General features: G+C 55.5%; 42 protein-coding genes, 2 pseudogenes and 1 riboswitch (2 of these 45 cut by a window edge). Of the genes and pseudogenes, 28 read left to right on the top strand and 16 right to left on the bottom strand.

The genetic code is table 11. The features are described 5' to 3' along the window. The 3 genes in view from leuB to leuD are tightly spaced (at most 10 nt apart) and all read left to right on the top strand, a layout consistent with a single transcriptional unit that may run on beyond the window. Positions 1–234 carry the 3' end of a 3-isopropylmalate dehydrogenase gene (gene leuB / locus ACOTXF_RS03620; RefSeq protein WP_021240531.1) on the top strand. The gene continues 858 nt to the left of window position 1, outside the view, so only the last 234 of its 1092 coding nucleotides appear in the window; its start codon lies beyond the left edge, outside the window; the stop codon is at positions 232–234. 2 nt (positions 235–236) lie between these two features. Then, positions 237–1637, top strand: coding sequence for a 3-isopropylmalate dehydratase large subunit (gene leuC / locus ACOTXF_RS03615; protein WP_008501999.1), 1401 nt, complete (start codon positions 237–239; stop codon positions 1635–1637). A 10-nt stretch (positions 1638–1647) separates the two neighbouring features. After that, positions 1648–2253, top strand: a complete 606-nt coding sequence (gene leuD / locus ACOTXF_RS03610; RefSeq protein ID WP_023324149.1) for a 3-isopropylmalate dehydratase small subunit — start codon at positions 1648–1650, stop codon at positions 2251–2253. 58 nt (positions 2254–2311) lie between these two features. Here the strand turns inward: leuD and ACOTXF_RS03605 are convergent, their stop codons facing one another. Next, entirely contained in the window at positions 2312–3490 is a 1179-nt protein-coding gene (locus tag ACOTXF_RS03605) for a sugar efflux transporter (protein WP_047747454.1), read from the bottom strand. Positions 3491–3610: 120 nt separating this feature from the next. Then, positions 3611–3763: a glucose uptake inhibitor SgrT gene (gene sgrT / locus ACOTXF_RS03600; protein ID WP_008502002.1), complete on the bottom strand. Its 153-nt coding sequence runs from the start codon at positions 3761–3763 to the stop codon at positions 3611–3613. 88 nt (positions 3764–3851) lie between these two features. On the opposite strand from sgrT, the gene sgrR reads away from it, so the two are divergent. The 11 genes and pseudogenes from sgrR (at position 3852) to ACOTXF_RS03545 (ending at position 17724) form a co-directional block, all read left to right on the top strand. Next, positions 3852–5507 carry an HTH-type transcriptional regulator SgrR gene (gene sgrR / locus ACOTXF_RS03595; RefSeq protein WP_232926640.1) on the top strand — a complete coding sequence of 552 codons (1656 nt, stop codon included), beginning with the start codon at positions 3852–3854 and terminating at the stop codon, positions 5505–5507. 36 nt (positions 5508–5543) lie between these two features. Next, positions 5544–5644: riboswitch (TPP riboswitch) on the top strand. 31 nt (positions 5645–5675) lie between these two features. Further along, positions 5676–6659, top strand: coding sequence for a thiamine ABC transporter substrate binding subunit (thiB, locus tag ACOTXF_RS03590; RefSeq protein ID WP_023345430.1), 984 nt, complete (start codon positions 5676–5678; stop codon positions 6657–6659). Beyond that, entirely contained in the window at positions 6635–8245 is a 1611-nt protein-coding gene (gene thiP / locus ACOTXF_RS03585; RefSeq protein WP_047747455.1) for a thiamine/thiamine pyrophosphate ABC transporter permease ThiP, read from the top strand. Before thiB ends, thiP begins: the two co-directional genes overlap by 25 nt. After that, entirely contained in the window at positions 8229–8930 is a 702-nt protein-coding gene (gene thiQ, locus ACOTXF_RS03580) for a thiamine ABC transporter ATP-binding protein ThiQ (RefSeq protein WP_047747456.1), read from the top strand. Before thiP ends, thiQ begins: the two co-directional genes overlap by 17 nt. Positions 8931–9311: 381 nt before the next feature. Beyond that, positions 9312–11780 (top strand): type VI secretion system Vgr family protein, encoded by a 2469-nt coding sequence (locus tag ACOTXF_RS03575; protein ID WP_316381501.1) that lies wholly within the window; start codon positions 9312–9314, stop codon positions 11778–11780. Then, complete coding sequence (locus ACOTXF_RS03570) at positions 11780–13960, top strand: T6SS effector phospholipase Tle3 domain-containing protein (protein ID WP_196343232.1); 2181 nt, start codon at positions 11780–11782, stop codon at positions 13958–13960. The genes ACOTXF_RS03575 and ACOTXF_RS03570 overlap by 1 nt, the downstream gene beginning before the upstream one ends. 23 nt (positions 13961–13983) lie before the next feature. After that, complete coding sequence (locus ACOTXF_RS03565; protein ID WP_421635255.1) at positions 13984–14676, top strand: T6SS immunity protein Tli3 family protein; 693 nt, start codon at positions 13984–13986, stop codon at positions 14674–14676. Positions 14677–14679: 3 nt separating this feature from the next. Beyond that, positions 14680–15374: pseudogene (locus ACOTXF_RS03560) on the top strand (T6SS immunity protein Tli3 family protein). Positions 15375–15377: 3 nt separating this feature from the next. Continuing rightward, a complete protein-coding gene (locus ACOTXF_RS03555; RefSeq protein ID WP_232926644.1) occupies positions 15378–16070 on the top strand; it encodes a T6SS immunity protein Tli3 family protein in 693 nt (230 codons plus the stop codon). A gap of 17 nt (positions 16071–16087) precedes the next feature. After that, on the top strand, positions 16088–16345 hold the full coding sequence (locus tag ACOTXF_RS03550) for a PAAR domain-containing protein (protein ID WP_039024331.1): 258 nt from the start codon (positions 16088–16090) through the stop codon (positions 16343–16345). Further along, the gene (locus ACOTXF_RS03545; RefSeq protein ID WP_047746156.1) at positions 16345–17724 is read left to right on the top strand and encodes a hypothetical protein; all 1380 of its coding nucleotides are present in this window, start codon (positions 16345–16347) and stop codon (positions 17722–17724) included. The genes ACOTXF_RS03550 and ACOTXF_RS03545 overlap by 1 nt, the downstream gene beginning before the upstream one ends. Positions 17725–17737: 13 nt before the next feature. On the opposite strand, the gene ACOTXF_RS03540 is transcribed toward ACOTXF_RS03545, so the two are convergent. Continuing rightward, entirely contained in the window at positions 17738–18505 is a 768-nt protein-coding gene (locus ACOTXF_RS03540) for a DedA family protein (RefSeq protein WP_008502007.1), read from the bottom strand. Positions 18506–18633: 128 nt separating this feature from the next. Then, the gene (gene araC, locus ACOTXF_RS03535) at positions 18634–19479 is read right to left on the bottom strand and encodes an arabinose operon transcriptional regulator AraC (RefSeq protein WP_023293301.1); all 846 of its coding nucleotides are present in this window, start codon (positions 19477–19479) and stop codon (positions 18634–18636) included. A 337-nt stretch (positions 19480–19816) separates the two neighbouring features. Here araC and araB point away from each other — a divergent pair, with 337 nt between their 5' ends. The 7 genes from araB to ACOTXF_RS03500 all read left to right on the top strand — a co-directional run bounded on the left by araB (position 19817) and on the right by ACOTXF_RS03500 (position 33825). Continuing rightward, on the top strand, positions 19817–21526 hold the full coding sequence (gene araB, locus ACOTXF_RS03530; protein WP_047746158.1) for a ribulokinase: 1710 nt from the start codon (positions 19817–19819) through the stop codon (positions 21524–21526). A gap of 10 nt (positions 21527–21536) precedes the next feature. Further along, positions 21537–23039 (top strand): L-arabinose isomerase, encoded by a 1503-nt coding sequence (gene araA / locus ACOTXF_RS03525; protein ID WP_048961801.1) that lies wholly within the window; start codon positions 21537–21539, stop codon positions 23037–23039. Between the two features lie 88 nt (positions 23040–23127). After that, positions 23128–23823, top strand: a complete 696-nt coding sequence (gene araD, locus ACOTXF_RS03520; protein WP_047746162.1) for an L-ribulose-5-phosphate 4-epimerase — start codon at positions 23128–23130, stop codon at positions 23821–23823. 116 nt (positions 23824–23939) lie between these two features. Further along, positions 23940–26297 (top strand): DNA polymerase II, encoded by a 2358-nt coding sequence (gene polB, locus ACOTXF_RS03515; protein ID WP_234115167.1) that lies wholly within the window; start codon positions 23940–23942, stop codon positions 26295–26297. Between the two features lie 128 nt (positions 26298–26425). Further along, positions 26426–29332 (top strand): RNA polymerase-associated protein RapA, encoded by a 2907-nt coding sequence (rapA, locus tag ACOTXF_RS03510; protein ID WP_232926648.1) that lies wholly within the window; start codon positions 26426–26428, stop codon positions 29330–29332. A gap of 12 nt (positions 29333–29344) precedes the next feature. After that, entirely contained in the window at positions 29345–30004 is a 660-nt protein-coding gene (gene rluA / locus ACOTXF_RS03505) for a bifunctional tRNA pseudouridine(32) synthase/23S rRNA pseudouridine(746) synthase RluA (RefSeq protein ID WP_008502014.1), read from the top strand. A gap of 308 nt (positions 30005–30312) precedes the next feature. Then, on the top strand, positions 30313–33825 hold the full coding sequence (locus ACOTXF_RS03500; RefSeq protein ID WP_232926650.1) for an autotransporter outer membrane beta-barrel domain-containing protein: 3513 nt from the start codon (positions 30313–30315) through the stop codon (positions 33823–33825). 60 nt (positions 33826–33885) lie between these two features. On the opposite strand, the gene djlA is transcribed toward ACOTXF_RS03500, so the two are convergent. Then, entirely contained in the window at positions 33886–34701 is an 816-nt protein-coding gene (djlA, locus tag ACOTXF_RS03495; RefSeq protein ID WP_008502016.1) for a co-chaperone DjlA, read from the bottom strand. Between the two features lie 239 nt (positions 34702–34940). On the opposite strand from djlA, the gene lptD reads away from it, so the two are divergent. The 6 genes from lptD to apaH are packed head-to-tail and all read left to right on the top strand — an operon-like array spanning position 34941 to position 41694. Then, on the top strand, positions 34941–37316 hold the full coding sequence (gene lptD, locus ACOTXF_RS03490) for an LPS assembly protein LptD (protein WP_047746172.1): 2376 nt from the start codon (positions 34941–34943) through the stop codon (positions 37314–37316). A gap of 53 nt (positions 37317–37369) precedes the next feature. Beyond that, the gene (surA, locus tag ACOTXF_RS03485; RefSeq protein ID WP_045415585.1) at positions 37370–38656 is read left to right on the top strand and encodes a peptidylprolyl isomerase SurA; all 1287 of its coding nucleotides are present in this window, start codon (positions 37370–37372) and stop codon (positions 38654–38656) included. Then, positions 38656–39642 carry a 4-hydroxythreonine-4-phosphate dehydrogenase PdxA gene (gene pdxA / locus ACOTXF_RS03480; RefSeq protein WP_008502019.1) on the top strand — a complete coding sequence of 329 codons (987 nt, stop codon included), beginning with the start codon at positions 38656–38658 and terminating at the stop codon, positions 39640–39642. Before surA ends, pdxA begins: the two co-directional genes overlap by 1 nt. Continuing rightward, positions 39639–40460, top strand: coding sequence for a 16S rRNA (adenine(1518)-N(6)/adenine(1519)-N(6))-dimethyltransferase RsmA (gene rsmA / locus ACOTXF_RS03475; protein ID WP_008502020.1), 822 nt, complete (start codon positions 39639–39641; stop codon positions 40458–40460). The genes pdxA and rsmA overlap by 4 nt, the downstream gene beginning before the upstream one ends. Positions 40461–40463: 3 nt before the next feature. Then, a complete protein-coding gene (apaG, locus tag ACOTXF_RS03470; protein WP_008502021.1) occupies positions 40464–40841 on the top strand; it encodes a Co2+/Mg2+ efflux protein ApaG in 378 nt (125 codons plus the stop codon). 4 nt (positions 40842–40845) lie between these two features. Next, positions 40846–41694 carry a bis(5'-nucleosyl)-tetraphosphatase (symmetrical) ApaH gene (apaH, locus tag ACOTXF_RS03465; RefSeq protein WP_032654900.1) on the top strand — a complete coding sequence of 283 codons (849 nt, stop codon included), beginning with the start codon at positions 40846–40848 and terminating at the stop codon, positions 41692–41694. Between the two features lie 40 nt (positions 41695–41734). On the opposite strand, the gene folA is transcribed toward apaH, so the two are convergent. The 3 genes from folA to kefF form a co-directional block, all read right to left on the bottom strand. Beyond that, positions 41735–42214: a type 3 dihydrofolate reductase gene (folA, locus tag ACOTXF_RS03460; protein WP_008502023.1), complete on the bottom strand. Its 480-nt coding sequence runs from the start codon at positions 42212–42214 to the stop codon at positions 41735–41737. Between the two features lie 114 nt (positions 42215–42328). Then, complete coding sequence (kefC, locus tag ACOTXF_RS03455) at positions 42329–44194, bottom strand: glutathione-regulated potassium-efflux system protein KefC (RefSeq protein ID WP_023345417.1); 1866 nt, start codon at positions 44192–44194, stop codon at positions 42329–42331. Next, positions 44187–44717, bottom strand: coding sequence for a glutathione-regulated potassium-efflux system oxidoreductase KefF (gene kefF, locus ACOTXF_RS03450; protein WP_008502025.1), 531 nt, complete (start codon positions 44715–44717; stop codon positions 44187–44189). The genes kefC and kefF overlap by 8 nt, the downstream gene beginning before the upstream one ends. Positions 44718–45069: 352 nt before the next feature. On the opposite strand from kefF, the pseudogene ACOTXF_RS03445 reads away from it, so the two are divergent. Beyond that, positions 45070–47955 (top strand): annotated as a pseudogene (locus ACOTXF_RS03445) (autotransporter outer membrane beta-barrel domain-containing protein). 49 nt (positions 47956–48004) lie between these two features. Here ACOTXF_RS03445 and ACOTXF_RS03440 read toward each other — a convergent pair. The 8 genes from ACOTXF_RS03440 to ileS all read right to left on the bottom strand — a co-directional run. Next, positions 48005–48238, bottom strand: coding sequence for a YgdI/YgdR family lipoprotein (locus ACOTXF_RS03440; protein WP_047746177.1), 234 nt, complete (start codon positions 48236–48238; stop codon positions 48005–48007). Between the two features lie 139 nt (positions 48239–48377). Beyond that, positions 48378–51602 (bottom strand): carbamoyl-phosphate synthase large subunit, encoded by a 3225-nt coding sequence (gene carB / locus ACOTXF_RS03435; protein WP_023293310.1) that lies wholly within the window; start codon positions 51600–51602, stop codon positions 48378–48380. An 18-nt stretch (positions 51603–51620) separates the two neighbouring features. After that, on the bottom strand, positions 51621–52769 hold the full coding sequence (gene carA / locus ACOTXF_RS03430) for a glutamine-hydrolyzing carbamoyl-phosphate synthase small subunit (protein ID WP_010427050.1): 1149 nt from the start codon (positions 52767–52769) through the stop codon (positions 51621–51623). A gap of 454 nt (positions 52770–53223) precedes the next feature. Next, a complete protein-coding gene (gene dapB / locus ACOTXF_RS03425) occupies positions 53224–54045 on the bottom strand; it encodes a 4-hydroxy-tetrahydrodipicolinate reductase (RefSeq protein ID WP_045415582.1) in 822 nt (273 codons plus the stop codon). 205 nt (positions 54046–54250) lie between these two features. After that, positions 54251–55201, bottom strand: a complete 951-nt coding sequence (gene ispH, locus ACOTXF_RS03420; RefSeq protein WP_045415580.1) for a 4-hydroxy-3-methylbut-2-enyl diphosphate reductase — start codon at positions 55199–55201, stop codon at positions 54251–54253. A 1-nt stretch (position 55202) separates the two neighbouring features. Further along, positions 55203–55652 (bottom strand): FKBP-type peptidyl-prolyl cis-trans isomerase, encoded by a 450-nt coding sequence (gene fkpB / locus ACOTXF_RS03415; RefSeq protein ID WP_003856450.1) that lies wholly within the window; start codon positions 55650–55652, stop codon positions 55203–55205. Positions 55653–55770: 118 nt separating this feature from the next. Beyond that, the gene (gene lspA, locus ACOTXF_RS03410; protein ID WP_047746180.1) at positions 55771–56271 is read right to left on the bottom strand and encodes a signal peptidase II; all 501 of its coding nucleotides are present in this window, start codon (positions 56269–56271) and stop codon (positions 55771–55773) included. Further along, on the bottom strand, positions 56271–57671 hold the 3' end of the coding sequence (gene ileS, locus ACOTXF_RS03405) for an isoleucine--tRNA ligase (protein WP_047746182.1). The gene runs 1416 nt beyond the window's last position; only the last 1401 of its 2817 coding nucleotides appear in the window; the start codon falls outside the window, past its right edge — the gene reads right to left on this strand; its stop codon occupies positions 56271–56273. Before ileS ends, lspA begins: the two co-directional genes overlap by 1 nt.

Below are 57671 nucleotides of genomic sequence, written 5' to 3'. Positions count from 1 at the left end.
GCGCCGGATATTGCGGGCAAAAACATCGCTAACCCGATTGCGCAGATCCTCTCTCTGGCCCTGCTGCTGCGCTACAGCCTGGATGCAGGCGATGCAGCAACCGCGATTGAAAATGCCATTAACCGGGCGTTAGAAGAAGGCGTTCGTACCGGTGATTTATCACGCGGCGCGGCGGCAGTCAGTACCGATGAAATGGGCGACATTATTGCCCGCTATGTCGCTGAAGGGGTGTAATCATGGCCAAAACGTTATACGAAAAATTGTTTGATGCGCACGTTGTCTACGAGGCACCAAACGAAACCCCACTGCTTTACATTGACCGTCATCTGGTACACGAAGTGACCTCTCCTCAGGCATTTGACGGCCTGCGCGCGCACAAGCGCCCGGTACGTCAGCCGGGTAAAACCTTCGCGACGATGGATCACAACGTTTCCACCCAGACCAAAGACATTAATGCCTCGGGTGAGATGGCGCGTATCCAGATGCAGGAGCTGATCAAGAACTGCAACGAATTTGGCGTTGAGCTGTACGATCTGAACCACCCCTATCAGGGCATCGTTCACGTGATGGGGCCAGAGCAGGGAATTACCCTGCCGGGCATGACCATCGTCTGCGGCGACTCCCATACCGCAACCCACGGCGCGTTTGGCGCCCTGGCGTTCGGGATTGGCACGTCTGAAGTTGAACACGTGCTGGCGACGCAGACCCTGAAGCAGGGCCGCGCCAAAACGATGAAGATTGAAGTGAAGGGCAAAGCGGCACCTGGCATTACCGCGAAAGACATCGTGCTGGCGATCATCGGTAAAACCGGCAGCGCAGGCGGTACCGGCCACGTCGTTGAATTCTGCGGCGACGCGATTCAGGCGCTGAGCATGGAGGGTCGCATGACCCTGTGCAATATGGCCATTGAGATGGGTGCCAAAGCCGGTCTGGTCGCGCCAGATGAAACGACCTTCAACTATGTGAAGGGCCGTCTGCACGCGCCGAAAGGCCAGGATTTTGACGACGCGGTAGCGTACTGGAAAACCCTGAAAACCGACGACGGGGCAACGTTTGATACCGTTGTCACGCTGCAGGCAGAAGAGATTGCCCCTCAGGTGACCTGGGGAACCAACCCGGGCCAGGTAATTTCCGTCAACGACGCCATTCCCGATCCGGCCTCCTTCGCCGATCCTGTCGAGCGCGCCAGTGCGGAAAAAGCGCTGGCCTATATGGGGCTGAAACCCGGCGTACCGTTGACCGACGTGACCATTGATAAGGTCTTTATCGGCTCCTGCACCAACTCCCGTATCGAAGATTTGCGTGCGGCGGCAGAGATTGCCAAAGGCCGTAAAGTCGCACCGGGCGTGCAGGCGCTGGTGGTTCCAGGCTCCGGTCCGGTGAAAGCCCAGGCGGAAGCCGAGGGTCTGGATAAGATCTTTATCGAAGCAGGCTTTGAGTGGCGCCTGCCTGGCTGCTCCATGTGCCTGGCCATGAACAACGATCGCCTGAATCCGGGTGAGCGCTGTGCCTCCACCAGCAACCGTAACTTTGAAGGCCGTCAGGGCCGCGGTGGGCGCACCCATCTGGTCAGCCCGGCAATGGCCGCCGCTGCGGCAGTCACCGGTCATTTCGCCGACATTCGCAGCCTGAAATAAGGAGACAATCATGGCAGAGAAATTTACCCAACATACGGGCCGTGTTGTCCCGCTGGACGCCGCTAACGTTGATACGGACGCGATCATTCCTAAGCAGTTTTTGCAGAAGGTGACCCGCACCGGCTTTGGCGCGCACCTGTTCAACGACTGGCGTTTCCTGGACGATAAAGGCGAGGTGCCTAATCCGGAATTCGTTCTGAACTTCCCGGAGTACAAAGGCGCATCCATCCTGCTGGCGCGGGAAAACTTTGGCTGTGGTTCATCCCGTGAACATGCGCCGTGGGCGCTCACGGACTACGGCTTTAAAGTGGTCATTGCCCCCAGCTTCGCGGATATCTTTTATGGCAACAGCTTCAACAACCAGCTGCTGCCGGTGACGCTGAGCGACGAACAGGTCGATGAATTGTTCGCGTTGGTTAAGGCAAATCCGGGCATGTCGTTTGAAGTGGATCTGGAAGGGGAAGTGGTGAAAGCCGGGGATAAAACCTACAGCTTCAGCATTGATGCCTTCCGTCGCCACTGCATGCTGAACGGTCTGGACAGCATTGGTTTAACTCTCCAGCACGAAGACGCCATCTCCGCGTACGAGAAAAAACAGCCTGCGTTTATGGGCTAAAGACAATGGCCCGCAAAAAGCGGGCCATTGATTTGTTTCGTAAAGCCGCCTTCCAGAATCAGACATCCTTAACCCGGCAAGTCAGCCCAAGCGTAACCACCGAAATCGCGGCAATTACCCAGTAAACTGAGCCATGCCCGTAACTTTGCGCCAGCGCCCCCTGAATCACCCCCGCCAGGATCACTCCGGTCGAAATGCTGTTGGTAAAAAGCGTGGTCGCCGACCCGGCGCGGCCCGGCATTAAATCCTGGAACCAGAGCATGCCGATCCCGGCAACGATGCCAATAAACACAGCATTAAACAGCTGCAGCGCAAGCAGCGCTTCACGCGAATGGAAAAGGATCAGTCCCGCGTAAAACAGCACCCCGGCCGCCACGGCGACGATCATCATCCGACGCTTCCCAAAGCGCTTAACGTAATAGCCCGCCAGAATCATCGCCGGAATTTCCAGCCCGGCAGCGGTGCCCATTAAGATCCCCGCGAGCTTGTCCGGTAAGCCCAGATCGCTGCTGATCCACAGCGGCATGTCGATGATGTACATGGTGTTGCAGGTCCACATCAGCGTGGAGGCAATAAACAGCATGCGGACGTTTTTGTCCTGCCAGCCGCTCACCTGGGTGAGCGGTTTATCCGCTGTCTGTTCGACGCGCGCCACGGACGGCAGTGCGAAGGCAATCAGTGCCAGGCTGATGACAAAAATCCCGGCGGCGATGGAGAACATCGCGGTAAAGCCGTAGTTCAACGCCAGCATGAAGGCCAGCGGCGGGCCAATGACCCACGCCAGCGAGAGCTGGGCACGCATCACCGAGCTGAACATCACCACTTCCCGCGCCGAGCTATCCGCATATTCCCGGGCCAGCGCAAACAGCTGCGGCATGGCGGTGTTCGCCAGCGACGCCAGCAGCACGCCGCAGGTAATGAGCGTCAGGTAATGACGATTGAAAGCAAAGAGCAGCGCGTTGCCCACGGCCATGGCGCAGCAAAAGAGGATCAGCCTGCGGCGATCGCCCTGGCTGTCCGATCGCTTCGCCAGCGCGAGGCTGACCAGGATCCCGGCTATCGCGTTGACGGTATAAAACAGCCCCACCCAGAACGGCTGTGCCCCCACCTCGCGGCTGAGAAACAGGCTCAGCGTCGGCGCCTGCAGCGCTCCCGCCACGCCCATCATAAAGGCCACCAGCATAAAAGCGGCATACACGCCGTTCAGGCGTCGCCCCATCGTCATCAACCACAGCATGCGCAAGCCCTTGTGAAAGCGAATCGAAATTGGGTGAAAGAATAAACGAAAAAAGCCAGCAAAAACATTTTGCTGGCGGGTGATTAGCACCAATACTCAGTCACACATGATCGAGGCGAGTCAGCGAGAAGAGGCCGGTTTCGTAACGTCCCACTGCATCAGTTCTTCTAACATTTTCAGCCGTTGCTCTGCACACGGGCGGGCCAGCCAGGACGATCCTTTTGTCGCTGAAAAGTACTGCTGATAAAACTGACGTGCGGTAGACCTCTTCATCATTTACCTCCTCGCTTCATCGGGAAGCATTATTGGCCTAATATAGGGATTAATAAATTGCTGGTTTTTTGTCAGGAGTTCCTCTTTTATGCCTTCCGGTCGTCTGCAGCAACAATTTATCCGCCTCTGGCAGTGCTGCGAGGGGCAATCGCAGGAAACCACGCTCAACGAGTTGGCTGACCTGCTTAGCTGTTCCCGCCGCCATATGCGCACGCTGCTCAATACCATGCAGCAGCAGGGGTGGTTAAGCTGGGAAGCGGAGGCGGGACGCGGGAAACGCTCGCGGCTGACCTTTCTCTACACCGGGCTGGCATTGCAGCAGCAGCGTGCAGAAGACCTGCTCGAGCAGGACCGTATCGATCAGCTGGTCCAGCTGGTGGGCGACAAGGCCGCCGTGCGCCAGATGCTGGTCTCCCATCTAGGACGCAGTTTTCGTCAGGGCCGACACATTCTCCGGGTGCTCTACTACCGTCCGATGAAAAATCTGTTGCCCGGCACGGCGTTACGGCGTTCTGAAACCCACATGGCCCGACAAATCTTCAGCGGCCTGACGCGGATAAATGAGGAAAACGGGGAACTGGAGGCGGATATCGCGCACCACTGGCAACAGCTTTCCCCGCGCCACTGGCGCTTCTTCTTACGCCCGGGCATCCACTTTCACCACGGTCGCGAACTGGAGATGCACGACGTCATCGCCTCTCTGGAACGCGCCCGCAGGCTGCCGCTCTACTCGCATATTTCGCGCATCCACTCCCCCACGGCCTGGACGCTGGATATTGAGCTGGCGCAGCAGGACAAGTGGCTTCCCTGGCTGCTGGGCTATGTGCCCTCAATGATTTTGCCCGCCGAGTGGGAATCACTGAACAATTTTGCCAGCCTGCCGATTGGCACCGGGCCCTACTCCGTCTCCCGCAATAACAGCAACCAGCTGAAAATCCGCGCGTTCGATGACTACTTTGGCTATCGGGCGCTGATCGACGAAGTGAACGTGTGGGTATTGCCGGATCTCAATGAAGACCTGAGCTGCGGGCTGACGCTTGAAGGCCCCACCACCGGAGAAAAGGCCGTGGAGAGCCGCCTGGAGGAGGGCTGCTACTATCTCCTCTTTGACCGCCGCACCCACCGTGGGGCAAACCCGGCTGTCCGCAAGTGGATCAGCCACGTGCTGTCTCCTTCCAATCTTATCTACCATGCGGAAGAGCAGTACCAGACATACTGGTTCCCGGCGTACGGCCTGCTTCCGCGCTGGCACCATGCCCGACCAACGCGCTGCGACAAACCCGCAGGGCTGGAGTCCATCACCCTGACCTACTACCGCGATCATGTTGAGCATCGTTTTATCGCCAGAATCATGACCCGCATGCTGGCAGCGGAGGGAGTCAGGCTGGACATCAGGGAAGTGGACTATGACGAATGGCATCAGGGGGAAATCGCCAGCGATATCTGGCTCAACAGCGCTAACTTTACCCTGCCGCTCGATTTTTCCCTCTTCTCGCATTTGTATGAAGTCCCGCTGATCCAGCACTGCATCGACCGGGACTGGCAGCAGGATGCCGCTCTGTGGCGTGCGGGCGAGATGAATCTTGCCGTGTGGTGCCAGCAGCTGCTGGCCGAGCAGGCGATCGTCCCGCTGATCCACCACTGGCTGATGATCCAGGGCCAGCGCAGCATGCGCGGCCTGCGGATGAACACCCTGGGCTGGTTTGATTTTAAATCCGCCTGGTTTGCGCCCCCGGAGCCATAACGCTTTCGTAATATTCACCAAATCATTACAATAGCGCCGTTCTCAACGGGGTGCTGCATCACAGATGTGCGCTGAGATAATACCCGTCGAACCTGATCCGGATAACGCCGGCGAAGGGATTTGAGGCTGTCGCTCAAAATCCTTTGCCACTCAACCCTGAGGTGCAAAGTGTTAAAAAAAGTTCTCCCCCTGCTGGCGCTGTTCGCGCTGCCCGCTTTAGCCAAGCCCGTTCTGACGGTCTACACCTACGACTCGTTCTCCGCCGACTGGGGCCCTGGCCCGGTCGTCAAAAAAGCCTTTGAAGCCGACTGCAACTGCGAGCTGAAGTTCGTGGCGCTGGAAGATGGCGTTTCGCTGCTCAACCGCCTGCGCATGGAAGGGAAAAATAGCAAAGCCGACGTGGTGCTCGGGCTGGATAACAACCTGCTGGAAGCCGCCTCGCAAACCAAACTCTTTGCCAAAAGCGGCGTCGCGGCAGAGGCCGTTAACGTGCCGGGCGGCTGGAAGAACGACACCTTTGTGCCGTTCGACTACGGCTACTTTGCTTTCGTCTACGATAAAAACAAGCTGAAAAACCCGCCGAAGAGCCTGAAAGAGCTGGTGGAAAGCGACCAGAAGTGGCGCGTGATTTATGAAGATCCACGGACCAGCACGCCGGGCCTGGGCCTGCTGCTGTGGATGCAGAAAGTCTACGGCGATAAGGCGCCGGAAGCGTGGCAGAAGCTGGCCGCCAAAACCGTCACCGTGACCAAAGGCTGGAGCGAAGCCTATGGCCTGTTCCTGAAAGGCGAAAGCGATCTGGTGCTGAGCTACACCACCTCCCCGGCCTACCACATTATCGCCGAGAAGAAAGACAACTATGCTGCGGCTGATTTTGCGGAAGGGCACTATCTGCAGGTGGAAGTGGCCGCGCGTACCGCCGCCAGCAAACAGCCGGAACTGGCCGAGAAGTTCCTGAAGTTTATGGTTTCACCGGCATTCCAGAACGCCATTCCAGCGGGCAACTGGATGTATCCGGTCACCAGCGTTGCGCTGCCTGCAGGTTTTGAACAGTTGACCAAGCCGAAAACCTCGCTGGAGTTTACGCCGCAGCAGGTCGCCGCGCAGCGTGCCGCATGGGTAAGTGAATGGCAACGCGCCGTCAGCCGTTAATTCCCGGCTGGTTACTCCCCGGATTGCTCGCCGCCGTCGTGATGGTGGCGGTCAGTCTGGGAGCCTTTCTTGCGCTGTGGTTTAACGCACCGGAGAGCGACCTGCTCGCCCTCTGGCACGACAGCTACCTCTGGCACGTTATCCGGTTCTCCTTCTGGCAGGCGTCTCTTTCTGCCCTGCTGTCGGCGATCCCGGCTATTTTTCTTGCTCGCGCGCTCTATCGGCGGCGTTTCCCCGGCAGGCAGGCCCTGCTGCGCCTGTGCGCCATGACGCTGATCCTGCCGGTTCTGGTGGCCGTTTTTGGCATTCTGAGTGTCTACGGTCGTCAGGGCTGGCTGGCCTCGCTGTTCGGCCAGCTTGGTATTGAGTGGTCATTCTCGCCTTACGGACTGCAGGGCATTCTGCTGGCGCACGTGTTTTTCAATATGCCGATGGCAACGCGCCTCTTTTTGCAGGCGCTGGAGAACATTCCCGGCGAGCAGCGGCAGATTGCCGCCCAGCTCGGCATGCGCGGCTGGTCGTTCTTCCGTTTTGTCGAATGGCCGTGGCTGCGCCGCCAGCTCCCGCCCGTGGCGGCATTAATCTTTATGCTCTGCTTTGCCAGCTTTGCCACCATGCTGTCACTTGGCGGCGGGCCGCAGGCCACCACCATTGAGCTGGCGATTTACCAGGCGCTGAGTTACGACTACGATCCCGGTCGCGCCGCGCTGCTGGCGATAGTCCAGATGGCGTGCTGTCTGGTGCTGGTGCTGTTGAGCCAGCGGCTGAGTAAAGCCATTCCCGCAGGTAGTCATCAAATAACCGGCTGGCGCGATCCGCAGGACAGCCTGCACAGCCGCATCACCGATGTTATCCTGATCGCGCTGGCGCTGTTGCTGCTGCTGCCGCCGCTGCTGGCCGTTATCGTTGACGGCCTGAACCTCAATCTTATGTCCGTCCTACAACAGCCCGTTCTCTGGCAGGCGACCTGGACCTCGGTACGCATAGCGCTGGCTGCCGGACTGCTGTGCGTTATGCTGACCATGATGCTGCTGTGGAGCAGCCGTGAGCTCTACGCCCGCCAGGCGCAAAAAGCCGGACAAATGCTGGAACTGACGGGCATGCTGATACTGGCGATGCCGGGTATCGTGCTGGCAACGGGCTTCTTTTTACTGTTCAACAGCACCCTCGGCCTGCCGGAAAGGGCCGATGGCATTGTGATTTTCACTAACGCCTTAATGGCCATCCCCTACGCGCTTAAGGTGCTGGAAAACCCGATGCGCGACGTCAACAGCCGCTACGGTTTGCTGTGTCAGTCGCTGGGCATGCAGGGCTGGCAGCGGCTGAAGGTTGTGGAACTGCGCGCGCTAAAACGTCCGCTTGCTCAGGCGCTGGCGTTTGCCTGCGTGCTCTCCATTGGAGACTTTGGGGTCGTGGCGCTGTTCGGCAATGACGATTTCCGCACGCTGCCGTACTGGCTTTATCAGCAAATCGGCTCTTACCGCAGTCAGGACGGCGCGGTCACCGCGCTGTTACTGCTGCTGCTGTGCTTTGCCTTATTTACCGTTATCGAAAAACTCCCGGGGCGTGATGTTAAAACTGACTGATGTAACCTGGCTCTATCAGCATCTGCCGATGCGCTTTACGCTCTCCGTTCAGCAGGGCGAGCGGATTGCGGTGCTTGGCCCAAGCGGTGCCGGGAAAAGCACCTTGCTCAATTTGATCGCCGGTTTTCTGCAACCTGCCAGCGGGTCGATAGCCATCGATAATCGTGATTTCACCAACGCCCCTCCGGCTAAACGCCCTGTGTCGATGCTGTTTCAGGAAAACAACCTGTTTACCCACCTGACGGTGCGGCAAAACATCGCGCTGGGAATGCATCCGGGGCTCAGGCTGAACGATGCCCAACGCGAAAAACTTGAAGTGATTGCCGCACAGATGGGGATCGCTGAATTTATCGACAGGCTGCCGGGCGAGCTCTCCGGCGGCCAGCGTCAGCGCGTGGCGCTGGCACGTTGTCTGGTGCGCGAGCAGCCGATACTGCTGCTGGATGAGCCGTTCTCGGCGCTAGATCCCGCGCTGCGCCAGGAGATGCTGGCCCTGGTGCAGGATGTCTGTCAGCGCCAGCAGCTTACGATGCTGATGGTTTCGCACAGTATCGAAGATGCCGCACGGATTGCGCCGCGATCGGTGGTGGTTGCCGAAGGACGTATCTTGTGGGATGGAAGTACAGAAGAACTGCTGAGTGGTAAAGCTACCGCGTCTTCACTGTTGGGCATCAGGGCAATCTGATGCCCTCCCCTTCACTAAAAGTGACTAAAAAGTCCTCCGTCATTTTTTTCAAAAGCAATGAAAGCCCCTTCTTTAATGTCATAGCCGAATGTCGCTCTGAATGAAAAGTCAGAGCGCATATAAACTGGTTTGGCGACCGACGATCCTGACCAATAATAAATCGAGCTTTTTCATTATTATTTCAAATCACATTCCGTTTATGAATTAATACCTTTTAATTATACGAAAAATAAATACATCAAGAAAAAATAAACACATCAAAATGGTTTCAACCCTTACGTTTGTTTGCTAAGAGAGTATTATTTTATGATTCTACCGCTCTTGTAAGGGATATTATCATGGCAGTGCGCCCAGGAAACTTTCAGCAAAACGACACGCTAAATCGATATTTACTTTTTTTCCCCACGTAACGCTAACGCGTTAAATGACGTACATTCCTTTACAGGCGAAGAAGCACTCAGCCAGCCCTATCGCTATACCATCCGATTTACCAGCCCCAATGCAAATATACCACCTGACGCCATTTTGAATCAGAAGGCGGAATTTCTTCTTCGCGCCCCTAACCCTGAGGCGTCATGGCATGGTCAGTCATCCTGGCTCCCAGTGCGCCAGATTAATGGAACAATTACTGCGTTTTCCCGCGTTAAGTCATCTTCAGATGAAGCGCTCTATGAATGCGTGCTTGAACATGAGCTTGCGTTACTGAACAGAAACTTCCGTTCGGCAGTGTACACCGATGTCACCGTGCCGGAGGTCGTCACGCAGTTGATGAAAGAGAGCCGTTATTTTGAAGGCTTCAATATTGATTTCGACAGCCTCAGATGTACCTATCCACGCAGGGAAATGATTATTCAGTGGAAAGAGACCGACCTGGAGTTTATTCGCCGCCTGTTGGCCGAAGTTGGAATATGGTTCCGTCTTGAAAATCACAGCACCACGCCGACGGAAACGGTCGTTATTTTTGGTGACTCTGCCAGCCGCTATATCATTAGCGAGAAGAAATTCCCCTTTGTTCGTCGCTCCGGGATGACCAGTCATGATGAGTACGTGACAGAACTGGAAGAACGACACGCGTTAATACCCGAAAATATAATGGTGAGGTCCTATAACTACCGCGATCCTCTTTCACCGCAGGCGGATAAAACTATTGTCAGTAACAACATTCCCGGTGGCATTACGACAGGTAGCGAATACCACCATTCAGATCATTTTCTGCAGGGCGGGGATTTTTATGGAGAAGAAAGTGAAACCGCTACGTTCTATGCACGTTTGCGCTATGAGCGCCTGCTAAACACCCAGTGTGTACTCGGTGCCACAACCAGCGCAGCGGAACTGCAGCCGGGCATAAAGTTCGATATAACCGGTCAAATTCCTGATGGCTTTAAGAAAGGTTTTTTCGTTACGTCAATGACGATAACGGGCAGTCGCGCAGAGCATTATCAAGCCCTGCTGTCAGGCATCCCTTGCCGGCATGAGTATAGTTTCAGGCCAGAATTTCTTCCCCGACCACAAATTGCAGGTACCGTTCCCGCACGGGTAATGGCGATAGGTAGCAATAAAATCTATGCGGGGATTGATGCCGCCGGACGCTACCGGGTGAAGTTCGATTTTGATCTCGATGAGAAACGTGCAGGCTTTGAAAGTGCGCTGGTGCGCCTTGCCAGACCGTACGCCGGAGATGTTTACGGTTTTCATTTTCCACTGCTCGAAGGCACGGAGGTCGCCATTGCGTTTGAGGGCGGCGATCCGGATCGCCCGTTCATCGCCCATGCCATGCATAACGGCGCGCACACTGATTTAGTCACAAACCGCAATGATACCCGCAACATCATCCGTACCGCAGGCCTGAATAAAATCCGTCTGGAAGATAAGCGGGGCCAGGAACATATCAAGATTTCAACAGAGCGCGGAAAGGGACAGCTCAGCGTGGGCCATCTTGTCGATGCGGAAGGAAAGCCGCGCGGGGAAGGTCTTGAAGCGCGAACAGATGACTGGATGGCGCTGCGAGCGGCAAAAGGCGTAATGATCAGCACTGAAGCGCAACCGCGCGCCCAGGGACAACAGCTGGATATGACGGCGGCCATCGCGCAGCTCGAAAAAGCACTCTCGCTGGCCATAACGCTGCAGCAGTGCGCAATGACGGCCGGTGCCGATGAGGTGGATACCGAACGACAAAATGCCCTGCTTAAGACGCTGAATAAGCTTACAGGCGCGGGCCTGCTGACCTATGCCGGAGAAGGACAGGCCCACATCACGCCGCAAAGCCTGCAGCTTTCGGCAGGTCAGGATCTGATTGCAACCGCTGGCCGCAGCGGCAGCGTAAACGTGGTGAAAAAGTTCTCGCTGGCCGTAGGGGAAAGGCTCTCTCTGTTCGCCCGCAAACTTGGCATACAGCTGATTGCCAGTGCCGGTGATATCAAAACGGAGGCGCAGCGCGGAGCCCTGCACATGCTTTCTCAGGATGATTTCACCGTCACGAGCACGGCCGGCAAAATTAACGGCAGTGCGAAGCAGGGAATACAGCTGGTATGCGGTGGTGGTGGCATCCGTATTAGTCCCAGCGGGCTGGTTGAAATTTTCTCGCCAACCGGCGTGGACATTAAAGCGCCGAATTTTGCCTATAAAGGGGCGGAAAGCGTGCAAACGCAACCGCCTGCGTTTAACCAGGGCGCGTTTGCACAGCGCTATCAGCTGCATGCGTCTGACGACCCGGAGCAGATCCTCGCTAATCGCGCGTTCCGCCTTAAAAGCTCGGCGGGCCAAATGATTGAAGGCGTGACCGACAGCAATGGCTGTTCCCCGCTGCTGGATGCGGCCGACCTTGATTCGTACAAACTGGAGGTACTCTGATGGCTGATGAGAAGAAAAGCCCGTATTGTCCGCGCGTGGTCTCTGAGAACGATATCCCCGTCCCCAAATCATTAAGCCTGACGGCGCAGACATGCAGGGTGGGCATTCCTCGTCCGATGCCGGGGATCGTGATTCTGGTTCATGGGGTAAACGATGTGGGTGAAGCTTATCAGAATCAGGAGAAAGGCATTATCGCCGGGTTAAATAAACGGCTTAACCGGACAGATATGTACGCGCATGAATGGAATCACTTCATCATGACGCACAATGAAGAAGCGCAAAAGAAAATCGCGGCGCCGGGCCGCTCGCCTGTTATCCCGTTTTACTGGGGCTATAAGCCTGTAACGCATGAAGAATACCGCGCAGATCAGCAGCGCTATCGCAATGAAGTCAGCAAGCTCAAGGCGGAGGCACATCTGCCGTTCGACGCTTACCAGGAGGATGATGCGAAGAAAAAAGCGGATTTGGGTAATGACGGCCAGGGGGCGTTTAAATACCAGAACGACAATTTTGGTAACGCGCTTGATGTGAACTATGCCAAGGGCGGCGGCACCTTTGCGAATGCGACAACCAATATTCCGGATATGCTGGGGCCAGGCGCGGGGGGATTCGCAACGTCCGCAGCAGGGATTATAACGTTGCATGCGAATGATGGTGATTTTACCCATCCTATTTTTTCTAATCCTCACCGGATTTACCAGTTCTTTGCCGCACAGCGCCTGGCGGATTTGATTCTTCAGATACGTGCAGAAGACGTAACAAGAAATGACGTTATCAATATCGTGGCCCACAGTCAGGGGACGATTATCACCATGCTGGCAAACATGCTGGTGAAGCAGGCGGGATATGAGCCGGTTAACTGCGTCATTCTCAATCACTCCCCTTACTCGCTCGAAAGTCGGCTGGCTGAAGATATTCAACCGGGTCATCATCAGACATCCGATGCGCGGGTGCAGACGTTTAAGAACTTTTGCGCACTGATGGCGACGCATTACAAAGGCGGTGAGATAACAGAAGCCGATATTCTGGCAATGGAAGCGGCCTGCACGCTGCGTAAACCGTCCGACAACCCGTTAAGGACGGATACAAGATACAGGCGCGATAATAACGGCCGGGTCTATAACTATTTTAGTCCGAATGACGGCACCGTCTCCCTCAAGAACATACAGGGGTTCGGCTGGCGCGGTATTCCTGAAGATATTGCCAGCCATATTCCAAACCTGTATCAGCGGGTATTTTATCAACATGGAGAGGTGGGAACGACGCCGGACGGGAAACCGTTTAGCCTGCCGCCCGTGAGAACGGGTGATGCGGATTACAGTTCAGTCGGAAACGCCTCTTACACCGCGCATGACGTGATGGTGAACGGTGAAGAGCTACCGGTGAAGTTTATATTCACATTGCAGGGGGCAAATAATTATAAAGGCGACGATCCAAAAACGAGAGATAAGCCGTATACCGCCTCCATCGATCCGGACAGCCCTGACGCCTATATCTCTTATTCAGCAAAAGCCTACGCCATCAAACGGACGCAAAGCGCCACATACGGTGTTAGCAGATACCAAAGCCTAAGCTGGCATCCCGGCCATGTCTTGACGCCCGATGAGCTGAAAATGGAAAGCTATGAGCGCGGTGTCCAGGTGATTAACGGCGTGGTGGCAGGTTCAAAGGATTTTCCGACCGTGACATTAACCTGGCTTCGCCCGCGCGAAGAGCTGGAAAAGGAATGGGCGAAATCCGACCCGGTAAGTTACAGCCAGCACTCGTCAATCGTGATGAGTGAATATGCCCCGTCCCATGCGATGGCTTTTGACTTGGCCATCGGCCAGTGCCGGTCCTTTGATTATAAGGCAGGCAAATTCTGGGAAGACCTGCTGCACCGTGCGGACTGGAGAGATCCGCTGAATACAAATTTGCAGGCAGTGGAGTATTACCGTTCAGGAAAGCTGCCTATAGCAACGACTAAAAATTACATGAATAAGCCAAATGAAATTTTACCCGCAGGTAATTTTGGAGTTGTAAATGAATTTAACAATGCAACTACAGTGAAACTATCACGAGATTTGGCAGCTGGTAACCAGGAAGTCGCAAATCTGCAATGGGATATGCCTAAAGCAAAAAGTGACCGTGAACTGGGATTACAAAATCAGATATCGGCGCTCGATCTTCGCCCTTATTGAACAAAACAGGGAAGTAAAGGGAAATGAAAAATAGAATAGGTACAGCCTTGACTGTATTGCTGATGTCTTCAGGTTGTCAGGCAAAGGAGCCGCCGACACAGGTGGTTTATCGTTTTGATGACCATCGTTATCTCGAACTGAAGGGCTGGGACTGTGAAGGCGAGCTCTGGTATACGGATACTCAAAGAAAAATTCACTCTCAGCCTTACTTCCAATTTTATCGGGTATTTACACAAAAATTTATCCATTCTTCAGAGCGTTACATCGTGATCCCCAATTGGGAAGTTGATGGTTTCATCGTTTCTAAAGATTACGGCCAGACCTGGCGGTCTGTCAGCTATTCGCCAGGTGGGAATGAACCGGACGGGATGAACTCACCTCCACGTGATGATGTTCTTTCTTTCACAGTGGTGAATGACCAGGGCTTTCTGCAGACAAAGCGCAGCCTTTATATGTCATCCAGACCGTTTGACGATCCACGCGTATTGCCCGGTGGTTCTGGAATTAAGTACCAGCTTGAAAATGGAGAGGTGGACGAAATAACTTCAGATGCACCTGGCTGGAAATGGGGGATGGTGTATTTCACAAAAGGATGGCTGGAGGGAAAAGTCGTCAGGCGTGAATCCAATTATCAGAATTTGCCAGATAAAGTCCCTGAAGTGAAAGGTTACACCGGCTGGGACCATATGCAATGTGACATGGATGCGGGGCGCTAACCAATGAAAGCATTATGTTCAGGCATAGCTGTTGCTGCTGTACTGATGGCTTCAGGCTGTCAGGCCAACGAGCCGCCGACGCAGGTGGTTTATCGCTTTGATGACCATCGTTATCTGGAACTGAAAGGCTGGGACTGTGAAGGTGAGCTCTGGTACACCGATACGCAGCGGGGGATTCATTCTGAACCTGTCAGCCAGTTTTACAGAATATTTACTAAAAAGTTTGTCCATCCCTCAGAACGATACATCGCTATTACAGGCTGGGGAGTCGGTGGGTTTCGTGTCTCTAAGGACTACGGGAAAACGTGGCAGGTTGCACAATTCTCTCCCGGAGGAAACGAACCGAATGGAATGAACTCACCTCCGCGAGATGATGTTATTTCTTTTACAGTGGTGAATGACCAGGGCTTTCTGCAGACAAAGCGCAGCCTTTATATGTCATCCAGACCGTTTGATGACCCCCGACTATTGCCCGGTGGTAAGGGTATTCATTACGAACTTCAGGATGGGGTCCAGGGCGATATTAAAGCAGGAACGGGGGCTGGGCATGGGGAATGGTTTATATGACGAAGCAAGGCCTCAAGGACACCGTACAGTCATTGCAGACTAATTGGGAAGACCAACCCGATAAGGTCCCTGAAGTAAAAGACTACACCGGCTGGGACCATATGCAATGTGACATGGATGCGGGGCGCTAACCAATGAAAGCATTATTCTCAGGCATAGCTGCCGCTGCTGTAATGATGGCTTCAGGCTGTCAGGCCAACGAGCCGCCGACGCAGGTGGTCTATCGTTTCGATGACCATCGTTATCTCGAACTGAAGGGCTGGGACTGTGAAGGCGAGCTCTGGTATACCGATACCCAGAAAGCAATTCATTCTCAGCCGTACTTCCAGTTTTACCGTATATATACCAAACAATTCATTCATAACTCTGAGCGTTATATTGCCATTCCAGCCTGGGAATCTGCGGGATTTATTGTATCAAAGGATTATGGCAAAACCTGGCACCCGTCCTCATTCTCGCCCGGAGAAAATGAACCTAATGGAGACAATGCACCTCCCTATGACGACATTCTTTCTTTCACAGTAGTGAATGACCAGGGCTTTCTGCAGACAAAGCACCGCCTTTATATGTCCTCCAGACCGTTTGACGACCCCCGTCTATTGCCCGGTGGTAAGGGTATTCATTACGAACTTCAGGATGGGGTGCAGGGCGATATTACAACAGGAACGGGCGGCTGGGCGTGGGGAATGGTTTATATGACGAAGCAAGGCCTCAAGGACACCGTACAGTCATTGCAGACTAATTGGGAAGACCAACCCGATAAGGTCCCTGAAGTGAAAGGCTACACCGGCTGGGACCATATGCGCTGTGACATGGATGCGCGATAAACGACTAAGGATAAACAATGAACGGCGTAATTCGCTTAGACGATCCGCTGGCGAACGGTGGAAAAGTGACTTCAGCTTCAGGGGCCAATTTCATGGGTAAACCCGTGGCGCTAAAAGATGACATCGTTGAATGCCTGCTGCACAAAGGGAAGTACCCGATTACAGAGTGCCATCCACGCTGGACGATGCTCGGACGAGGCGTGGTTGTCGACCGGTGTAAAGCGGCGTGCGGGTGTGAAATAAGGACAACGCTGCCAACGGCGGGGGCTATATAATGGAGTGGTGGTTATATTCGAAGCAGAAAGATGCTGACGTAAAAATGCCGACGTTAGCGATCGTTGCTGTGTATATCGTCGCTGTTGTCATGGGGATCATTCTTGAGATTGTTAACTGGCCTCAGAATAAACATGTGACGCTCTTTTTTTTCTTGCCGTCCGTACTGCTTCCGCTCAGCCTGGTAACGTGTCTGGTATTTGCGCTGAAAATGATAATAAGTACGTCAGTAAACTATGCAGAAACTCGCAAATATATAGCAAAAGAGAGGGCTATCAGGCTCAAACGTTTTGCGCGTCAGAACCTCACCATTGCAGCCTGGTCGGTTCTCTCTCCGGTCGATCAGCTGGCGCTGAATATGCTAAAGCTTGAAGGTGAGTTTCCGCTGGCGCCCAAAACGCCGCTAAAGATTGAGGCAACCGAAGCGTTTGACCAGACTCCGGACGAAGCCGTCTTTTCGCGCCTGCTCGCGCCGATGGCCGATAAGCTCAAAATGAGTGCGTATCAGCTAAGGCAAACATACGTCTGGGTTCGCGGGGGCGATGCGAACTGTGTTGAGGATCTGAGACGAGTGCTGGGAAATCTGAAGTTACACAGTGCGCAAAGCGGCAAAATTCAGTTTATCAGCGAGTGCCCTGACTACTCGCTCATCGGGGAATGGATAGCGGCAAGCGACAAGTTCATCGTTAACAGGCTGCTGATCGTCGTCGATATGCATGGTGAAGACGGTGACAGTAAGCGCATGGAAAACGCCTGCGCTTTTCTGTTCACTAACCAATACGTGCATACAGAGGGAGAGAAACCGGTTTATCTGTACCAACCGATGAGTAAGATCACGGACGTAGAAGAAACGATGCCGGTTTATCTGGATGTTGGCCCTGTGACGGCCCCAAAAGCGCTCTGGTACAGCGGATTATCCCGCACGGAAAAATATCCTTTGATGCAGGCGCTGGATGCTAAAAACGCTGTTATGGAACGGCTGGAAATGGAATCCTCACTCGGGGAAAAGAGCGAGGGATACAGATGGCTGGCGCTGGCGCTTGCTGCCGATGCGGTAAAATATGCGCAGGGAACTCAGCTGGTGGCGAATTCAGCAATGAATAAATTTTCCATCACCGCGCTTTCCTCGCAGGATACTCATGTATCCGAAACCTGCCGATGGGACGTTTGGCTGCATCCCTTTATTAATGGGGTAATGACGGGGCTCTTTTTATTATTTTCCTTATTTTTCATTATGATGATAACCAATAAGCCCGGTGAGATGCCTTCCATACTGGTATTAGCGGCAAGCATAATACTCTCTGTTCTGGTTCCAGCGGTAACAGGCGCTTTACTGTCGATCACCAGCTCAAACCGGGCTTACCGAGATATGGGATACTAGAGCGGGAAACCGATTAACGGCTTACCACCTTCAACAGGATCTCGCCGTACACCGGCATCAGCGGGTGGCGAATCAGCGCGACCAGGGCTACCACAGCTACACCCAGCGTCAGCGGGGCCAGCCACAAAAGACGAGAGCGCGGAAGATAGCGCGTCAGGCGATCGACGCTCGCTTTCGCGCTGCGCCACAGCCGCCAGCAGAGCCAGACCGCCAGCCACAGCAGCACCGCCGTGCCCAGCAGCAGCCACTTAAACTCACCGCTTTGCATACCGTCAGGAATATCGATGGCCGCGCCCGCCAGAATACCCGGCAGGAAGTAGAACGGCGGCCAGAAGACGCAGCCGATAATGTTCGGCACCACAAATTTCGCGACGGGGAGATCCAGCATCCCGGCCACCATCGGCACCAGCGGACGCGTTGGCCCAACAAAGCGGCCCACGAGGATGGTAAACATGCTGTGCTGGTGCAGCGCATGCTCGGTTTTATCGAGCAGCGCTTTGTTCTTTTTCATGAACGACCAGCGGTGCAGCGGCTTCTTAAAGCGCCAGCCCAGCCAGAAGGAGATCCAGTCGCCCAGCAGACAGCCGATAATCCCGGCCAGCCATGCCTGCCAGAAATTGACCTCACCGCTGCCGATAAGCGCCCCAAGCCCCGCCATCATCACGGTGCCGGGCAGGATTAACCCGACAAGCGCCAGCGATTCCAGAAACGCCACCAGCGCCACGGCGATGAGCGAGTACATAACGGACTGGGTAATAAAGTGTTCCAGCAATGCCTGCATAACTATTCCGGTCAGAAAACGAATCAGCGATTCTGCTTAGCGCCCCGCACCGCGTCAAGGCAACAATTGTCTGAATAGTTTACAGGTTGCTTTCTGCATTCACCTGTTTGTTTATCTTTTTTTACCGTTTATTCACATCCCGCGCGAAATTCACTGGGGCTGGCACCGGTACATTTTTTAAATACGCGGGAGAAATAGAGCTGATCCTCAAAGCCCACGTTGCGCCCCACGGTGGCGATGGGCATCCGGGTGGTGCTGAGCAGCAGCTTCGCCTGGCTGATGCGCTGATCCTCGCGCCAGCTCAGTACGCTGACGCCAAGCTGCTGGCGGAACAGGTGCGACAGCCGCGACGGCGACAGGCAGACGTGCTGGGCGACGCTGGCAATATCAAACTGGCTATCGGCCAGGTGGTCGCTGATGTACTGGCAGGCGTCGCGCACGCGGTTATCCAGCGGCGGGTTAAGCGACGCGTTAATCGCCTCCATCCGCCGCAGCAGCAGCTGTTCAAGGAGGTTTATCGCCAGCAGTTCGGCATAGCGTCCACCAGCCTGCCCCGCCTCGATTATCTGGGCAAAAAGCTCGCGAAACTGCGCCAGATGCACCTCATCCGGGCGATAAAACCCGGTGTGAGCAAAAATAGCCGGCCAGGAAAGCCACTCCTGCCAGTAGGCGCGCGGACGGAAGTAGACCCACTGGTGATACCACTCTTTGGCATCCGGATGACGGCCATAGTGGTGGATCTCACCCGGCGGGAACAGCAGGATATCCCCCGGGCGGCAGACGAACTGCTGGTCACCGTTCTTGATGATCCCTTCCCCCCGCACGGTCAGGTTGAGGATATACCCTTTCATCCCGAGCGGTCGGTCGACGTAAAAGTCGAGATATCCCTCAGCCTCGATAGGGGTCAGCCCCGCCACAAGGTGCGCGTTAAACGAGTATCCCGGCAGCAGGGGATCGTTCTGCGTTTCGGCCATAGATTCAGTTCTCCCAAGGGTCCTGAAGGAAACCAATTGTCCATATCACTAAATGCAGGTTAAAAATGGCCCGCGAAAAGATCCAAAAAGCATCACGCCGCTTTTACGTCCGCCATGTTTCAGCCTTTCCCCCTGATTTCTCCGCCAGAGCAGGCAGATAACCAGTAACAAAAGTGTCTATAAGTGCGGCAGAAATGTCCACATTGAATATTTGCACAGCGTCACACTTTCCGTTGTAACAGCAATTTAGTCCATAAGATTAGCGGATCCTGCCTGACGACTTTTGTCCCCAGTCTCTAATGTTCTTCCATACCTGTTTTTTCGATGGAGCAACACCATGGCAATTGCGATTGGCCTCGATTTTGGCAGCGATTCAGTTCGCGCGCTGGCAGTGGACTGTACGTCCGGCCAGGAGATAGCAACCAGCGTTGAGTGGTATCCGCGCTGGCAAGAGGGGCGCTACTGCGATGCGCCAAACAACCAGTTCCGTCACCACCCGCGGGACTACATCGAGTCGATGGAAGCGGCGATCAAAACCGTTCTGGCGGACCTGACCGACGCCCAGCGGGCCGATGTTGTGGGGATTGGCGTCGACAGCACCGGCTCTACGCCTGCCCCTGTCGATGCCGAAGGCCGCGTGCTGGCACTGCGCCCGGAGTTTGCCGACAACCCGAACGCCATGTTCGTGCTGTGGAAAGACCATACCGCCGTGGAAGAGGCCGAAGCCATCACCCGCTTATGCCATCAGCAGGGCAAAACTGACTACTCACGGTATATCGGCGGGATTTACTCCAGCGAGTGGTTCTGGGCCAAGATCCTGCACGTCACCCGCGCGGACGCGTCTGTCGCACAGGCAGCGGCGTCCTGGATTGAGCTATGCGACTGGGTTCCCGCCCTGCTCTCCGGCACCACGCGCCCGCAGGATATCCGCCGCGGCCGCTGCAGCGCCGGGCATAAATCCCTGTGGCATGAAAGCTGGGGCGGCTTACCTCCGGCCGCGTTCTTTGATGAGCTCGACCCAATCATCAACAAGAGCCTGTCATACCCGCTGTTTACCGACACCTTCACCGCCGATATTCCCGTCGGCACCCTCTGCGAAGAGTGGGCGACGCGTCTCGGCCTGCCGCAGAACGTAGCTATCTCCGGCGGTGCGTTTGACTGCCATATGGGCGCCGTGGGCGCGGGCGCACAGCCAAACACGCTGGTAAAAGTGATCGGCACCTCCACCTGCGACATCCTGACGGCAGATAAAGCCACCGTCGGCGACCGCGCGGTAAAAGGCATCTGCGGCCAGGTTGACGGCAGCGTGGTGCCAGACTTTATCGGCCTCGAAGCCGGTCAGTCCGCGTTTGGCGATATCTACGCCTGGTTTGGCCGCGTGCTCGGCTGGCCGCTGGATCGGCTGGCGGCGTCACATCCTGAACTGAAAACCCAGATCGCCGAGAGCAAAAAGCAGCTCCTGCCGCAGCTTACCGACGCCTGGGCTAAAAATCCGTCTATCGACCACCTCCCGGTGGTGCTGGACTGGTTTAACGGCCGCCGCACGCCGTTTGCCAACCAGCGCCTGAAAGGGGTGATTACCGACCTCAACCTGGCGACCGACGCGCCTGCGCTGTTCGGCGGTCTGATTGCCGCCACCGCCTTCGGCGCCCGCGCGATTATGGAGTGCTTCACCGAGCAGGGCATCGACGTGAACAACGTGATGGCGCTGGGCGGCATCGCCCGTAAAAACCCGGTGATCATGCAGGCCTGCTGCGACGTGCTGAACCGTCCGCTCCAGATTGTGGCCTCCGATCAGTGCTGCGCGCTGGGGGCGGCAATTTTCGCCGCCGTAGCCGCTGGCGTCCATGCGGATATCCCCACCGCGCAGCAGCATATGGCGAGTGCCGTCGAAAACACCCTTCAGCCGCGTGCCCAGCAGGCACAACGCTTTGAACAGCTTTATCAGCGCTACCAGCAATGGGCAAAAAGCGCCGAACTTCACTATCTCCCTGTCGCCGCCCCGGCCAAAAGCACCGCGGACACTACGGCAACCCTGACCCATTAAGGACACGATGATGACCATTTTTAATAATTATGAAGTGTGGTTTGTGATTGGCAGCCAGCATCTTTACGGACCGGAAGCGCTGCAGCAGGTAACGAAACACGCGGAGCACGTCGTTAACGCGCTGAACGCGGAAGCCAAACTGCCGTGCAAACTGGTACTGAAACCGCTGGGCACGACGCCGGACGAAATCACCCACATCTGCCGCGACGCCAACTACGACGATAAATGCGCCGGTCTGGTGGTGTGGCTGCACACCTTCTCACCGGCAAAAATGTGGATCAACGGCCTGTCTATCCTCAACAAACCGCTGCTGCAGTTCCATACCCAGTTCAACACCTCCCTGCCGTGGGACAGCATCGACATGGACTTTATGAACCTGAACCAGACCGCACACGGCGGCCGCGAGTTCGGCTTCATCGGCGCGCGCATGCGCCAGCAGCACGCGGTGGTCACCGGCCACTGGCAGGATGGCAAGGCGCAACAACGTATCGGCTCCTGGATGCGACAGGCGGTCTCTAAGCAGGATACCCGCCACCTGAAAGTGGTGCGTTTCGGCGACAACATGCGTGAAGTGGCGGTCACCGACGGCGATAAAGTCGCTGCGCAGATTAAATTCGGCTTCTCCGTAAATACCTGGGCAGTGGGCGACCTGGTGCAGGTGGTAAACGACATTAGCGATGGCGACGTGAGCGCGCTGGTGGATGAATACGAAAGCAGCTACCGCCTGACCCCTGCGGCACAAATCAACGGCGACAAGCGCCAGAACGTGTTGGATGCAGCGCGCATTGAACTGGGCATGAAGCGCTTCCTGGAACAGGGTGGCTTCCACGCTTTTACTACCACTTTTGAAGACCTCCACGGCCTGAAACAGCTGCCGGGCCTGGCGGTACAACGTCTGATGCAGCAGGGCTACGGCTTTGCAGGCGAAGGCGACTGGAAAACTGCCGCTCTGCTTCGCATCATGAAGGTGATGTCGACCGGTCTGCAGGGCGGCACCTCCTTTATGGAGGACTACACCTACCACTTCGAAAACGGCAACGACCTGGTGCTCGGCTCCCACATGCTGGAAGTGTGCCCTTCTATCGCCGTCGAAGAGAAACCGATCCTCGACGTGCAGTATCTCGGCATCGGCGGCAAAGCCGATCCGGCGCGTCTGATCTTCAACACCCGCACCGGCCCGGCCATCAACGCCAGCCTGATCGATCTGGGCGATCGTTTCCGCCTGCTGGTGAACTGCGTCGATGCGGTTGAAACGCCACATTCGCTGCCGAAACTGCCTGTCGCCAACGCCCTGTGGAAAGCGCAACCGGACCTGCCGACCGCGTCAGAGGCGTGGATCCTGGCCGGCGGCGCGCACCACACGGTGTTCAGCCACGCGCTGGATCTGAACGACATGCGTCAGTTCGCCGAGCTGCATGATATCGAGCTGACCGTGATTGATAACGATACCCGCCTGCCCGCCTTTAAAGACGCGCTGCGCTGGAACGAAGTCTATTACGGTTCAAAACGCTAAGCCCTGAATGCCCGGTGGCACCGCGTTTACCGGGCCTACGGTTCTGTAGGCCGGATAAGCAAAGCGCCATCCGGCACTGGAGACAACAATGTTAGAAGAGCTCAAACGCCAGGTGCTCGAAGCCAACCTGGCGCTGCCGAAACATAATCTGGTCACCCTGACCTGGGGCAACGTCAGCGCCGTTGACCGCGATAAAGGCGTGTTTGTGATCAAGCCTTCCGGCGTCGATTACGCGGTGATGACGGCGGACGATATGGTGGTGGTCAGCATCGAAACGGGTGAAGTGGTGGAAGGGAACAAAAAGCCCTCCTCCGATACGCCAACCCACCGCCTGCTGTACCGCTCATTCCCAACCATCGGCGGTATCGTGCATACCCATTCACGCCATGCCACCATCTGGGCACAGGCGGGCCAGTCCATCCCGGCGACTGGCACCACCCACGCGGACTACTTTTACGGCACCATTCCCTGCACGCGTCTGATGACCGATGCGGAGATCAACGGCGAGTACGAGTGGGAAACCGGCAACGTCATTGTCGAAACCTTCGAAAAACAGGGAATCGACGCCGCGCAGATGCCCGGCGTGCTGGTGCACTCCCACGGCCCGTTCGCCTGGGGTAAAAACGCGGAAGATGCGGTGCATAATGCGATTGTGCTCGAAGAGATCGCCTATATGGGGATCTTCTGCCGCCAGCTGGCGCCGCAGCTGCCGGACATGCAGCAGAGCCTGCTCGATAAGCATTATCTGCGCAAGCACGGCGCGAAAGCGTATTACGGGCAGTAGCTTGTAGGCCGGATAAGTGCAGCGCCGTCCGGCTAAACAGGCACTGTATAAAACCCCAGCAAACCCACCTCAACCAGGCTATAATCAGGCCTGGTTTTGTTTTATGGGATAACGGCGTGGCGCAGGCGCAAGAAGGCTTTTTACTGACCCGACACTGGCGGGATACGCCTCAGGGCACCGAGGTTGAATTCTGGCTGGCAACGGACAACGGCCCGCTGCAGGTGACGCTGCCGCCGCAGGAGTCCGTGGCGTTTATTCCTGAAGCGCACGTCGAAAAAGTGAAACAGCTGCTGCGCGGTGAAAACGGCTGGCGCATTACCCCGCTTGAACTGAAAGATTTCCACCGTCAGCCGGTTCACGGCCTCTACTGTCGCGCCCATCGTCAGCTGATGCGCTATGAAAAACTGCTCCGCGAGGCGGGCGTGACGCTCTACGAAGCTGACATCCGCCCACCGGAACGGTTTCTGATGGAGCGGTTTATTACCGCGCCCGTCTGGGTCGATGGCACCGCGCACAACGGCAGCCTCGTTAACGCGCGGCTGAAGCCGAACCCGCACTACCGTCCGCCGCTGAAGTGGGTCTCCCTGGATATCGAAACCACCCGTCACGGCGAACTGTACTGTATAGGACTTGAAGGCTGCGGCGATCGGGTTGTCTATATGCTCGGGCCACCGAATGGTGATGCCTCCGCGCTGGATTTCCGGCTTGAGTATGTTACCAGCCGGCCGCAGCTGCTGGAGAAGCTCAACCAGTGGTTTGCCGACTTCGATCCCGACGTTCTGATCGGCTGGAACGTGGTGCAGTTCGACCTGCGTGTGCTGCAAAAACACGCCGAGCGTTACCGCATCTCGCTGATGCTCGGGCGCGGCAACAGCGAGCTTGAGTGGCGCGAACACGGTTTTAAGAACGGCGTTTTCTTCGCACAGGCGAACGGCCGCCTGATTATCGACGGCATCGAGGCGCTCAAGTCCGCCTTCTGGAACTTCTCGTCATTCGCCCTCGAAACGGTGGCGCAGGAGCTGCTTGGCGAAGGCAAATCCATCGACAACCCCTGGGACAGAATGGACGAGATCGACCGGCGCTTTAACGAAGACAAGCCCGCGCTCGCCACCTATAACCTGAAAGACTGTGAGCTGGTCACGCGGATTTTCCACAAAACCGAAATCATGCCCTTCCTGCTGGAGCGCGCGACGGTAAACGGCCTTGCGGTCGACAGGCACGGCGGCTCCGTGGCGGCCTTTAGCCACCTCTATTTTCCCCGAATGCACCGGGCAGGATACGTCGCCCCCAACCTCGGGGACGTGCCGCCGCAGGCCAGCCCCGGCGGCTACGTCATGGATTCCCGACCAGGACTGTATGACTCCGTTCTGGTCCTGGACTACAAAAGCCTCTACCCGTCGATAATTCGCACCTTCCTGATCGATCCCGTCGGGCTGGTTGAGGGGCTGGCCCAGCCGGATGATGGACACAGCACCGAAGGCTTCCTCGGCGCACGCTTCTCGCGGGAAAAACACTGCCTGCCCGACATCGTGGGCAACATCTGGCACGGCCGCGATGAGGCCAAGCGCCACGGCAACAAGCCCCTCTCACAGGCGCTGAAAATCATCATGAACGCCTTCTACGGGGTGCTGGGCACCAGCGCCTGTCGCTTCTTCGACCCGCGGCTGGCGTCGTCGATCACGATGCGTGGGCACGAGATCATGCGTCAGACTAAAGCGCTGATTGAATCCCGGGGCTATGACGTCATCTACGGCGACACGGACTCCACCTTTGTATGGCTTAAGGGCGCGCATTCCGAAGACGATGCCGCGCAAATCGGCAAAGCGCTGGTTGCCTTCGTGAACGACTGGTGGCAGGAACATCTGCAGAAAGCGCGCTTAACCAGCGCGCTGGAACTGGAATTTGAAACCCATTTTGCCCGCTTCTTAATGCCCACCATCCGCGGTACCGATCAGGGCAGCAAGAAGCGCTATGCCGGGCTGATTCAGGAAGGCGACGCGCAGCGGATGGTCTTTAAAGGGCTCGAGACAGTGCGTACCGACTGGACGCCGCTGGCCCAGCAGTTCCAGCAAACGCTCTATCTGCGGGTATTCCGCAATGAGCCGTATCAGGACTACGTGCGCGAGACGATCGCCAGCCTGATGGCAGGCGAACTTGACGCGCAGCTGGTGTATCGCAAACGCCTGCGCCGCCCGCTCGCGGAGTACCAGCGCAACGTTCCTCCGCACGTTCGCGCCGCGCGCCTCGCGGACGAAGAAAACGTCCGCCGTGGCCGCGCGCCGCAGTATCAGAATCGGGGAACCATCAAATACGTCTGGACGATAAACGGTCCGGAACCGGTGGATTATCAGCACTCGCCTCTGGATTATGAACACTATCTGACGCGTCAGCTTCAGCCGGTTGCCGACGGAATTTTGCCCTTCATCGACGATGATTTTGCTACACTAGTGACAGGGCAACTTGGCCTATTTTGACGCGTGACGAAATGGCTGCCATCCAGTACCATAGCGCCCTTTCCATTCCCGGACCCATTTTTCGATGACCGTCTTTTTTGACGGTGGTCGAACTATTGCCTGCAATTAAAGATTAGAGCCGAACAACTATGCCTTTTACACTTGGTCAACGCTGGATCAGCGATACAGAAAGCGAACTTGGATTAGGAACCGTCGTTGCCGTTGATGCGCGCATGGTTACCCTCCTCTTCCCTGCCACCGGTGAAAACCGCCTGTACGCCCGCAATGACTCCCCTGTAACCCGCGTGATGTTTAATCCGGGTGACACCGTGACCAGCCACGACGGCTGGCAGCTCAAGATTGAAGACGTAAAAGAAGAGAATGGACTGCTCGCCTACATCGGCACTCGCCTGGACACCGACGAGGCCAATGTCATCCTGCGCGAAGTGCTGCTCGACAGCAAGCTGGTGTTCAGCAAGCCGCAGGACCGCCTGTTTGCCGGGCAAATCGATCGTATGGATCGCTTCTCCCTGCGCTATCGCGCGCGTAAGTTCCAGAGTGAACAGTACCGCATGCCCTGGAGCGGCCTGCGCGGCCAGCGCACCAGCCTGATCCCCCACCAGCTGAACATCGCCCATGACGTGGGCCGTCGCCATGCGCCGCGCGTGCTGCTGGCAGATGAAGTGGGCCTGGGTAAAACCATCGAGGCGGGCATGATCCTGCACCAACAGCTGCTTTCCGGCGCTGCCGAGCGCGTGCTGATTGTGGTGCCAGAAACCTTACAGCACCAGTGGCTGGTTGAGATGCTGCGCCGCTTTAACCTGCGCTTCTCTCTGTTCGATGACGAACGCTACGCCGAAGCCCAGCACGATGCGGACAACCCGTTTGAAACCGAACAGCTGGTGATCTGCTCCCTGGACTTCGTGCGCCGCAGCAAGCAGCGTCTTGAGCACCTGTGCGATGCCGAGTGGGACCTGATGGTGGTCGACGAAGCGCACCACCTGGTCTGGAGCGAAGACGCGCCGAGCCGCGAATATATGGCTATCGAGCAGCTTGCCGAGCGCGTGCCTGGCGTCCTGCTGTTGACCGCTACGCCGGAACAGCTGGGCCTGGAAAGCCACTTCGCCCGTCTGCGCCTGCTCGATCCAAACCGTTTCCACGACTTCGGGCAGTTTGTGGAAGAACAGAATAACTACCGTCCGGTTGCAGATGCCGTCGCGCTGCTGCTGGCGGGCAAGCGTCTTTCTGATGACGAACTCAACACCCTGAGCGATCTGATTGGCGAGCAGGATATCGAGCCGCTGCTGCAGGCCGCTAACAGCGACAGCGACAACGCGGAATCCGCGCGTAAAGAGCTGATCGACATGCTGATGGATCGCCACGGCACCAGTCGCGTCCTGTTCCGTAACACCCGTAACGGTGTGAAAGGGTTCCCGAAACGCGAACTGCATACCATTAAACTGCCGCTGCCGACGCAGTATCAGACGGCAATTAAAGTTTCCGGCATCATGGGCGCGCGCAAAACGCAGGAAGAGCGCGCCCGCGACATGCTCTACCCGGAACAAATCTACCAGGAATTTGAAGGCGATACCGGCACCTGGTGGAACTTCGATCCGCGCGTAGAGTGGCTGATGGGCTACCTGACCGCGCACCGCTCCCAAAAGGTGCTGGTGATCTGCGCCAAGGCGGCCACCGCGCTGCAGCTGGAGCAGGTCCTGCGCGAGCGCGAAGGCATTCGCGCCGCCGTGTTCCACGAAGGCATGTCCATCGTTGAACGCGACCGCGCTGCGGCGTGGTTTGCCGAAGAGGACAGCGGCGCTCAGGTTATGCTGTGTTCTGAAATCGGTTCTGAAGGCCGTAACTTCCAGTTCGCCAGCAACCTGGTGATGTTCGATCTGCCGTTCAACCCGGATCTGCTGGAGCAGCGTATCGGTCGTCTGGATCGTATCGGTCAGGCGCACGATATTCAGATCCACGTGACGTATCTGGAAAAAACGGCCCAGTCCGTGCTGGTGCGCTGGTTCCACGAAGGTCTGGATGCGTTTGAACATACCTGCCCGACGGGCCGCACCATTTACGATCAGGTGCACGGCGATCTGATCGGCTATCTGGCCGCGCCGGAAAACACCGACGGCTTTGACGATCTGATTAAGTCCTGTCGTGAGAAGCATGACGCGCTGAAAGCGCAGCTTGAACAAGGCCGCGACCGCCTGCTGGAGATCCACTCCAACGGCGGGGAAAAAGCACAGGCGCTGGCTGAGAGCATTGAAGAGCAGGATGATGACACCAGTCTCATCAGCTTCTCCATGAACCTGTTCGACATCGTTGGCATTAACCAGGACGACCGCGGCGAGAACCTGATTGTCCTGACCCCGTCCGATCACATGCTGGTGCCAGATTTCCCGGGCCTGCCGGAAGATGGCTGCACCATCACCTTCGAGCGTGATGTGGCGCTGTCCCGCGAAGATGCTCAGTTCATCACCTGGGAACACCCGCTGATCCGTAACGGGCTGGATCTGATCCTCTCTGGCGATACCGGCAGCAGCACCATCTCCCTGTTGAAAAACAAGGCGCTGCCCGTAGGCACGCTGCTGCTGGAGCTGATCTACGTTGTGGAAGCGCAGGCGCCGAAACAGCTGCAGCTCAACCGCTTCCTGCCACCAACGCCGGTGCGTCTGCTGCTGGATAAAAACGGCACGAACCTCGCAGGACAGGTTGAATTTGAGAGCTTCAACCGCCAGCTGAGCGCGGTGAACCGCCATACCGGCAGCAAGCTGGTCAATGCGGTGCAGCAGGACGTGCATGCCATTCTCCAGCAGGGTGAAACCCAGATTGAAAAAGCGGCCAGAGCGCTGATTGACGCCGCGCGCAGTGAAGCCGACGAGAAACTGTCTGCAGAGCTGTCGCGTCTGGAGGCGTTGAAGGCCGTGAACCCGAACATCCGTGACGACGAGCTGGCGGCGATTGAAAGCAACCGTCAGCAGGTGCTGGAAAGCCTGGATCAGGCAAGCTGGCGTCTGGATGCCCTGCGTCTTATCGTTGTGACGCATCAGTAAACGGAGCGCAAGATGGTGATGGAGCCGTACAATCCGCCACAGGATCCCTGGCTGGTCATTCTGTATCAGGATGAACACATTATGGTGGTCAACAAGCCCAGCGGGCTGTTGTCCGTGCCGGGTCGTCTGGATGAGCACAAAGACAGCGTGATGACGCGCATTCAGCGCGATTATCCTCAGGCGGAGTCGGTCCATCGCCTGGACATGGCGACCAGCGGCGTGATTGTGGTGGCGCTGAACAAAGCGGCAGAACGCGAGCTGAAGCGCCAGTTCCGCGAGCGCGAGCCGAAGAAGCAGTATGTCGCCCGCGTCTGGGGTCACCCGGCGCAGGCGGAAGGGCTGGTGGATTTACCGCTGATCTGCGACTGGCCGAATCGGCCAAAGCAGAAGGTGTGTTATGAAACCGGCAAGGCCGCGCAAACCGAGTATGAAGTGCTTGAGTACGCGCCGGATAATACCGCGCGCGTCCTGCTTAAGCCGATTACCGGACGTTCACACCAGCTGCGCGTGCATATGCTTGCGCTGGGTCATCCGATTCTGGGCGACCGCTTTTATGCGCCGCCTGAAGCGCTGGCCTTAGCGCCACGTCTGCAGCTGCACGCGCAGACGCTTACCATCACCCATCCGGCCTTCGGTAACGCGATGACGTTTAAAGCCCCGGTCGATTTTTAAATTCCTGATGTGAATATTTACTGTCAGCTCACTGTCGACGGTAAATATTCACACAGCATATATATCTCCCCTGCTCATCTGAAAACCCGCCCAAGTTCATTCACGATAATTATCTCTTCCTTAAATAACACTCAGTATTTTTAGAAAGACTAAGGTTTGGATTAAAAAATATTAAATTGAACACGATGCAATTTATTACTGATAATCCAGCTCATTTTAAGGAAATACTAACTCTAGCCTATCCAAACGGAGTTGTTTTTCTACTCAACAGCCACACTTAGTTTACTCATTGATTCACAAGGAAGTGTATGAACCGTTCGTATAACATCGTCTGGAATTACGCCAGAAATATGTACATCGTTGCCTCGGAGTTTTCAAAAGGGGACAGCAAAATCAAATCCTGCGTACGCGCCGGAAGCGCGATCGCAACGTTTATCTTGTCAGGTGTTGTGAGTACCGCACACGCCAGTGACACGACGTTTGTTGCAGTCCCGGGTAATAATACCATCAGTGGTGAATATTCAACGACGAGCCCTAATACCTCGGCGGTATCCGCCTCTGGCTCTGATGTCATCGTCACCGATAACGGCGCCTTAACGATATCCACAACCGGGGATGCAGGCATGGGGCTATCCGTGTCGAATGGAGCGAAAATCACGCTCGATGATTCGGGATCCACAATCCGCACTTCCGGGGAAGGCAGTCATGCGATAACCATTGTCGGTGATAACTCAGAAGCCATGTTGAACAACCTTACCGTTTCGACGGAAGGCGAGATCGCATCTGCCGTATTGTTTAGCTCTAATGCAAAAGGCACCATTGACGGGGGGAGCTATACGGCGACGGGAGAGGGTTCTTATGGTGTTGAGATATTGAATGGCGCAGACCTGACGATAAAAAACGCGACCATTACGACTTCCGGGTATGGCATGGCTCGGGCTATTGTTAACCGATATGCCACCCTTTCATTAGACAATGTGAATATAAACACCACGGGAGATTTTGGTAATGCAGGTATATATAACGACGGTGAATTGACCGGCTCAAACGTCACGATTACCACTACCGGAAGCCAGAGCTTTGGTATTCAAAACTATACCAACACATTTAATTTAGCGGCATCCCACGTTGAAACTTACGGTGAGCAGTCAGTTGGCATAATGAATACCGGACGCGCAGAACTCACTGACACTCATATCGTCACTCAGGGGAAAAATGCTGAAGCAATATCCTCTGACGGGGCAAAGAGCACATTCGTACTGAATAACGGTTCAACGATCGCGTCCGGAGAAAATTCGCGGGCAGTGGCGATGACTCACGGTGGAGCCCTTGAGGCGAACAGCACAGATATCACCAGCGAACAATCTGCTGCCATTGCCTTAGAAAGCGCCAGCAGCGCGACCGTCACCCACAGCAACGTTTCCGGTAGCAATGTCGCCTTCTCGTTCAGCGGTGGAAAAAATGTCGCTACGATTGACGGAGGGAGCATTACGGCAACCGCGTCAGGAGGAAGTGCTTTTGCGGTGGATTCCGGATCTGCCGATATTAACGTGAAGAATGTGCAAACGATGAACGCAGACAATCTGCTCACCGTGGCCAATACCACTGATGCAGTCACCCTTCGCGCTGAAAACAGCAAGCTGTCCGGCGCCGTTAAGGCCAGCGGTGATAACGTCAGCATGACGCTGGATGCGAACAGCCAATGGCTGCTGACGGCCGATTCCAGCGTCGGTAATCTTACCAGCAGCGGACGCATCACACTCGGCGATGAAAACGGCAGTACTGGTACACTCAATGTCGGTAATCTCACCCTTCGGGCTAACAGCCAAACTGATGTCTATCTTGACGCAAACGCGACCGATGCGCCGATTGTCGCTCAGAATGCGACGCTTGATGGCACACTAAATATTACAGGTTACGGTAGTGCCAGCACGCTTTCCGCGGATAGCGCCTTCACGGTGATTGACGCTGAAAATGCAATCAGTGGCAATTTTACCAACCTCACCGTTGCGGGCATGGCATCTGGCTCCGTTGACTTCATCACCTTTAGCGGCACCATTGATCCCGCCGACGTGACCAATTACGTCCTGACACCGTCATTAACCTGGTATGCCAGCCAGAACCCAGCGGCAACAGCAGCTCACGGCACATTCACTCTGAACAATCCTGACGGCAGCTTTACGCTGAGCACGGCGCTTGTCGATCAAAACGCCGAAGCCACGACCGGATGGGACGGCAAATCGCTGACCAAAGAGGGGCAAGGTACGCTGATCCTTAATGCCGTAAACAGTTACAGCGGCACAACGGATGTCAACCAGGGCACGCTCTGGCTGGACGAGGCTGGCGTTATCGGCGTACAAAACAGCGAGCAGGCCGTGAATGTCGCGGCAGGCGCCACGTTTGGCGGTTCCAGCGGTGTGGTGAACGGCAATGTTAATAGCAAGGGCACCGTTCAGTTCAACGACACGCTAACGATCAATGGTGATCTGAGCAACGCAGGCAGCATTGTCAGCGGCAATATTGAAGGAACCAATGGTGCGACGACCGGCAACACGCTGATCGTAAACGGCGATTACACCTGCAACCAGGGTTCTGTGACGCTAAATACGCAGTTAGGCGACGACACGTCTCCAACCGATATGCTTAACATTACGGGGAATACGTCCGGGAACACCACCCTGTACATTAACAACGTTGGCGGTCAGGGCGCACTGACCCAAAACGGTATTGAAGTGATTCAGGTCGGCGGTGCATCAAACGGTACCTTTGTTCAGGGTAATCAGGTCCAGATTAACGCCTACGAATACCGCCTGTATCAGGACTCAGGGGACTGGTATCTTCGTTCCCAGGCCACGAGTGATAATGGCGACGTAACGCCTCAGTATCGTGCCGATATCGGTTCATACCTCAGCAACCAGTGGCTGGCTCGCGATCTGCAAATGCAGACCCTGTCAGACCGAGAAGGCAGTCAGTTCAAATCGGAAAACGGCACGACATGGGCGCGTTTCAAAGCAGGTAAGAACCAGTCTACTGCGGCAGAGAGCAATATTGATATCGACAGCAACTACTCCCAGTTCCAGATTGGGGGCGATGTTGCCGCCTGGAACAACGGCGAACAAAGCCTGGTGGTCGGGGTTATGGGTAGCTATATCAACGCCAGCAGCGACAGCACTGGCAATAAAGGTGCTGACGGCAGCCGCTTTAGCGCTGACGGTAAAGTCGATGGCTATAACCTCGGAGTCTATGCAACGTGGTTTGCCGATGCCCGACAGCATCAGGGTTTTTATGTCGACAGTTGGTATCAGTATGGGATGTACCACAACAGCGTAGATAACGGTGACGTTGGCTCAACGGATTACGATTCAAACGCCAACGCCGTTTCGCTGGAAACAGGCTACCGCTACGATATCGCACTCGGCGACAACACGCTGAGCCTCACGCCGCAGGCACAGGTCGTCTGGCAGGATTACAGTGCGGATGACATCAAAGACAGCAGCGGCACGACGATTGATGGGCAAAACGGCGAAAGCTGGACCACCCGTTTAGGCCTGCGCATTGACAGCAAGATGAATAAGTCGAACGACGCGGTTATCCAGCCGTTTGCGGAGGCCAACTGGCTGCATACCTCTGAAGACACGGCAGTCAACTTTGGTGACACACAGATCAAACAGGACCTTCCTGCCGATCGTGCGGAGCTGAAAGCGGGTATTCAGGCAAATGTGAGCAAGCAATGGAGCGTTATTGCCCAGGTCTCCGGACAGAAAGGTGATAATGATTACAGCGATGTAAACGGTAGCCTGAACGTACGCTACAGCTGGTAACGCTGTATAAAGGGCCTGGCAGCTCATGCTGCCAGGCCCTTCATCATTCTAAAAAGGGGCTTATTTGAAGCCTTTCTTCTCTTTAATCAGCTCGTACGCTTTCTGAATTTCCTGCGCTTTTTGCTTCGCCATCTCCATCATTTCAGGCGGTAAGCCTTTTGCAACGAGCTTGTCTGGATGGTGCTCGCTCATGAGCTTACGATAGGCACGTTTGATGGTAGTCTGATCGTCAGAGGGTTTTACGCCAAGCACGTTGCAGGCATCTTCCAGCGTCGGACCACGCTGCGCCTGCTGCCAGGCACCGCCAGAAGACTGCTGGTGATACCCGCCGCCAAACTGCGCGCCACCCTGCATCATGCGCAGGAACTGATCGAACTGCATACGGGAGATACCCAGCTCTTCCGCAATCACGTATAAAACATCGCGTTCGTTAGGGTGAAGCGAGCCGTCGGCGAAGGCCGCCTGAATCTGAATTTCCAGAAACATCCGAATTAAATCAAAACGGCCGAAGCAGATGCTGCGGAACTGGCGCATTTTTTCGCGAAGCGGGTAGTTATCGGATTTCCCGATGCGAAACGCATTTTGCGCCTCCAGGCGGGAGTCACCGTGCAGATTCATGCGATCCATAAAGACGCTGGCAATCTGAATATCGGCTTCCGTGACGCGCCCTTTGGATTTGGTTAAATGCCCCATCACCTCAAAAGTGGTGGAGAAAAAGAGTGACTGGCGCTCGCGCTGGTTGGCAAACCAGGCCATTTTACGGCTGCGCGCCTTATCAAACATATGGCCAATAATAAGCCCCAGCACTATTCCCCAGAACCCGGCACCCATGATGATGGCGAACGCAACGCCGATTATTTTACCCCAATACTGCATATACTCCCCGGATAGTCATATTCCTGGCCGACGCAACGTCATCATCACTGTGTTCAAGTCACGGTCAATTGAAGGACATCGCCTATAATTTGCTTTATCATACTCGTCATTCGATAGCGAGCCTAACACTCTGGCACGCAAACGGGCAGGATTAACGCTGGTACTGCGCAGATGAGTAAGATAGTCTCTGAGCGTTTGTAAGCCGTAGCCACTGATGACGGAACAATAAAATACAACGTATGAAAAAACGTATCCCCACCCTCCTGGCCACAATGATTGGCACCGCCCTGTACAGTCAACAGGGGCTGGCGGCCGATCTCGCCTCGCAGTGTATGCTTGGCGTCCCAAGTTATAATCGCCCACTGGTGAGTGGCGATACCAATAGCTTGCCGGTAACCATTACTGCCGACAGTTCAAAAGGGACTTACCCTGACAATGCCACCTTTACAGGCAATGTCGATATTAACCAGGGCAATAGCCGCCTGCAGGCAGATGAAGTGCAGTTGCACCAGAAGCAGCCGGAAGGTGCGGCCGAGCCGGTACGAACGGTGGATGCGCTGGGTAATGTGCACTATGACGACAATCAGGTCATCCTGAAAGGTCCGAAAGCCTGGTCAAACCTGAATACCAAAGACACTAACGTCTGGAAAGGTGATTACCAGATGGTGGGTCGCCAGGGGCGCGGTGACGCAGACCTGATGAAACAGCGCGGTGAAAACCGCTATACGATTCTGGAAAATGGCACGTTCACGTCGTGTCTGCCGGGTTCAAATACCTGGAGCGTGGTCGGGAGTGAAGTTATCCATGACCGCGAAGAGCAGGTCGCAGAGATCTGGAACGCCCGCTTCAAGGTGGGTCCGGTCCCCATATTCTACAGCCCTTATCTGCAGCTTCCCGTGGGTGACAAACGTCGCTCCGGTTTCCTGATCCCAAATGCCAAATACAGCACCACGAACTACTTTGAGTTCTACCTGCCGTATTACTGGAACATCGCGCCTAACATGGATGCGACGATCACGCCGCACTATATCCACAAGCGCGGTAACGTCATGTGGGAGAACGAGTTCCGCTATCTGACTCAGGCAGGTGCGGGTCTGATGGAGCTGGATTATCTGCCGTCGGATAACGTTTACAAGGACGACGCCAGAAACGTCTCGGGTGATAACCGTCACCGCTGGCTGTACTACTGGCAGCATTCCGGGGTGATGGATCAGGTGTGGCGCTTTAATGTTGATTACACCAAAGTCAGCGATTCGTCATATTTTAATGACTTCTCGTCCAAATACGGCTCGAGTACTGATGGCTATGCCACGCAAAAATTCAGCGTAGGCTATGCGGTGCAGAACTTTGATGCAACCGTCTCGACCAAGAAATTCCAGGTGTTTTCTGACCAGTCCACGCCTACCTATGGTGCTGAGCCACAGCTGGACGTCAACTGGTATCAGAATGATGTAGGTCCATTCGACACCCGGATATACGCTCAGGCAGTGCATTTCGTTAACACGGATTCGGACATGCCTGAAGCCACGCGTGTTCACCTTGAGCCGACGATCAATCTGCCGTGGTCTAACGACTGGGCAAGCCTGAATACCGAAGCCAAGCTGATGGCGACGCACTATCAGCAAAAAAATCTCGATAATTACAACGCAACGAACAGTGCGCATCTGGAAGAGTCAGTCAACCGAACGCTCCCTCAGTTTAAAATGGACGGCAAGCTGATTTTCGAGCGTGATATGGCCCTGCTGGCGGATGGTTATACCCAGACGCTTGAACCGCGGATGCAGTATTTGTACGTGCCATACCGCGACCAGAGCAACATTCAGAACTACGACTCCTCTTTACTGCAGTCTGACTATAGTGGTCTGTTCCGTGACCGTACTTACGGCGGTCTGGACCGTATCGCCTCAGCGAACCAGTTAACGACCGGCGTCACAACACGTGTTTATGATGATGCAGCCGTTGAACGTTTTAACGTTTCTGTGGGTCAAATCTACTACTTCACAGAGTCTCGCACGGGCGATGACAATATTCAGTGGGAGAAAGACAACAAAACGGGATCGATAGTGTGGGCGGGAGATACCTACTGGCGTATGACTGACCGTTGGGGCCTGCGTGGCGGTGTGCAGTATGACACGCGTCTCGACAACGTTGCTAACAGTAGTGCCGCCATAGAGTATCGTCGTGATGAAGATCGCATGATTCAGGTAAGCTATCGCTACGCTAGCCCGGAATACATTCAGGCAACGCTACCGAAAAGCAATGACCAGAACAGCATCAACTACTGGAAATCACCGCAATATTCGGATGGTATTTCTCAGGTCGGTGCGGCAGCGAGTTGGCCTATCGCCGACCGTTGGTCAATCGTAGGCGCTTACTACTTTGACACTAACACCAATAAAGCTGCTGACCAGATGTTGGGGCTGCAATATAACTCCTGCTGCTACGCGCTGCGTGTCGGTTACGAACGTAAGCTTAACGGCTGGGAAAACAATCAGAGCAAATACGATAACGTGATTGGCTTTAACTTCGAGTTACGCGGCCTGAGTTCCAACTACGGTCTGGGTACGCAGAAAATGCTGCGCTCGAACATTCTGCCTTACCGCAGTTCCTTGTAATGTGCTTGATTTGCAACGTAATCCGCTTTGCGGTTAATTGAAATGGAAAAAGTATGAAGAACTGGAAAACGCTGCTGCTCGGTGTCGCTATGGTTGCGAATACCAGCTTCGCGGCCCCCCAGGTTGTTGATAAAGTCGCTGCTGTGGTTAACAACGGCGTCGTGCTTGAAAGTGACGTTGACGGTCTGATGAAATCGGTGAAGCTCAATTCGGGCGAAGCGGGTCAGCAGCTTCCGGATGACGCCACGCTGCGCCACCAGATCCTGGAACGCCTGATCATGGATCAGATCGTTCTTCAGATGGGGCAGAAAATGGGTGTGAAGGTCACTGACGAGCAGCTCGATCAGGCGATCGCTAACATCGCAAAGCAGAACAATATGTCTTTAGACCAGATGCGCAGCCGTCTGGCCTATGACGGCATCAGCTACGCTACCTACCGTAACCAGATCCGTAAAGAGATGCTGATTTCGGAAGTGCGTAACAACGAAGTGCGTCGCCGCGTTACTATCCTGCCTCAGGAAGTGGACGCGCTGGCAAAACAGGTGGGTAACCAGAACGATGCAAGCACAGAGCTGAACCTGAGCCACATTCTGATTCCACTGCCAGAGAACCCTACGTCCGATCAGGCTGCGGAAGCAGAAAGCCAGGCGCGTTCAATTGTCGAACAGGCGCGTAACGGCGCTGACTTTGGCAAGCTGGCCATCACCTACTCCGCAGACCAACAGGCGCTGAAAGGCGGCCAGATGGGCTGGGGACGTATTCAGGAGCTGCCATCCCTCTTTGCTCAGGCACTGAGCACGGCTAAGAAAGGCGATATCGTCGGTCCAATCCGTTCAGGCGTGGGCTTCCACATTCTGAAAGTGAACGATCTGCGCGGCCAGAGCCAAAATATCTCCGTTACCGAAGTTCACGCTCGCCACATTCTGCTGAAGCCGTCACCGATCATGACTGACGATCAGGCGCGTGCGAAGCTGGAACAGATTGCGGCAGATATTAAGAGCGGTAAAACCTCGTTTGCGAAGGCAGCAAAAGAGTTCTCTCAGGATCCTGGCTCTGCTAACCAGGGTGGCGATCTGGGCTGGGCAGCGGCGGATATTTACGATCCTGCCTTCCGTGACGCGTTGATGAAGCTGAACAAAGGCCAGATCAGCGCGCCGGTCCACTCTTCGTTTGGCTGGCATCTGATCGAGCTGATGGACACCCGTAACGTTGATAAAACGGATGCAGCACAGAAAGACAGAGCCTACCGCATGCTGTTTAACCGTAAGTTCTCTGAAGAAGCAGCCACCTGGATGCAGGAACAACGCGCCAGTGCTTACGTGAAAGTGCTGAGCAACTAATGAAACAGCATCGTGTTGTTATCACGCCCGGCGAACCCGCCGGGATTGGGCCTGACCTCGTTGTCCAGCTTGCCCAGCGCAGCTGGCCAGTAGAACTGGTTGTCTGCGCCGATGCAACACTGTTACAAGACCGGGCAGCGCTGCTCGGTCTGCCTTTAACGCTCATCCCTTACGTTGAAGGTCAACAGCCTGCACCGCAGCAAGCCGGTACCCTCACCCTTCTTTCTGTTCCCCTTCGTACGCCGGTCATTCCTGGCCAGCTCAGCACGGAAAACGGCCATTATGTCGTTGAAACCCTTGCGCGCGCCTGCGACGGTTGCCTGAAGGGCGAATTTGCCGCCCTGATTACCGGCCCCGTCCACAAAGGCGTCATCAACGAAGCGGGTATACCGTTTACCGGTCATACGGAGTTCTTTGAAGAGCGCTCGCACAGTCCGAAAGTGGTGATGATGCTGGCGACGGAAGAAATGCGCGTTGCGCTGGTGACCACCCATCTGCCGATCAAAGCGATTCCGGATGCGATCACGCCTGAACTCCTGCGCGAGATCATCGGGATTTTGCATCACGATCTGCAGACAAAATTTGGGATCCCGCAGCCGCATGTGCTGGTCTGTGGCCTGAATCCGCACGCCGGCGAAGGCGGGCACATGGGTACCGAAGAGATCGACACCATCATTCCGGTACTCAACGAAATGCGGGCGAAGGGGATGAATCTCAGCGGTCCGCTGCCTGCTGATACCCTTTTCCAGCCGAAATACCTGGATAATGCCGACGCCGTGCTCGCGATGTACCACGATCAGGGCCTGCCCGTGCTAAAATACCAGGGCTTTGGCCGCGGCGTGAATATCACCCTCGGTTTACCCTTTATTCGAACGTCCGTTGACCACGGTACTGCGCTGGATCTGGCAGGCCAGGGGAAGGCGGATGTCGGCAGTTTTATTACGGCGCTTAATCTCGCCATCAAAATGATTGTTAATACTCAATGACTAATCGAGTCCATCAGGGCCACTTAGCCCGTAAACGTTTCGGGCAAAACTTCCTTAACGATCAGTTCGTGATCGAAAGCATTGTCTCGGCTATTAATCCACAAAAAGGCCAGGCGATGGTCGAAATCGGCCCGGGCCTTGCCGCACTGACCGAGCCGGTAGGCGAACGCCTCGACGAACTGACCGTCATCGAACTGGACCGCGATCTGGCCGCACGCCTGCAAACGCACCCGTTCCTCGGGCCGAAGCTGACCATCTATCAGCAGGACGCTATGACCATGAACTTCGGCGAACTGTCAGAAAAAATGGGTCAGCCGCTGCGCGTATTCGGCAACCTGCCGTATAACATCTCCACGCCGCTCATGTTCCACCTCTTTAGCTATACTGATGCCATTGCCGACATGCACTTCATGTTGCAAAAAGAGGTGGTTAACCGCCTGGTTGCAGGCCCGAACAGTAAAGCGTATGGTCGTTTAAGCGTGATGGCGCAATATTACTGCAACGTGATCCCGGTACTCGAAGTACCGCCGTCAGCGTTCACACCACCACCGAAAGTGGATTCAGCGGTTGTGCGCCTTGTGCCGCACAAAACGAAACCGTACCCGGTAAAAGATCTGCGTGTACTGAGCCGCATTACCACTGAAGCCTTTAACCAGCGTCGTAAAACGATCCGTAACAGCCTCAGCAATTCCTTCACCGTTGAGGTGTTAGCTGAGCTTGGGATCGACCCGGCAATGCGTGCGGAGAACATCTCCGTAGAGCAGTACTGCAAGCTGGCTAATTACATCAGCGAAAATGCGCCGCCGAAGGAGAGTTAAGCCATGATTGATTCGCCCCGCGTATGTGTCCATGTACAAAGCGTTTATGTTGAATCACAGTCCTCACCGGATGAAGAACGTTTTGTCTTTGCTTACACCGTGACCATTCGCAATCTGGGGCGGACGCCCGTGCAGCTGCGCGGACGCTACTGGCTTATCACCAACGGCAATGGCCGCGAAATCGAAGTCCAGGGGGAAGGTGTGGTCGGTGAACAGCCTCATATCGCCCCTGGCGAAGAGTACCAGTACACCAGCGGCGCGGTGATTGAAACGCCGATGGGTACCATGCAAGGCCATTATGAAATGGTCGACGTCGATGGCAATGATTTCCGCGTTGCCATTCCTGTGTTCCGTCTCGCCGTAACCACACTCATTCATTAATCTAATGTCTACATATCTGATTGGCGACGTTCACGGTTGCTACGATGAACTGATCGCATTATTAAAACAGGTCGACTTTACGCCAGGACAGGACACACTCTGGCTGACGGGCGATTTAGTCGCGCGTGGCCCCGGCTCCCTTGAAGTATTACGTTTCGTCAAATCGCTAGGCGACAGCGTGCGCATGGTGCTGGGCAATCACGATCTGCACCTGCTGGCGGTGTTCGCCGGGATCAGCCGCAACAAACCTAAAGATCGCCTCACCCCGCTGCTGGATGCGCCAGATGCCGACGATCTGATTAACTGGCTGCGCCGTCAGCCGCTGCTGCAGGTCGACGAAGAGAAAAAGCTGGTCATGGCGCATGCCGGGATCACGCCACAATGGGATCTTGAGACGGCGAAAACCTGTGCGCGTGACGTTGAGGCGGTGCTGGCGAGCGACTCCTATCCTTTCTTCCTCGATGCCATGTACGGCGATATGCCGAACCACTGGAGTGAGGATCTCAGCGGTCTGGCGCGTCTGCGCTTTATTACCAACGCCTTCACCCGCATGCGTTTCTGCTTCCCGAACGGACAGCTGGACATGTATTCCAAAGAGACGCCGGAGAGCGCGCCCGCTCCGCTAAAACCGTGGTTTGCCATTCCGGGGCCGGTGACAAGTGAGTACAACGTGGTATTTGGTCACTGGGCTGCACTGGAAGGAAAAGGAACGCCAGAAGGGATCTACGGCCTGGATACCGGATGCTGCTGGGGCGGAGAGTTAACCTGCTTACGCTGGGAAGATAAAACTTACTTTGTTCAGCCGTCCAACCGACAGCTGGATTTAGGGGGAGACGAGGCGGTTGCCTCCTGATATGCACTTCCCTCTCCCGGCCGGGAGAGGGAAAAATCACTTAACGACGTTCCAGAATCTCGAAGCAGTAGCTGTGGGAGTTCTGTGCATCCGCGTCGTGGAATTCACTGAATACCGATTCCCACTCGTCCGGATCGTAGTCAGGGAAATGGGTATCCCCTTCCACTTCCGCATCAATGTGGGTCAGATACAGCTTCTGCGCTTTTGGCAGGAACTGCTCGTACACGCGCCCGCCGCCAATCACCATGATCTCTTCGGCATTGCCGCATGCAGCAATCGCCTCGTCGACTGATTTTACCCATTCGACGCGATCGTCAGTGCCCGGCTGGCTGCTGATAACGATATTTTTACGGCCCGGCAATGGACGACCAATCGACTCCCAGGTCAGGCGGCCCATCACTACCGGCTTGTTTAACGTAGTACGTTTAAACCATGCGAGATCGGCAGGCAGGTTCCACGGCATGGCATTTTCCATACCGATAACGCGGTCCACCGCCAGCGCTGCAATCAGACTGATCATTGAAAATTTCCCGGATGCAAAAAATTGCCGCCACTATACGGAAAGCTTAATCTTTCGTCGACTGGCGGCAGGGTAAAGATAAAGAAATTTTTTATTATTGCTGGCAACTCCACTTCACGCGGAAGGTTTACTCTCCGGCTCGTCAGCCGGATCCCCGGTATGCTTGCCCTCTTCCGTTCCCTGCCAGCCGTGACGCTGGATAAGCGACAGGTGATTACGGTCCTCGTTAATGATTTCCGTCAGCATCGCGCTGGTGCGTTTAAACACCGCCGCACGCTCGGTGGCCGTACTCCCGGCCATCGCAGCCATCTCTTCCACCATCTCGGTGTTAAAGCGGCGGAACAGGTCCGCACGCTCGCGCGCTTCGTACGCGCCGAGCCCCAGATTTTCCAGCGCCATGCGGCCAGACTTCAGCGCGCCTTCAAAGGTTTCACGCTCCGGTGCTTCTACCCCCGCCTGCCGCAGCCGGATATAGTGATCCACATCGCGGGCGCGGGAAATGATGGTCAGATTCGGGAAATGTTCTTTCGCCATTTCCACCATCTGCATGCTGGTCTCCGGATCGTCAATGGCGTTAATCAACACCTCCGCTTTTGCCGCCCCGGCAGATTCCAGCAGATCGACGCGGGTCGCGTCGCCGTAAAACACCTTCATATCAAATTTTCGCAGGGTATCGACATGGTCGGGGTCGTGATCGAGGATAACCATTTTCACTCCGCTGGACAGCAGCAGACGGCCAACGATCTGCCCGTAGCGGCCAAATCCGGCAATAATGACGCGCGGCTGCTCTTCGTCAATTTCATCGGCTTCGCGCTCCTGCTCGCTACCCGATTTTTCCAGACGCGTCAGCACCACCAGCAGAATAGGCGTCGCGGCCATCGACAGCGCGACCGCGAGCGTCAGCGCTTTCGCCCATTCTGGGTCGAGGACGTTTGCCATCTGTGCTGCGCCAAAGACCACAAACGCAAATTCACTCCCCTGCCCCAGCAGAACCGCAAACCAGCTGCGCTGCTTATTCGGCACCTTGAGCGGACGCGCAATCAGCCACAGCATCGCCATTTTAATGATCAGGAAGCCAACCAGCAGGATGACGATCCGCAGCGGGTGCGTCACCAGCGTGCCGAAGTCGACGGACATCCCCACGCCGATGAAAAACAGCCCCAGCAGCAAGCCTTTAAACGGCTCGATATCGCTTTCCAGCGCGTGACGGTATTCGGAACTCGCCAGCAGAACGCCCGCCAGGAAGGCCCCCATCGCCATCGACAGCCCGGCCTCCTCCAACAGCAGACCGAAGCCAAACACCAGGAAGAGCGCCACGGCGCTGAACACTTCGCGAAGGCCCGAGCGGGCAACGAACCGCAGCAGCGGACGGGTGACGTAGCGACCAAGCAGCACCACCAGCGCCAGCGCCCCCACCACTTTTAATGCCGACAGCGCAAACGCCCCCAGCGTCGTGGCGGAACCGCTGGCCGCCAGCAGTGGGATCATCGCCACCAGCGGGATAGCGGCAATGTCCTGGAACAGCAGCACCGAGAACGCGCTGCGTCCCATCTGGGAGACCGTCAGATTGCGCTCGTTCATGGCCTGCATGGCAATGGCGGTCGAGGAGAGCGCCAGCGTCATGCCGATAAGCTCTGCCACTTTCCAGTCCATGCCCAGCAGGATGCAGAACCCACCCAACAGCAGGCCGCAGGCCACCATCTGCAGCGCCCCGCCGCCAAACACCGAGGCGCGAAGCTTCCACAGGCGCTGCGGATCGAGTTCCAGACCAATCACAAAGAGCATCAGCACAACGCCGATTTCAGCGAAATGGAGGATTGCCTCTGCATCCGTCACCAGACGAAAGCCCCACGGCCCAATGACGCAGCCCGCAATCAGATAGCCGAGAACAGAGCCCAGCCCCAGGCGAACCGCCACGGGTACAATCAGCGCCGCCGCGCCGAGGTATATCAGCGCCTGTATCAGCGTATGGCTATCCATGGTGCGCCTCCTGCCACTCAAGTAAGCGTTGTTTATAATGGCGCGCCTGCGCCTGCAGCGTTTCATCGTCGCAGACAAAGGTGCAGTGCATCGCAAAAGGCGGGAGCCAGTTCAGCCCGCAATAAAGTGCGGTCGCCTGCAGCGGCTGTGCCAGAACCTCAAACCCCGGGAAGGAACCAATATCAAAGTGGCTTTCCCCTCCACCCGTGGTGACCGCCCACATCAGGCTTTTCCCTTTTAGGGCATGGCCATTGTGGCCATACGCCCAGCCGTGGGAGAAGACTTTATCAATCCACAATTTCAGGAGCGGGGGCGTGCTGTACCACTGCATGGGATGCTGCCAGACGATCAGATCGGCACGGGAGAGCGCCTCCTGTTCGGCGGCAATATCGATGTTGAAATCGGGATAGAGTTGATAGAGGGAACGTATCTCGACGTTTTCAAGCGTCCTTACCTGCTCAAGCATCCGCTTATTCGCATGCGAGTGCTGCGGATAGGGGTGCGCATAAATTATGAGTATCATCAAATGGCCTGTCTTCTTCTCTTCTTGTAGCAGTGAGTGTAGACAGTTAACCCGCCCGGTGAAAGGGGCGCAGCAGCCATGAAAAGGAAAGCGCAGCTATTGGTAATCATCATTCGTTGGACGATTTTTCCTCTCCAAAAAAATCCAGGACGTGAATACCTCACTTCAATCCATAAAGGAATGAGATATTTTAAGAAAATCTAAAATAATTATTTAATAAATCGATCTATACATAAAACATTGAAAAAATAATAATTTTACGCTCTTTGTAGCGAGCTCATTCTTTTTCTCCGCATACTGACGTAATTTTAATACGTCGTATCGCGCCTTTCTAATTCAAATGGATGTGTAAATGAGCAACAAACATTTCAGACTCAATAAAACGACTAAAACTCTGGGAAGTCTCTTTCCTGCCCTATTGTTATTCACCCCCGCTGTCGCTTTTGCCAGCACGATTGACCAATCAACCTCAATTCCACAAAACTTCTCCACCGACGCTGAATAAGTCATTAATAAAGACGTTACGATAACCTCTTCCGGGAATGAAGCTGCCGTGTCGGTCAATGGGATTGATGTTTCAAACGTTGAAAATATGGGAAATATTTCTGGTTACGGGAATGGACTTGATATTAGCACTGGAGCACAACGTTTAGTAGTGAATAACGAGGAAGGGGCGACAATTTCCTCTACTTCAGCGACAGGTGTTAATATTGATACCATGCAAGGGGACCTGATTAACAAAGGGAATATTACTGCGGCTGAAAATGGTGTTTTCGTCAGTAAAAACTCATCTGCTGTCAGTATTTCCAATACCGCTACCGGTCTTATTAAAGGCAAATCAGGTCTTAATGCTGAAGTAGGTGTTGCCATTAATAACGCTGGCACCATCAAGGGTACAGAAGTTGACGGTATTACCCTGAGCGATGGCAATATTAAGCTCACGAACACGGGTACCGTAGAGGGCCTTCAGCACGGAATCAACGTAACGAATACCGCTAAAGTCGACATCATAAACAGTGGTTCAATCGGTGGCGGCAATACGGCAATCTCCTTTGCCAGTAATAAAAATAATACGCTGGTACTCAATACCGGCTCCTCGCTCAACGGTGATGTGATCTCTACCGGCTCAACGGGAAATAGCCTCACGCTGGTTGGTGCCGGAATAGAAGACAGCAATTTTGTTGGCCTGAATAAGGGAGACGGTTTTGCCTCTGTCAAAATGGAGGGTGAAAGCTGGACGCTGACGGGCGATCTCGACGTCATCGGTTATGGCGATTCCCTTCAGGTTAACAGCGGTGATTTAACGCTGGCGGGAACCGTCTCTAATAGCGGCAATACGCTGGTTACTAAAGATGCCTCTCTACAATTAGGCAATGGCCAAAAAACAGCTTCTCTCAGTGGAGGCCTGAAAAACAACGGTACGGTAATATTTAATCAGGGCAACAATTCCACTTTCGCCACCGATATGACCGGTAGCGGTAAGGTTGAGAAAGTAGATTCACACACCCTGACCCTCACCGGCAAGAACAGCTACACGGGCGATACTGTTCTGCACGGCGGCACCACCCTGGTCGCTAATGGTGCTACGCTCGGCGTAAAGAACAGTAACGCCACCGTCACCATTGAAAATGGCGCTACGTTTGCTACTGCAGGTGAAGTGAACAATAACATTCATGTTCTGGCGGGCGGTACGCTGGCGGCATGGAATGCAGTCCAGGGTAACGCCACGCTCAGCGCTGCCGGCGTTGATACTATCAACGGCAACGTGGCTAATGGCGGCAAACTGTTGCTCAGCGCCGCCAATAACAGCGTTGGCAACAATTTCACCATTAACGGCGACTATACCGGCTCCGCGGGCAGCCAGATCGTGTTAAACAGTACGCTCGGTGAGGATAATGCACCAACCGACCATCTCACCATCACCGGGAGCAGCTTTGGCCAATCCGGGGTCAGCGTCAGCAACATGGGGGGGCTGGGCGCGCAAACCGTAAACGGTATGGAAATTGTCAGAGTTGGCGGCAGTTCAGAAGCTCAGCTCACCCTGGCAAAACCGGTTGTTGCGGGTGCGTATGAGTATAATCTTTATCAGCACGGCGACGGAAACTGGTATCTGGAATCGAAGGCAACGCCATCAGACATTCCGGCAGACGATACCGACAACGGCAATAATACCGACAACGGTGGTAATACCGACAACGGCAGTAACACCGACAATGGCGGTAATACCTACAACGGCAGTAACACCGACAACGGCAGTAACACTGACAACGGTGGTAACACCGACAACGGCAGCAATAGCGGTCCCGAAGTCATGGCTCCTGAGGTCGGCGCTTACTTAGGTAACTACCTTGCCGCGCAGAGCATGTTCCTGCACAAGCGTGACGATCGCGATCAGATCACCTTCCGTAACGAGGAAGATCTCAACACCTGGATGTACGTCAAAGGTCGCTACCATGAAAACAATGCGGGCGGTGACAAAGTCAGCTATGACACCACCACCACTGTCCTTCAGGTAGGCAGCGACTTCATGAGTAAGCCCATGGACAACGGCATCCTGCGTGCGGGTGGCATGTTCGGGGCAGGCCAGGCGAAGACCCACTCTGATGCAAGACACAACGTACGTGATGCGCAGGGCAAAGTGGATGGCTTTAACGTCGGCCTGTATGCAACCTGGCAGGAAGATCAGAAGCTGCGTCTGGGCAGCTACGTTGATACCTGGGCCGCCTATAGCTGGTACAACAATAAAGTGACCAGCAACCGTAATGATGAAGATTACGACAGTGAGGGCTTCGCGGCATCCGTCGAAGTGGGCCATGCATGGGTGATTGATTCAGAAAATGAGCGCACCTGGAAAATCGAACCTCAGGCGCAGGTTATCTACAGCTATCTGGATCAGGAAAACCATACCGATCGCGACGGCGTGCGGATTACCACGCTGGACAACGACGGTCTGTTTGGTCGTCTGGGCGTCAAATCAAGCTACTTCGAACAGAAAGACGTGAAAGCCTGGCAGCCGTACGTTGCCGTGAACTGGCTGAAAGGCGCAGGTCAGAACGATCTGGCGTTTAACGGCGAGGCCGTCAGCAACGATACGCCGGAAGATCGTGGTCAGTTAGAGCTGGGCGTCACCGGCAACCTGAACGAAACCACGACGCTCTCCCTGCGCGCCAGCGGCGAGTGGGGTGAGAACAGCTATGCTGCTTATGGCGGTCATATCCTGCTGAACCACCGCTGGTAATCGTTCCTGAAAGACTAAAAGCCGTGGCAAACGCCACGGCTTTTTTTTATTAGTTATCCAGCTCGCCCATTGATTTCACCTGATCGCGGTTGATCTGCTCGGTCTGACCCGTTTCCGCATTTTTATACGACACCAGACCGGTATCGTCATCGACCTGTGGTTTTCCGTCGGTGACAATGGTTTTGCCATCGGTGGTTTTCACTGCCTGGTTAGAGGAACAGCCCGCGACGGTAAACGTTACAGTGGCGGCAAGAAGGGTGGCGATCAGTAATTTATTTTGCATGGTGTTTTCCCCTGCTCTAAGTTGAATTTCGTTATCGACCTAACAATTTTAGGCTAACTGACTGAAAGAGGATGAAAAACCAGAAGGTTCTGAAGATGGGGTGAATGCCCGGCAACCGAACGGCACCGGGCATTTTTACTTACTTGCTAATCTGCGCGTGCATTTCCTGAACCGAAATCACCTTCTCGGTAGCATCCGCATTCAGCGCCATGGCCGTTGCGAAACCGCCGTTCAGGGTGGTGTCGTAGTGCACTTTGTACTGCAGCGCGCTGCGGCGAATCAGCTTGGAGTCTTCAATCGCCTGGCGGCCTGCGGTGGTGTTGATGATGTAGGTGTATTCGCCATTCTTGATACGATCCTGAATGTGCGGACGACCTTCATGCACCTTGTTCACCAGACGCGGGTTGATACCCGCTTCGCCCAGCACAATTGCCGTACCGTGGGTCGCGTCCAGCTCAAAGCCCTGCTTCAGCAGCTTGGCCGCAAGGTCAACCACGCGCTCTTTATCGCCTTCGCGAACGGAGAGCAGCGCACGGCCCGATTTTCTCATGGTCGAGCTGCTGCCCAGCTGCGCCTTGGCAAACGCTTCTGCGAAGGTACGGCCCACGCCCATCACTTCCCCGGTTGAGCGCATTTCTGGCCCTAACAGCGGGTCAACGCCCGGGAATTTGTTGAACGGCAGCACCACTTCTTTCACCGAGTAGTACGGTGGAATGATCTCTTTGGTCACGCCCTGCTGTGCCAGCGTCTGGCCTGCCATCACGCGCGCCGCCACTTTCGCCAGCGGAATACCGGTGGCTTTAGAGACGAACGGTACGGTACGTGCCGCACGCGGGTTGACTTCAATCAGGTAGACTTCGTTATCTTTCACCGCGAACTGGACGTTCATCAGGCCGCGAACCTGCAGCTCGAAGGCCAGCTTCTGTACCTGCTGGCGCATCACGTCCTGAATCTCCTGGCTCAGGGTGTACGCTGGCAGAGAACAGGCGGAGTCGCCGGAGTGTACGCCCGCCTGCTCGATATGCTCCATGATGCCGCCAATCAGCACCATTTCGCCGTCGCAGATGGCGTCAACGTCCACTTCCACCGCGTCGTCAAGGAAGCGGTCGAGCAGCACTGGCGCATCGTTGGAGACGCTCACCGCCGTCTGGAAGTAGCGACGCAGGTCGGCTTCGTCGTAGACGATTTCCATCGCGCGGCCGCCCAGCACATAAGAAGGACGCACCACCAGCGGGTAGCCAATCTCTTTCGCCTTCTCTACGGCCTGTTCGATGGCCGTCACCGTGGCGTTCGCCGGCTGTTTCAGCTTCAGACGGTCAACCGCCTGCTGGAAACGCTCGCGGTCTTCCGCGCGGTCAATCGCATCCGGGCTGGTACCGATAACCGGTACGCCTGCCGCTTCCAGCGCGCGCGCCAGCTTCAGCGGAGTCTGGCCACCGTACTGCACGATAACGCCTTTTGGCTTCTCGATGCGCACGATTTCCAGCACGTCTTCCAGCGTCACCGGCTCGAAGTAGAGGCGGTCAGAGGTGTCGTAGTCGGTGGAGACGGTTTCCGGGTTACAGTTGACCATGATGGTCTCGTAACCGTCTTCACGCAGCGCCAGCGAGGCGTGTACGCAGCAGTAGTCGAACTCGATGCCCTGGCCGATACGGTTTGGACCGCCGCCCAGCACCATAATCTTGTCGCGGTCAACTGACGGATTCGCTTCGCACTCGTCTTCATAGGTGGAGTACATGTAGGCGGTGTCGGTTGAGAACTCTGCCGCACAGGTGTCCACGCGCTTGTAGACCGGGTGCAGGTCATACTGGTCGCGCAGCTTGCGGATCTCCGCTTCGCGCACGCCCGCCAGCTTAGCCAGACGCGCGTCGGCGAAGCCTTTACGCTTCAGCATGCGCAGGAAGTCTGCATCCAGGCCGTTGATGCCCAGCTCGGCCACTTTCTCTTCCAGACGCACCAGCTCTTCAATTTGTACCAGGAACCAGCGGTCGATGTTGGTCAGGTTGAACACGCCGTCGACGGACAGGCCGGCACGGAAGGCATCGGCGATGTACCAGATGCGCTCCGCACCCGCGTCTTTCAGCTCGCGGCGGATTTTGGTCAGCGCTTCAGGGTCGTCCAGGCTCACTTTCGGGTCAAAGCCGGTCGCGCCCACTTCGAGGCCGCGCAGCGCTTTCTGCAGGGATTCCTGCTGCGTGCGGCCAATCGCCATGACTTCACCGACGGATTTCATCTGGGTGGTCAGACGGTCGTTCGCGCCGGCAAACTTCTCGAAGTTGAAGCGTGGAATTTTGGTCACAACGTAGTCGATGGACGGCTCGAAGGACGCAGGGGTGCGGCCACCGGTGATGTCGTTCATCAGCTCGTCGAGGGTATAACCCACCGCCAGTTTCGCCGCCACTTTCGCAATCGGGAAGCCGGTCGCTTTAGAGGCCAGCGCGGAGGAACGGGACACGCGCGGGTTCATTTCGATAACAATCAGACGGCCGGTTTTCGGGTTCACGGAGAACTGCACGTTAGAACCGCCGGTTTCCACGCCGATTTCACGCAGTACCGCCATCGAGGCGTTACGCATGATTTGGTACTCTTTGTCGGTCAGCGTCTGGGCTGGCGCAACGGTGATGGAGTCGCCGGTGTGGATACCCATCGCATCGAAGTTTTCGATGGAGCAGACGATGATGCAGTTGTCGTTTTTATCACGCACCACTTCCATCTCGTACTCTTTCCAGCCAATCAGCGATTCATCAATCAGCAGCTCTTTGGTTGGGGAAAGATCCAGACCGCGTTCGCAAATTTCTTCGAACTCTTCGCGGTTGTAGGCAATACCGCCGCCGGTGCCGCCCATGGTGAACGATGGACGGATGATGCACGGATAGCCCACGTCAGCCGCAACGGCCAGCGCTTCTTCCATGTTGTGTGCGATACCGGAGCGCGCGGTGTCGAGGCCGATTTTCTTCATCGCCACGTCGAAGCGGCGACGGTCTTCGGCTTTATCAATCGCGTCGGCGGTCGCGCCAATCATGGTCACGCCGAACTCGGCCAGCACGCCCTGACGCTCCAGCTCCAGCGCGCAGTTCAGCGCCGTCTGGCCGCCCATGGTCGGCAGCACCGCGTCCGGGCGCTCTTTTTCGATGATTTTACGCACCACTTCCCAGTGAATCGGCTCAATGTAGGTTGCATCAGCCATTTCCGGGTCGGTCATGATGGTCGCCGGGTTAGAGTTCACCAGGATAACGCGGTAACCCTCTTCACGCAGGGCTTTACACGCCTGCGCGCCGGAGTAGTCGAATTCGCAGGCCTGGCCGATAACGATCGGGCCAGCGCCAAGGATCAGGATGCTTTTTATGTCTGTACGTTTTGGCATTGTCTTCTCGGCTCCTGATTATTTAGCGGTCTTACGGTATTGCTCGATGAGTTCGATGAAGTGATCGAACAGCGGCGCGGCGTCGTGTGGGCCCGGGCTCGCTTCCGGGTGGCCCTGGAAGCTGAACGCTGGCTTATCGGTGCGATGAATCCCCTGCAGGGTGCCATCGAACAGCGACTTATGGGTCACGCGCAGGTTAGCCGGCATTGAGGCCTCATCGACGGCAAAGCCGTGGTTCTGCGCGGTGATCATCACCGTGTTGTTATCGATATCTTTCACCGGGTGGTTACCACCGTGGTGGCCGAACTTCATCTTGACGGTGTTCGCACCGCTCGCCAGCGCCAGCAGCTGATGGCCGAGGCAGATGCCGAATACCGGGATGTCGGTTTCCAGGAAGGACTTGATGGCGGCGATGGCGTAATCGCACGGCGCCGGGTCGCCAGGGCCGTTGGACAGGAAAATACCGTCCGGATTCATCTTCAGTACGTCTTCAGCAGACGTTTGTGCTGGCACTACCGTCAGGCGGCAGCCGCGGTCAACCAGCATGCGCAGGATGTTGCGCTTGGCGCCAAAATCGTAGGCCACCACGTGGAACGGCAGCTCGCTCTCTTTTTTCGCTTCCGGCAGGTCGCCTTCCAGCGTCCAGCTACCCTGAGTCCAGCTGTAGGCTTCTGCGGTAGTTACTTCTTTCGCCAGGTCCATGCCGTTCAGGCCCGGGAAGGCTTTCGCTTTTTCCAGCGCCAGCGTCGCATCGAGGTTATCACCCGCGATGATGCAGCCGTTCTGTGCACCCTTCTCGCGCAGCAGACGCGTTAACTTACGGGTATCGATATCGGCAATCGCCACGATGTTATGGCGCTTCAGGTAAGAAGAGAGGTCTTCGGTATTGCGGAAGTTGCTGGCAATCAGCGGCAGGTCACGAATGACAAGGCCTTGCGCATGTACCTGAGAGGATTCTTCGTCAGCCGCATTGGTGCCGACATTGCCGATATGAGGATAAGTAAGAGTAACGATTTGGCGAGAATAGGAAGGATCAGTGAGGATTTCTTGATAACCGGTCATTGAAGTATTGAAAACGACTTCCCCAACCGCCGAACCCGTTGCCCCTATGGCCCGACCGATAAACTGGGTTCCGTCTTCCAGAACCAATAGCGCTGACTTAATCAAAACACCCTCCAGAGAATATTCACTCACTTTATTTGCATATTAATTCATAACCATGTCATGGATCAATGCAAATGTGTTGCCAGCGGATTTTTGGCAAACGGCGGCATTCTGGAGATTTGGTAGGTAAAAGTCAACTTAAAACCGATATTTTGTTTAGTCTTTTGAGTATCTGACGAGGTGAGTGAAGCTTAAGCGACAAAAAGATCAGGTAAATCACTGCAGAAAACGCTTGCGCACCGGGTTTAATGAAAAATGAGTCGACGCAGCATCAAAAAGTGGACCAAATGGTCAAAATTTACATTCCGGTAACGAGAATCAAGGGGAATAGCTATACTTTCAAGGTCAAAGGAACAAAATGAGCGCGAAACAGATAAAATAAAAGGGCAATAAATTATTGCCCTATGCAATCAAAGAATTACGACTGCAATAACCACATCACGATGGGTAATAATGCTTAAAGATTGTTGAGATCAAGCACATCTCTCATATCAAAAAGACCGCTTTGCTTCTCTTTCAGCCACAAGGCGGACCGAACGGCACCATTGGCAAACGTCATTCGGCTGGACGCTTTATGCGTAATTTCGACGCGTTCGCCAATATCGGCGAACATCGCGGTATGTTCGCCGACGATGTCACCCGCCCGGACGGTTGCGAAACCAATGGTGCCCGGCACGCGCTCCCCGGTGTGGCCTTCGCGGGCATAGACAGCGCAGTCTTTTAAATCTTTATCAAGTGCATGAGCAATCGCTTCGCCCATTGCCAGCGCCGTGCCTGATGGTGCATCAACCTTATAGCGGTGGTGAGCTTCGACAATCTCAATATCGGTGTAGTTGCCCATCACCTTCGCCGCCTTCTCCAGCAGCTTCAGCATGACGTTAACCCCCACGCTAAAGTTTGCGGCGAAGACAATCGCAATCTCTTTGGATGCATCCTGGATAGCCTGCTTGCCCGCATCGTCAAAACCGGTGGTGCCGATCACCATCCCCTTGCCGTGCTGACGGCAAAACGCCAGATGCGTGAGCGTCCCTTCAGGACGGGTAAAATCGATGAACACATCGAAGTCATCTTTAACCGCGTCCAGGCTGCTTTGTACGGTGACGCCGGTCTTTCCCGCGCCCGCCAGCTCGCCAGCATCGGTCCCCAGAAGCGATGAACCGTCACGCTCCAGCGCCGCGCCAAGTGCTACGCCATCCATCTGAAGTGCCGCCTGAATAAGCTGACGGCCCATACGTCCACCCGCGCCCGCAATGGCGACACGGATCTGTGCATCATGCATAGTTATTCTCTTACGTTAAAATGATGTAAACCGTTTTCAGATTAACCAGCCTTTCTGAGCACTGCCAACTGAAAACACCGATAATTAGAATTTAACGTGAAACCGACTTAAATATCAGTAAAAGACATGATTTTGTCGTCACGATAAAGTAACGGGTAAAAAAAAGGCCAGCACAGGAGGTGCTGGCCTTTCATCAGAAAAGGGACTATTCGACTTCGCGGGCATCGATTCTCAGCTCTTTCGGCACTTCGAACACAATGTTCTCTTCGCGTCCTTCCAGTGGCACCGCTTCGCCGCCGCCAAGCTCCTGCAGACGGGAAATGACGTTCTGTACCAGAATATCGGGCGCGGATGCCCCGGCCGTTACGCCTACGCAGGCCGCGTCTTTAACCCACGCTTCCTGAATATCCGTGGCATCGTCGATCAGGAACGCCGCCTTCCCCATTCGCTGTGCAAGTTCAGCCAGACGGTTAGAGTTGGAGGAGTTCTTAGAGCCGACCACCAGCACCACGTCCGCCTGTTCAGCCAGCGCGCGCACTGCTTCCTGACGATTGGTGGTGGCGTAGCAGATGTCGTCCTTGCGCGGCCCGACGATTTTCGGGAAGCGCTGACGCAGGGCGTCAATCACGTCTGAGGTATCGTCGACGGAGAGCGTCGTCTGGGTCATAAACGACAGACGCGCTTCGTTTTTCACGTTCAGCGTAAAGACATCTTCCGGCGACTCCACCAGGTACATTCCCCCTTCAGGGTTGCTGTACTGGCCCATGGTGCCCTCGACTTCCGGGTGGCCGGCATGGCCAATCAGGATCGACTCTTCACCACGGCGGCTGGCGCGCGCCACTTCCATATGCACCTTGGTCACCAATGGGCAGGTGGCATCGAAGACGGTCAGATCGCGGCTTTTGGCTTCGTTACGGACCGCCTGAGAGACGCCGTGCGCGGAGAAAATCAGGATCGCACCGTCCGGCACTTCGCTGATCTGCTCGATAAAGATGGCACCGCGTTCGCGCAGGCTGTCGACCACGTAGCGGTTATGCACCACTTCGTGACGTACATAAATCGGCGCGCCGTAAATCTCCAGCGCGTTTTCAACAATGCTGATAGCGCGGTCTACACCGGCGCAGAAGCCGCGCGGGTTAGCCAACAGGATCTGCATTTCAGGCCTCCAGTGCCGGATCGATTTCCAGCACTTCAACATCAAAATGAACGGTACGCCCGGCAAGCGGATGGTTGAAGTCAACAGTAATCGAGTCGCCGTTGATTTCGCGGATCACGCCAGGCATTTCGCTGCCGTCCATAGCGGTAAAGAGCATAATTGCCCCGATCTCCGGTTCACCCGCGTCCATAAACTCACGACGGGAGAAGTACTGGATCAGATCCGGGCTTGGCACGCCAAACGCGGCATCCGGCTCCAGCGAAAAGGCTTTTTTCTCACCCTCTTTCAGACCGAGAAGCTGCTGCTCAAGACCTTCAGACAGGGAGGTATCGCCAAGACGAAACAGGGCCGGTTTGCCGTTGTTGCGGGTGGATTCGGCCGTGGAGCCGTCATCCAGCTTCAGCGTAAAGTGAACGAGAACCGCGCTGTTGCTCTGTACGGATTTAGACATACACAATGCTCTTTAATGTTGTCTCGCCTGTGTGCCGGGTGGCGCTGCGCTTACCCGGCCTACAAGTGTCGGCATATTCGGTAGGCCGGGTAAGCGTAGCGCCACCCGGCATTGATGCTTACGCCTGCTCTTTCGCGGCCGGTTTAGGCAAGAAGCCTTCCAGCACGATTAACGCCGCACCGATGCAAATGGCGCTATCAGCGAGGTTAAAGGTCGCGAAGTGCCAGTCGCCGACGTAGAAGTCGATCATATCGACCACAAAGCCGTGCCACAGGCGATCAAACAGGTTGCCCAGCGCACCGCCAATGATCAGCGCGTAGGCGATGTTATTCAGCTTTTGCGTTGCCTTCGAGCGGTACATCAGCACCGCCAGGATCACGCAGATACCAAGAGCGATACCCGCGAAGAACCAGCGCTGCCAGCCACCGCTGTCGGCAAGGAAACTGAACGCCGCACCGTAGTTGCGCGCGTAGTGCAGGTTAAGCGACGGGAACAGCGGCACCGTCTCCCCCAGAGTAAAATTCTGGAGGATCAGGAACTTGCTGCCCAGATCAATAATCAGCACCACCACAACCAGCCACAGCCAGCGCAGTCCTGTTGAACAGAGAGTTTTACTCATCAGGCAAACTTACGTTTTTCGCCGTCACCGGCGACGTTGCTTACACAGCGTCCGCAGATGTCTGCGTGTTCCGCCACCTGACCGACATCGGTGGTGTAATGCCAGCAACGCGGGCATTTCTCACCGTCGGCTTTGCTCAGCGCGACTTTCAGTCCTTTGAGCAGTTCGCTCTGCTGAGCATCAGCAGAAGCCTCGGCATAATCCGCAACTTTCGCACCGGAGGTCAACAGGACAAATCGTAATTCATCGCCCAGCGCCGTCAGCTTCGCCGCCAGCTCTGGCTCCGCGTACAGGGTTACTGCCGCTTCCAGAGAGCCGCCGACTTTCTTATCAGCACGCGCCTGCTCGATAACCTTGTTCACTTCGCCACGTACTTTCAGCAGCTCGTCCCAGAAGGCATCGTTCATCGCTTCGGTGCTGGAGAGATCGAACAGACCTTCGTACCACTCGCCGGTGAAGACATACTTCTCACGGTCGCCCGGCAGATAACCCCAGATTTCATCCGCGGTGAAGGACATGATCGGTGCCATCCAGCGTACCAGCGCTTCTGCGATATGGAACAGCGCGGTCTGGCAGCTACGACGCGCTACGCTGTCCGCTTTCGCGGTGTACTGGCGGTCTTTGATGATGTCGAGGTAGAACGAGCCCATCTCGATGGAGCAGAAGCGCATCAGGCGCTGCACCACTTCGTGGAAGTCATAAGACTCGTAGGCCTTCAGGATATCTTCCTGCGCCGCTTTCGCGCAGCCTACCGCCCAGCGGTCCAGAACGACCATCTCTTCCGGTTTCACCATGTCTTTTGCCGGATCGAACCCGTTCAGGTTCGCCAGCAGGAAGCGCGCGGTGTTACGGATACGACGATAGCTGTCGGCAGCGCGTTTCAGGATCTCGTCAGACACCGCCATTTCGCCGGTGTAGTCGGTAGAGGCCACCCACAGACGCAGAATGTCTGCGCCCAGTTTGTTCATCACATCCTGCGGAGAAACGGTGTTACCGATAGATTTGGACATCTTACGGCCCTGACCATCCACGGTGAAGCCGTGAGTCAGTACCTGACGGTAAGGCGCTTTACCCTTCATGGCGGTAGAGATCATCAGAGATGACATGAACCAGCCGCGGTGTTGGTCAGACCCTTCCAGATACATATCGGCAGCGTGACCGGCAAACTCCGGACGCACGTCAACCACGGAGGAGTGGGTAGACCCGGAATCGAACCACACGTCCAGGGTATCCGGCACTTTCTCGTAGTTATCCGCATCAGCGCCCAGGATGTCGCGGGCGTCGAGATCCCACCACGCCTGGATGCCGTCAACTTCGACGCGCTTCGCCACTTCTTCCATCAGTTCCAGGGTGTTCGGGTGCAGCTCATGCGTCTCTTTATGCACGAACAGCGACATCGG

The sequence above is a fragment of the Enterobacter cloacae complex sp. IR53041 genome (assembly GCF_049238285.1).
Taxonomy (GTDB): Bacteria; Pseudomonadota; Gammaproteobacteria; order Enterobacterales; family Enterobacteriaceae; genus Enterobacter; species Enterobacter roggenkampii.
This window is presented reverse-complemented; position numbering and strand designations above follow the sequence as displayed.

Coding starts and splice junctions, on each gene's coding strand:
- leuC (WP_008501999.1), top strand. CDS start 237: ATGGCCAAAACGTTATACGAAAAATTGTTTGATGCGCACGTTGTCTAC.
- leuD (WP_023324149.1), top strand. CDS start 1,648: ATGGCAGAGAAATTTACCCAACATACGGGCCGTGTTGTCCCGCTGGAC.
- ACOTXF_RS03605 (WP_047747454.1), bottom strand. CDS start 3,490: ATGCTGTGGTTGATGACGATGGGGCGACGCCTGAACGGCGTGTATGCC.
- sgrT (WP_008502002.1), bottom strand. CDS start 3,763: ATGAAGAGGTCTACCGCACGTCAGTTTTATCAGCAGTACTTTTCAGCG.
- sgrR (WP_232926640.1), top strand. CDS start 3,852: ATGCCTTCCGGTCGTCTGCAGCAACAATTTATCCGCCTCTGGCAGTGC.
- thiP (WP_047747455.1), top strand. CDS start 6,635: ATGGCAACGCGCCGTCAGCCGTTAATTCCCGGCTGGTTACTCCCCGGA.
- thiQ (WP_047747456.1), top strand. CDS start 8,229: ATGTTAAAACTGACTGATGTAACCTGGCTCTATCAGCATCTGCCGATG.
- ACOTXF_RS03570 (WP_196343232.1), top strand. CDS start 11,780: ATGGCTGATGAGAAGAAAAGCCCGTATTGTCCGCGCGTGGTCTCTGAG.
- ACOTXF_RS03565 (WP_421635255.1), top strand. CDS start 13,984: ATGAAAAATAGAATAGGTACAGCCTTGACTGTATTGCTGATGTCTTCA.
- ACOTXF_RS03555 (WP_232926644.1), top strand. CDS start 15,378: ATGAAAGCATTATTCTCAGGCATAGCTGCCGCTGCTGTAATGATGGCT.
- ACOTXF_RS03550 (WP_039024331.1), top strand. CDS start 16,088: ATGAACGGCGTAATTCGCTTAGACGATCCGCTGGCGAACGGTGGAAAA.
- ACOTXF_RS03545 (WP_047746156.1), top strand. CDS start 16,345: ATGGAGTGGTGGTTATATTCGAAGCAGAAAGATGCTGACGTAAAAATG.
- ACOTXF_RS03540 (WP_008502007.1), bottom strand. CDS start 18,505: ATGCAGGCATTGCTGGAACACTTTATTACCCAGTCCGTTATGTACTCG.
- araC (WP_023293301.1), bottom strand. CDS start 19,479: ATGGCCGAAACGCAGAACGATCCCCTGCTGCCGGGATACTCGTTTAAC.
- araB (WP_047746158.1), top strand. CDS start 19,817: ATGGCAATTGCGATTGGCCTCGATTTTGGCAGCGATTCAGTTCGCGCG.
- araA (WP_048961801.1), top strand. CDS start 21,537: ATGACCATTTTTAATAATTATGAAGTGTGGTTTGTGATTGGCAGCCAG.
- araD (WP_047746162.1), top strand. CDS start 23,128: ATGTTAGAAGAGCTCAAACGCCAGGTGCTCGAAGCCAACCTGGCGCTG.
- rapA (WP_232926648.1), top strand. CDS start 26,426: ATGCCTTTTACACTTGGTCAACGCTGGATCAGCGATACAGAAAGCGAA.
- rluA (WP_008502014.1), top strand. CDS start 29,345: ATGGTGATGGAGCCGTACAATCCGCCACAGGATCCCTGGCTGGTCATT.
- ACOTXF_RS03500 (WP_232926650.1), top strand. CDS start 30,313: ATGAACCGTTCGTATAACATCGTCTGGAATTACGCCAGAAATATGTAC.
- djlA (WP_008502016.1), bottom strand. CDS start 34,701: ATGCAGTATTGGGGTAAAATAATCGGCGTTGCGTTCGCCATCATCATG.
- lptD (WP_047746172.1), top strand. CDS start 34,941: ATGAAAAAACGTATCCCCACCCTCCTGGCCACAATGATTGGCACCGCC.
- surA (WP_045415585.1), top strand. CDS start 37,370: ATGAAGAACTGGAAAACGCTGCTGCTCGGTGTCGCTATGGTTGCGAAT.
- pdxA (WP_008502019.1), top strand. CDS start 38,656: ATGAAACAGCATCGTGTTGTTATCACGCCCGGCGAACCCGCCGGGATT.
- rsmA (WP_008502020.1), top strand. CDS start 39,639: ATGACTAATCGAGTCCATCAGGGCCACTTAGCCCGTAAACGTTTCGGG.
- apaG (WP_008502021.1), top strand. CDS start 40,464: ATGATTGATTCGCCCCGCGTATGTGTCCATGTACAAAGCGTTTATGTT.
- apaH (WP_032654900.1), top strand. CDS start 40,846: ATGTCTACATATCTGATTGGCGACGTTCACGGTTGCTACGATGAACTG.
- folA (WP_008502023.1), bottom strand. CDS start 42,214: ATGATCAGTCTGATTGCAGCGCTGGCGGTGGACCGCGTTATCGGTATG.
- kefC (WP_023345417.1), bottom strand. CDS start 44,194: ATGGATAGCCATACGCTGATACAGGCGCTGATATACCTCGGCGCGGCG.
- kefF (WP_008502025.1), bottom strand. CDS start 44,717: ATGATACTCATAATTTATGCGCACCCCTATCCGCAGCACTCGCATGCG.
- ACOTXF_RS03440 (WP_047746177.1), bottom strand. CDS start 48,238: ATGCAAAATAAATTACTGATCGCCACCCTTCTTGCCGCCACTGTAACG.
- carB (WP_023293310.1), bottom strand. CDS start 51,602: ATGCCAAAACGTACAGACATAAAAAGCATCCTGATCCTTGGCGCTGGC.
- dapB (WP_045415582.1), bottom strand. CDS start 54,045: ATGCATGATGCACAGATCCGTGTCGCCATTGCGGGCGCGGGTGGACGT.
- ispH (WP_045415580.1), bottom strand. CDS start 55,201: ATGCAGATCCTGTTGGCTAACCCGCGCGGCTTCTGCGCCGGTGTAGAC.
- fkpB (WP_003856450.1), bottom strand. CDS start 55,652: ATGTCTAAATCCGTACAGAGCAACAGCGCGGTTCTCGTTCACTTTACG.
- lspA (WP_047746180.1), bottom strand. CDS start 56,271: ATGAGTAAAACTCTCTGTTCAACAGGACTGCGCTGGCTGTGGCTGGTT.